At 63.0% G+C, this 57,671-nt stretch carries 42 protein-coding genes (2 of these 42 cut by a window edge); 24 read left to right on the top strand and 18 right to left on the bottom strand.

Translation table 11 applies throughout. The features are described from left to right. A protein-coding gene (locus tag ABD837_RS11515) for a TIR domain-containing protein (RefSeq protein WP_345054374.1) crosses the window boundary here: on the top strand, nt 1-1,575 show its 3' portion. Its footprint begins 66 nt before the window's first position; 1,575 of the gene's 1,641 nt are visible here — the last part of the coding sequence; its start codon lies off the left edge, out of view; the stop codon is at nt 1,573-1,575. Continuing rightward, nucleotides 1,576-6,078 carry an ATP-binding protein gene (locus tag ABD837_RS11510; protein ID WP_345054371.1) on the top strand — a complete coding sequence of 1,501 codons (4,503 nt, stop codon included), beginning with the start codon at nt 1,576-1,578 and terminating at the stop codon, nt 6,076-6,078. Between the two features lie 25 nt (nt 6,079-6,103). Here the strand turns inward: ABD837_RS11510 and cdaA are convergent, their stop codons facing one another. Further along, nucleotides 6,104-6,937: a diadenylate cyclase CdaA gene (gene cdaA, locus ABD837_RS11505; RefSeq protein ID WP_345054368.1), complete on the bottom strand. Its 834-nt coding sequence runs from the start codon at nt 6,935-6,937 to the stop codon at nt 6,104-6,106. Between the two features lie 194 nt (nt 6,938-7,131). Continuing rightward, nucleotides 7,132-8,010: a dihydropteroate synthase gene (folP, locus tag ABD837_RS11500; RefSeq protein ID WP_345054365.1), complete on the bottom strand. Its 879-nt coding sequence runs from the start codon at nt 8,008-8,010 to the stop codon at nt 7,132-7,134. A 119-nt stretch (nt 8,011-8,129) separates the two neighbouring features. Between folP and ABD837_RS11495 the strand changes: the two genes are divergently transcribed. The 5 genes from ABD837_RS11495 (at nt 8,130) to ABD837_RS11475 (ending at nt 12,503) form a co-directional block, all read left to right on the top strand. Beyond that, entirely contained in the window at nt 8,130-8,666 is a 537-nt protein-coding gene (locus ABD837_RS11495; RefSeq protein ID WP_345054362.1) for a DUF1599 domain-containing protein, read from the top strand. 172 nt (nt 8,667-8,838) lie between these two features. After that, complete coding sequence (locus tag ABD837_RS11490) at nt 8,839-9,996, top strand: BT_3928 family protein (RefSeq protein WP_345054359.1); 1,158 nt, start codon at nt 8,839-8,841, stop codon at nt 9,994-9,996. Nucleotides 9,997-10,078: 82 nt separating this feature from the next. After that, the gene (locus ABD837_RS11485; protein WP_345054356.1) at nt 10,079-11,137 is read left to right on the top strand and encodes an ABC transporter permease; all 1,059 of its coding nucleotides are present in this window, start codon (nt 10,079-10,081) and stop codon (nt 11,135-11,137) included. Nucleotides 11,138-11,213: 76 nt separating this feature from the next. Continuing rightward, complete coding sequence (locus ABD837_RS11480; RefSeq protein ID WP_345054354.1) at nt 11,214-11,798, top strand: shikimate kinase; 585 nt, start codon at nt 11,214-11,216, stop codon at nt 11,796-11,798. A gap of 36 nt (nt 11,799-11,834) precedes the next feature. Next, a complete protein-coding gene (locus ABD837_RS11475) occupies nt 11,835-12,503 on the top strand; it encodes a sterol desaturase family protein (RefSeq protein WP_345054351.1) in 669 nt (222 codons plus the stop codon). Between the two features lie 75 nt (nt 12,504-12,578). Here ABD837_RS11475 and ABD837_RS11470 read toward each other — a convergent pair whose 3' ends face one another. Next, the gene (locus tag ABD837_RS11470; protein ID WP_345054349.1) at nt 12,579-12,758 is read right to left on the bottom strand and encodes a hypothetical protein; all 180 of its coding nucleotides are present in this window, start codon (nt 12,756-12,758) and stop codon (nt 12,579-12,581) included. A 128-nt stretch (nt 12,759-12,886) separates the two neighbouring features. Between ABD837_RS11470 and ABD837_RS11465 the strand changes: the two genes are divergently transcribed. Beyond that, entirely contained in the window at nt 12,887-13,522 is a 636-nt protein-coding gene (locus tag ABD837_RS11465; RefSeq protein ID WP_345054346.1) for a DUF1684 domain-containing protein, read from the top strand. Between the two features lie 112 nt (nt 13,523-13,634). Here the strand turns inward: ABD837_RS11465 and ABD837_RS11460 are convergent, their stop codons facing one another. From ABD837_RS11460 to ABD837_RS11450, 3 genes are all read right to left on the bottom strand, one after another. Next, nucleotides 13,635-14,504 carry a TPM domain-containing protein gene (locus ABD837_RS11460; RefSeq protein ID WP_345054343.1) on the bottom strand — a complete coding sequence of 290 codons (870 nt, stop codon included), beginning with the start codon at nt 14,502-14,504 and terminating at the stop codon, nt 13,635-13,637. Next, nucleotides 14,501-14,959: a TPM domain-containing protein gene (locus tag ABD837_RS11455; RefSeq protein WP_345054341.1), complete on the bottom strand. Its 459-nt coding sequence runs from the start codon at nt 14,957-14,959 to the stop codon at nt 14,501-14,503. The genes ABD837_RS11460 and ABD837_RS11455 overlap by 4 nt, the downstream gene beginning before the upstream one ends. Nucleotides 14,960-15,058: 99 nt before the next feature. Next, complete coding sequence (locus tag ABD837_RS11450; RefSeq protein ID WP_345054338.1) at nt 15,059-15,637, bottom strand: LemA family protein; 579 nt, start codon at nt 15,635-15,637, stop codon at nt 15,059-15,061. 221 nt (nt 15,638-15,858) lie between these two features. Here ABD837_RS11450 and ABD837_RS11445 point away from each other — a divergent pair, with 221 nt between their 5' ends. Further along, nucleotides 15,859-16,860 carry a sugar phosphate nucleotidyltransferase gene (locus ABD837_RS11445; protein WP_345054336.1) on the top strand — a complete coding sequence of 334 codons (1,002 nt, stop codon included), beginning with the start codon at nt 15,859-15,861 and terminating at the stop codon, nt 16,858-16,860. A 456-nt stretch (nt 16,861-17,316) separates the two neighbouring features. On the opposite strand, the gene ABD837_RS11440 is transcribed toward ABD837_RS11445, so the two are convergent. The 3 genes from ABD837_RS11440 to ABD837_RS11430 all read right to left on the bottom strand — a co-directional run bounded on the left by ABD837_RS11440 (nt 17,317) and on the right by ABD837_RS11430 (nt 19,205). Further along, a complete protein-coding gene (locus tag ABD837_RS11440) occupies nt 17,317-17,946 on the bottom strand; it encodes a hypothetical protein (RefSeq protein ID WP_345054333.1) in 630 nt (209 codons plus the stop codon). Nucleotides 17,947-18,079: 133 nt separating this feature from the next. After that, entirely contained in the window at nt 18,080-18,724 is a 645-nt protein-coding gene (locus tag ABD837_RS11435; RefSeq protein WP_345054330.1) for a hypothetical protein, read from the bottom strand. A gap of 1 nt (nt 18,725) precedes the next feature. After that, the gene (locus ABD837_RS11430) at nt 18,726-19,205 is read right to left on the bottom strand and encodes an RNA polymerase sigma factor (protein WP_345054328.1); all 480 of its coding nucleotides are present in this window, start codon (nt 19,203-19,205) and stop codon (nt 18,726-18,728) included. 776 nt (nt 19,206-19,981) lie between these two features. On the opposite strand from ABD837_RS11430, the gene ABD837_RS11425 reads away from it, so the two are divergent. The 5 genes from ABD837_RS11425 to ABD837_RS11405 all read left to right on the top strand — a co-directional run bounded on the left by ABD837_RS11425 (nt 19,982) and on the right by ABD837_RS11405 (nt 27,744). Further along, on the top strand, nt 19,982-22,465 hold the full coding sequence (locus tag ABD837_RS11425; protein WP_345054326.1) for a PAS domain-containing sensor histidine kinase: 2,484 nt from the start codon (nt 19,982-19,984) through the stop codon (nt 22,463-22,465). Between the two features lie 46 nt (nt 22,466-22,511). Further along, nucleotides 22,512-22,934: a response regulator gene (locus ABD837_RS11420; protein WP_345054323.1), complete on the top strand. Its 423-nt coding sequence runs from the start codon at nt 22,512-22,514 to the stop codon at nt 22,932-22,934. 569 nt (nt 22,935-23,503) lie between these two features. Then, complete coding sequence (locus ABD837_RS11415) at nt 23,504-24,580, top strand: hypothetical protein (RefSeq protein WP_345054320.1); 1,077 nt, start codon at nt 23,504-23,506, stop codon at nt 24,578-24,580. A gap of 175 nt (nt 24,581-24,755) precedes the next feature. Beyond that, nucleotides 24,756-26,987, top strand: coding sequence for a prolyl oligopeptidase family serine peptidase (locus tag ABD837_RS11410; RefSeq protein WP_345054318.1), 2,232 nt, complete (start codon nt 24,756-24,758; stop codon nt 26,985-26,987). 10 nt (nt 26,988-26,997) lie between these two features. Further along, nucleotides 26,998-27,744, top strand: coding sequence for a hypothetical protein (locus ABD837_RS11405; RefSeq protein WP_345054315.1), 747 nt, complete (start codon nt 26,998-27,000; stop codon nt 27,742-27,744). A gap of 104 nt (nt 27,745-27,848) precedes the next feature. Here ABD837_RS11405 and ABD837_RS11400 read toward each other — a convergent pair whose 3' ends face one another. Continuing rightward, entirely contained in the window at nt 27,849-30,314 is a 2,466-nt protein-coding gene (locus ABD837_RS11400; RefSeq protein ID WP_345054312.1) for a S9 family peptidase, read from the bottom strand. 206 nt (nt 30,315-30,520) lie between these two features. On the opposite strand from ABD837_RS11400, the gene ABD837_RS11395 reads away from it, so the two are divergent. Beyond that, nucleotides 30,521-32,596, top strand: coding sequence for an FG-GAP-like repeat-containing protein (locus tag ABD837_RS11395; RefSeq protein ID WP_345054309.1), 2,076 nt, complete (start codon nt 30,521-30,523; stop codon nt 32,594-32,596). Nucleotides 32,597-32,616: 20 nt separating this feature from the next. On the opposite strand, the gene ABD837_RS11390 is transcribed toward ABD837_RS11395, so the two are convergent. After that, nucleotides 32,617-33,309 (bottom strand): HAD family hydrolase, encoded by a 693-nt coding sequence (locus ABD837_RS11390; protein ID WP_345054307.1) that lies wholly within the window; start codon nt 33,307-33,309, stop codon nt 32,617-32,619. 154 nt (nt 33,310-33,463) lie between these two features. Here ABD837_RS11390 and ABD837_RS11385 point away from each other — a divergent pair, with 154 nt between their 5' ends. The 5 genes from ABD837_RS11385 to ABD837_RS11365 all read left to right on the top strand — a co-directional run bounded on the left by ABD837_RS11385 (nt 33,464) and on the right by ABD837_RS11365 (nt 38,391). Next, on the top strand, nt 33,464-35,269 hold the full coding sequence (locus ABD837_RS11385; RefSeq protein WP_345054304.1) for an alkaline phosphatase family protein: 1,806 nt from the start codon (nt 33,464-33,466) through the stop codon (nt 35,267-35,269). A 73-nt stretch (nt 35,270-35,342) separates the two neighbouring features. Beyond that, the gene (locus ABD837_RS11380) at nt 35,343-35,903 is read left to right on the top strand and encodes an inorganic diphosphatase (RefSeq protein ID WP_345054302.1); all 561 of its coding nucleotides are present in this window, start codon (nt 35,343-35,345) and stop codon (nt 35,901-35,903) included. A gap of 125 nt (nt 35,904-36,028) precedes the next feature. Next, the gene (locus tag ABD837_RS11375) at nt 36,029-36,730 is read left to right on the top strand and encodes a DUF4919 domain-containing protein (protein ID WP_345054300.1); all 702 of its coding nucleotides are present in this window, start codon (nt 36,029-36,031) and stop codon (nt 36,728-36,730) included. 93 nt (nt 36,731-36,823) lie between these two features. After that, nucleotides 36,824-37,708, top strand: coding sequence for a UbiA prenyltransferase family protein (locus tag ABD837_RS11370; protein ID WP_345054298.1), 885 nt, complete (start codon nt 36,824-36,826; stop codon nt 37,706-37,708). 53 nt (nt 37,709-37,761) lie between these two features. Beyond that, a complete protein-coding gene (locus ABD837_RS11365) occupies nt 37,762-38,391 on the top strand; it encodes a CatB-related O-acetyltransferase (RefSeq protein WP_345054295.1) in 630 nt (209 codons plus the stop codon). Nucleotides 38,392-38,510: 119 nt separating this feature from the next. Here ABD837_RS11365 and ABD837_RS11360 read toward each other — a convergent pair whose 3' ends face one another. Next, nucleotides 38,511-40,037 carry an NAD(P)H-hydrate dehydratase gene (locus ABD837_RS11360; RefSeq protein ID WP_345054292.1) on the bottom strand — a complete coding sequence of 509 codons (1,527 nt, stop codon included), beginning with the start codon at nt 40,035-40,037 and terminating at the stop codon, nt 38,511-38,513. 55 nt (nt 40,038-40,092) lie between these two features. Between ABD837_RS11360 and ABD837_RS11355 the strand changes: the two genes are divergently transcribed. The 4 genes from ABD837_RS11355 (at nt 40,093) to sdaAA (ending at nt 43,556) form a co-directional block, all read left to right on the top strand. Then, nucleotides 40,093-40,632, top strand: coding sequence for an RBBP9/YdeN family alpha/beta hydrolase (locus tag ABD837_RS11355; protein WP_345054289.1), 540 nt, complete (start codon nt 40,093-40,095; stop codon nt 40,630-40,632). 102 nt (nt 40,633-40,734) lie between these two features. Next, nucleotides 40,735-41,205 (top strand): peptide-methionine (R)-S-oxide reductase MsrB, encoded by a 471-nt coding sequence (gene msrB / locus ABD837_RS11350; protein ID WP_345054286.1) that lies wholly within the window; start codon nt 40,735-40,737, stop codon nt 41,203-41,205. Nucleotides 41,206-41,280: 75 nt separating this feature from the next. Next, entirely contained in the window at nt 41,281-42,540 is a 1,260-nt protein-coding gene (locus tag ABD837_RS11345; protein WP_345054283.1) for a T9SS type A sorting domain-containing protein, read from the top strand. 107 nt (nt 42,541-42,647) lie between these two features. Continuing rightward, entirely contained in the window at nt 42,648-43,556 is a 909-nt protein-coding gene (sdaAA, locus tag ABD837_RS11340; RefSeq protein WP_345054279.1) for an L-serine ammonia-lyase, iron-sulfur-dependent, subunit alpha, read from the top strand. Nucleotides 43,557-43,827: 271 nt separating this feature from the next. Here the strand turns inward: sdaAA and ABD837_RS11335 are convergent, their stop codons facing one another. The 6 genes from ABD837_RS11335 to ABD837_RS11310 all read right to left on the bottom strand — a co-directional run. Further along, nucleotides 43,828-52,167: a beta strand repeat-containing protein gene (locus ABD837_RS11335; protein ID WP_345054276.1), complete on the bottom strand. Its 8,340-nt coding sequence runs from the start codon at nt 52,165-52,167 to the stop codon at nt 43,828-43,830. Nucleotides 52,168-52,492: 325 nt separating this feature from the next. Next, complete coding sequence (locus ABD837_RS11330; RefSeq protein ID WP_345054274.1) at nt 52,493-53,551, bottom strand: hypothetical protein; 1,059 nt, start codon at nt 53,549-53,551, stop codon at nt 52,493-52,495. 65 nt (nt 53,552-53,616) lie between these two features. Further along, nucleotides 53,617-54,996 (bottom strand): LutB/LldF family L-lactate oxidation iron-sulfur protein, encoded by a 1,380-nt coding sequence (locus ABD837_RS11325; protein ID WP_345054271.1) that lies wholly within the window; start codon nt 54,994-54,996, stop codon nt 53,617-53,619. 55 nt (nt 54,997-55,051) lie between these two features. After that, nucleotides 55,052-55,348, bottom strand: a complete 297-nt coding sequence (locus ABD837_RS11320; RefSeq protein ID WP_345054268.1) for a GxxExxY protein — start codon at nt 55,346-55,348, stop codon at nt 55,052-55,054. Between the two features lie 134 nt (nt 55,349-55,482). Then, the gene (locus ABD837_RS11315) at nt 55,483-57,165 is read right to left on the bottom strand and encodes a M28 family peptidase (RefSeq protein WP_345054265.1); all 1,683 of its coding nucleotides are present in this window, start codon (nt 57,163-57,165) and stop codon (nt 55,483-55,485) included. 161 nt (nt 57,166-57,326) lie between these two features. After that, nucleotides 57,327-57,671 carry the end of a M28 family peptidase gene (locus ABD837_RS11310; RefSeq protein WP_345054262.1) on the bottom strand. It continues 1,329 nt past the right edge of the window, so the window shows 345 of its 1,674 coding nt (coding positions 1,330-1,674); its start codon lies beyond the right edge, outside the window — the gene reads right to left on this strand; it ends in the stop codon at nt 57,327-57,329.

Raw genomic sequence — 57,671 nt, 5'->3', positions numbered from 1 at the left:
GCCGACGGTTGGGTAACCGAGTTTGTGGCCCGCTTGCAAAACCAGCTGGCGGCCACTATCAAGCCCCGGCTGAGTATTTATTTCGACAAGGACCGCAGCGAAGGCCTCGGCACTACGCACATGGTGGGCCCCAGCCTGGAGCACCGCCTGCGCTCCTTCATTCTGATTCCGCTCATCTCGCAGACCTACTGCGACACCTCGAAGTTTTCGTGGCGGCAGGAGTTTCTGCCCTTTCTGGAGCAGGCCCGCGCCGACCGGCTGGGCCTGTACCTGAACCTGCCCGGCGGCAACGTGGGCTCGCGCGTGCTGCCCGTGCTCATCAACAACCTCGAACGGGAGGACGAGCAGCTGCTGAAAGCCACGCTGGAAGGCCATTTGCGCAGCATTCGGTTCGTGTACGAGGAGCTGGGCGTGAACCGCCCGCTGAGCGCCAAAGACGACGACCAGCCCCTGGCCCCCGGCGGCCTGCTCTACCGCAACCAAATCAACCGGGTAGCCACCGCCATCAAGGAGCTGGTCGCGGCCGCGACGTTGCCGGCCGTGTCGGCTCCGGCCGCTCTGCCGCTGCCGTCTGCCGCTGTGCCCGTGGCGATTCCGGCAGTTGCCTCAGCCGTTTCGGTGACTGCTCCGGTGGCTGCCCCTGTTGTTGCCCCAATGGTTGCGCCGGCAAGTGCCGCGGCCACTGGCCCGGTGGTGTTTCTGGCCTGGACGACGGATAAGCTGCTGCTGCCGCGCCGCGATGAGTTGGTGCAGGTGTGCACCCAGGCCGGGCTGGTGGTGGTGCCCACGGCCGACTGCCCGCGCGACGACGACGAATTCCGGGAGCGCACGCAGGAGGCGCTGGCTGCGGCCGGGTGCTCGCTGCACCTGCTGGGCAACAGGTTCGGCCGCTGCTTTGACGACGACTACGAATGCTCGTACGGCATGTACGCCTACCAGGAGGCCCGGAAGCAAGCGGCCGCCCGGCCTGGCTTCCGGCAGTTTATGTGGCATTGCCCCGACGCCGCCCAGCCCGTGCAGGCCGCTCAGGAGGTCTTCATCAACAGCATCCGCAACGAGCTCACCGGGCAATGCGTCTTCACCAACGCGCCCAGCGCCATGCAGCTGGTGGCCGACGTGCGCAGCACCCTGGCGCAGGCGCCTCCCTCGGCCCCGCCCGCCAACGAGGATGAGAAAACGGGCATTTGCTTTGTCTTTAATGAGCTCGATACCGAAGAGGCCAACGCCATCACCGACCGGCTGAGCGAGGAGTTTCCGCTGGATATCCTCACCATCGAACCCGACAGCGAGCAGGTGTACAAGGACCTGACGGTGCGCCGGATTCCGGAAAGCAAGCTGGCCGTGGTGTATTTTAAGCACAGTGCCGATTGGGCGTTGCCCTTCGTGAAGCAGGTGTGGCGGCTGGTGGGCGGGGCGGGCTCCACCACGCCCATTCTGTTTGTGGGCGAAGACGACCCGGCGCACAACAAGCTACATAGCTTCAAAGCCCCCAAGGTGATTTCGCGCATTCAGCCGCATGCGGGCGTGAGCGAGGAGGTGCGCCGGGTGTTCCAACAGCTCAACCAGCCTGCGTAGATGGACGCTTCGACCACCGATGCGCTGGCCCTGTTTGGCCTCGACGAGCCCATTTGCCCCTACACCGGACTGCGCACCTTCACCGAAGAAGAGGCTATTTATTTCCGGGGCCGCGAAACCCACGTAGCCAAGTGCCTGGCCCTGCTGGCCGAGCAGCGCTTTGTGATGATAACCGGAGCTTCGGGCGACGGCAAGTCGTCGCTGGTATTTGCGGGTATGCTGCCCGAGGTGCGCGCCGGTTTTGTGCGGGCACGCTACAGCAGCTGGGCCGTGGCCACGTTCCGGCCCGAGCGCAGCCCCCTGCACAACCTGGCCCGGGCGCTGGCCACGGCCCTGCGCCTGCCCAGCGCTGGCGCCGTCGAAACCGAGCTGGAGCACGGGTTTTCGGCGTTGGTGGAGCTCTATAAAACGTCGGTGCTGTGTCCGGCTTCGCTGCCGCCGGGCCTCTCGCCGGCCGAGGAGCGCCGGCACCAGCGCGGGGCCGCCAACCTGCTGCTGGTAGTCGACCAGTTCGAGGAGTTCTTCACCAACCCCGAAAACTACGACGGCGACACGCCCAACCCCGCCGCCCAAACCGTGGTGAACCTGCTGCTCGAAACCACCCGGCTGGCCCGGGTCGAGGGCCTGCCCATTTACATCGTGTGCACCATGCGCTCCGATTTTGTGGGGCAGTGCGCCGAGTTTCGGGGGCTGATTGAGCAGGTGGGGGCCAGCCAGTATTTCGTGCCCCGGCTGGTGCGCCACGAGTTCGTGGAAGTTATTCGGGAGCCGGCCCTGCTCAGCGGCAACCGCATCAGCGAGCGGCTGGTGCAGCGCCTGCTCTACGACATCGGCCACGGCCAGGACCAGCTGCCGGTGCTGCAGCACGCGCTACGCCGCATCTGGCTGGCCGCTAACGAGGGCCGCGAGGAAATGGATTTGCTGCACTACGCCATGGTGGGCGGGCTGAACGACGAGCTGCCAGCCGCCGACCAGGCCCGGTTTGCCGCGTGGCGCGCTGCGCTGCCGGCGCAGCAGCAGGCATTCCTGTTGGCCAGCCCCTCGCTGCACAACGTGCTCGATGCCCATGCCAACCAGCTTTTTGCCGAAGCCAACGAGCTGTATAACCGCGATTTCACGCCGCCGCTGCCGCCGGGCACTGCCGAGCGGGTGATTGAGCAGACGTTCCGGGTGCTGACGCGCACCGACGGCAAACGGGTGGTGCGCAACCGCCTGACCGGCGCACAAATCACGGCCATTATCGACGATGAAAGCCTGCCCTGGCCGGTGGTGTGCCGCATTCTCCGGCCCTTCCGCGCGCCCGGGGCCACGTTTCTGTCGCCTTTCCTGAACGAGGACGAAGACGACCGCGCCGTGCTGCCGCCCGACACCGTGCTCGACATCACCCACGAAAGCCTGATTCGGAATTGGCAGCACCTGGCCCAATGGGCCAGCGCCGAGGCCGCCGATGTGCGCATTGCCGAAAGCTTTGTGCAACAGGCCGACCGCTGGCAGGCCAACGGCGAAAGCGCCGGCTTTGTGCTGCCCATTGGCCTCTACACGTTTTTCGAGCAGTGGCACCGTGCCAAAAAGGGGGCGGCCAGCTGGCTGGCCTACTACCTCGAGCCCGGCCCCGATACCGCTCTGCGCCAGGAGCACGCCGCCACCCAGAATGCTACCCTCACCCGCTTCCTAAAGGCCAGCCGCCGCCGCCTGTGGTTTTCGCTGCTGGTGGCGCGCTACGGGGCTGGGCGGCTGGCAGGGGCCGTGTCGGCCGCTGTGCTGATAGTGGTGCTGGCGTGGGTGGCGTGCCTGTACCGCCAGCAGCAAACTGACTACGTAGCCTATCGCATTGTGCAGCAGTGTCTAACCCCGCAGGACAGTGGCAACGACAGTACCTCGGCCCTGCAGTCGCCCTACGTGGCGGTGGAGGATAAAGGACATTTTCTGCTCAACACCGACCGGCTGAAAGACCTGATTTACCAGCCGGTATTTGGGGGACGCCCGGCCAGCGAATACGCCTTCCCCCGCGTACTATCGGCCCTGAAAAACGATACCCTGGCCCTGGATATTGAGCTCAGCATGTACGCCTGCGCCAATAACATGGACCGCGACTCGATTGAGCGCGAAAACCCTTACATCCAGCCCATTCTGCGCGATTTGGTGCTGCGGCTCGACAGTGCCGGCCGGCGTCGGCTACCGCGGGTGGCGAGCCGGGCCGGGGCGCCGAGTGAAAAGCAGCGCCGGGAAGCCGTGCTGCGGGCTCGCACCATTATGGCGCTGTCGTACTATCTGGCCTGCGACCAGCAGCACCGCACGGCCGCGCCGCCCGATACGGCGCAGCGGGCCGCCACGCGGCAGTACTTCGCTGAAAAACGGAAGCAGCTGCTGCGCCAGCTGCGCAGCTACCTGTGGCGCGAAATCAACACCACGACCGGACCAGCTCCGCGCCCGGTAGCCGTGGGCTTTTGCCTACGCGTGCTGCTCGGACAGGGCACCGACAGCTCCGCGGAGCTGGCTTTCCTGGATGGCCTGAGTCCGTTTGGCCCGCCCGCCGCCCGCCAGCAGTTCGAGCGGTTCTTTCCGCTCTCGCCCACGCCGTATGCCGGCACCAGCAAGGCTACCCACAGCGGCGGCTACCTCACGGCGGCCATGCTGTTTGCGGCTCGCCGCCAGCCCGCTTTGGTGCGGCAGTGCCTCGACAGCATGAGCCGGCTGCGCCCGCGCATCATCGATGTGAACAGTGGCATCGCCCTGCTGCCTTACCTGGTGAAGTACCGGCTGCTGAAGCCGGCTACCGTGCGGCCGCTGCTGGAATCGTGCGCGCAGGTAGGCGGCTTTTCGTTTAATGAAATGTATGCCGCCACGGTATATAGCCTGCTGAGTGTGAAGCCTGTGCCGGCCATTTTTGAGGAGAGCCTGCCCACCGGCCCGGGCGACATCAGCAAGCAGGGCAGCACCCGCCTGGGGGGCTTCGACCCCGGTACGCAAAACGCAGACCGCGTCAGCTTCGCGCTGCCCGTAGCCACCCGCGACTCGGCCTGGGCCGCCCTGCAGGCTGCTACCCCCGGCATCGCCCACAACCAGACCATCTTCATCGAAAGCGAAGAGCATGACTTGGCCAACGGCATCAAAGAAGAATATTACGACCAGCGCAACGAGCTTTTTCTGACGGCTTTCCTGGCCAAGATGCACGGCGTGTACCTGGCCGAAATCAAGCGCCGGCCCTCGGAAGCCGCGCAGTCGTTCGCCACCTTCAGCAGCAAGCTGACCGCCCTGCAAAAGCACCTGCAGAACCGCCAGGCCCCGCGCAACGTCGCTCCGCAGATTCGCCGCAATGCTCATCAGCTCAATACGCTGCAATGGAACCTGGGCGTGCCGCAGCAGTTGCCGCCCACCACGGGCACCACGCGCTACAGCACTGGGGCGCAGGACCCGATTACCTTCCTGCGCCTGCCGACCCGCCCCAAAACGCTGGCCTTCGAAACGTATTACACCTGCTCGTTCAATACCTTTTTCCACTACGAGCTGCAGCACGAGGCCCGGGCTAAAAAGCCCGACCCGGCCGTGGTGCAGCTCCTCGACAGCGTAGCCTTTGTGGAGGCGGCTTTGCCCGACCGGTTGTCCACTACCCGCGTCAACTCGCTTTTTGCCGAAGCCCTGGCCCGCCCCAAACGCCACCTGCCCAACCTGGCCTGGATACGCGCCGTGGCCCGCACGCGCGTCTCCTTGCCCAACGACAGCCTGCGTCGGCAACGCAACGGCCTGCTGCTCAAGATTGAGGAAGCTCTGCGCGACCATGACCAGCTAAACGACACCCTGGCCATTTCGCGTCTGATACAGGTGGCGGGGCAGGACTCCGGGCCGGCCGACTTCAGCACCATTCCCTTGAAAGTGGCTTTCTCGGACCTGGCCGCAGCCGTAGCGCACGAGGGGCGCATGAAGCAGGCGTTTGCCCTGGCCGATACCCTGGGCGAGCCGATGACGACCATCACCAAAATAAGGGCCGGCGAACAGGCGATGCTGACGAATAACCGCAGCGATGAGGCCCAGATGGCGCTGCTGACTTTTTTGCAGCAATACCTTTTCGATAAGGCCGGCACCATCGATGCCCGGTTTATAGGGCGGCATGTGGGCAAGCCTCAACCAGTGGCGGGCAGCATTATCCCCCTGTTTTACTGGCAACCGTTCACGGTTGACTTGCTGCACTGGTTCGTGCCCGATGCCGGCCGCATTCTGAACAATCAGCTCAGCGCCGGCGAAGTAACGACCGATGCGGGCCTGTACGCCATCTGCAAAGGCCACAGCCTGGCCGACGAGGGCAGCAAGGCGCTGGAGCAGATTCCAGCCTACGAGCCGGCCCACTTTCGCCAGATTGACTACAACTACATCCTACTGGGCATTGCTCACCTCAACGACCGACGGAACAGCCCCAGCCTGCGCGCGCACGACCGCAACGGCTGGCGCGAGTACGATGAAGCCGAGCTGACCCTGCCCGCCGACTACGACGGCCCGGTGGAATAAACCACCGCCGTGGTTCCATCTGCAACTACGCCGACAGGGCTGTGCTGTCGGCGGTGGGTTGGGGCTGCTCGGGCGTACTCAGTAGCCACTCGTGCAGTAGGGCGCGCAACTCGCTGGTGGGCAGGTTGCGGTGCACCTCGCCGTGGCGCACGAGGCTCATGGCCCCGGTTTCTTCGCTCACCACCAGCACCACGGCGTCGGTAATCTCGCTCAGGCCAATGGCGGCGCGGTGGCGCAGGCCCAGCGAGGCCGGCACGTCGGGGTTTTCGCTCACCGGCAAAATGCAGCGGGCGGCCTGCAGGCGGCCGTTGGCCACAATTACGGCCCCGTCGTGCAAGGGCGAAGTTTTATTGAAGATGGCCAGCAGCAGCCGCTTGCTGATTTCAGCATCAAGCCGGTCGCCGGAGTCGGCAAAGGGGGTGAGGTCGGAGGACTGCGTGAAGCAGATGAGCGCGCCGGTAAGCTTATTGGAGAGGCTTTTGGCGGCTTCCACGAACGGGCCCACAGATAGTGGAGCAGCCTCATTGGGGCGGCCCCAGGTCCAGGCGCGCATGCGCTCGATGGCGGTGGCCTTGCCCACGTTCAGTAAAAACCGCCGAATTTCCTGCTGAAACAGAATGATACTGGCCAGCACGCCCACGCTCATAAACTGCCCCAGAATTTTGGTGAGCAGCTCCATGCCCGTGGCCTTCACCACCAGGTAGAGCAGGTAGAACGACACCAGCCCCAGCGCCACATTCAGCGCCACCGAGCCGCGCAGCAGCTTGTACAGCTGGTAGAGCAGCACTGTCACCAGCAACACGTCGGCCGCGTCAATCCAGCCGAAATGCAGGAAGTTGATGGGGAAAGGGCCGGCCATGGCGGTGGGAGAAAGAGAAAAGGAATGGAAGACGGCTGTCATCCTGAGCGCAGCGAAGGACCTTATCAAGCCTGAGCCAGTTGAGTCACTGCAAATCGTTCATCGGTGAATAAGGTCCTTCGCTGCACTCAGGATGACAACAGTAGTTATGCCACAGTTGCATGCCGTGCCCTTGTTTTGTCAAATTACGGCCTTTATTCCGCCAATGGAAAGGTGTTGGCAAATAAATCGACGGTTTGCCGGGCTTCGGCCACGTCGTGGGCGCGCAATAATCGGGCCCCGCCTTGCAGCGCCACCATGTGCAGGGCCGTGGTTCCATTCAGGGCCGCCTCGGGCCCCAGGCCTAACGGGCCGTATACCAGTCGCTTGCGCGAGAGGCCGGCCAGCACGGGCAGGCCCACCGCCTGCAGCTCGGGCAGGCGGCGCAGCAGCTCGTGGCTTTGCGCAGGCGTTTTGGCGAAGCCGAAGCCGGGGTCGAGCAGCACATCGACCACGCCGGCTGCGCGCAGGGCCACCAGCCGGTCGCGGAAGTAGCGCAGCAGCTCCAGTACGATATCGCCGTCGTAATGCGTGAGCTGGGCCATGGTTTGGGGAGTGCCGCGCAGGTGCATCAGCACGTAGGGTACGCGCAGGCGGCCCACCGTGGCAAACATTTCAGCATCGAGGGTGCCGCCGCCTACGTCGTTTACCAGGTCAGCGCCGGCTTGCACGGCTGCTTCGGCCACCCCGGCCCGGAAGGTATCGGCGGAGAGAAAGGCGTCTGGAAATTCCTTGCGCAGTAACTCAACGGCGGGCAGCAGGCGGCGGGCCTCTTCGGGCTCGGGAATATCGTCGGCGCCGGGGCGGGTGCTGTAGGCACCCAGGTCGAGCACGGCCGCGCCGGCGGCGAGCATGGCCTCAGCGCGGGCCAGCAGGTCGTGCTCGGAGGCCACGCGGCTGCCGGCAAAAAACGAGTCGGGCGTAAGATTAAGAATGCCCATCACCTGCGGCCGGCGCAGGTCGAGCAGGCGGCCGTGGGGGCTGCGTAGGGTATGAGGGTAGCAGGGAAGGTGGGTGGGAGGGAAAGCAGACATGAACAGAACTAAGCGGAACCAGGGCTCAATATCCATAGCCGGGAGCGAACTTGCGGCGGAGATAAATATTTGGCTGAAACCCCTCACACCTTCCTGCCCTCATACCCTCCTGCCCTAACTTGACTACTCCCGAACACTACGACCTGCTGCTGGCCCGCTGCCGCACCCTGTTTTTGGCTAAAACCCACGACTACGGCACGGCCTGGCGCATTCTGCGCCTGCCGTCGGTCACGGACCAGATTTTTATTAAGGCCAACCGCATTCGGACCATTCAGGAAACCGGCGTGCAGCTCGTGGCCGACGACGTGAACGAGGAGTTCGTGGCCATCATCAACTACTGCCTCATTGCCCTGATGCAGCTGCACTTGCCCAAAGAAACCCCGCTGGACATGGCCCCCGAGGCCGTAGCCACGGCCTACGACCACGAAGCCGCCGAAAACCGCCGCCTGCTGCTGGCCAAAAACCACGACTACGGCGAAGCCTGGCGGCAAATGCGCGTGGCCAGCATTACCGACCTTATCTTGATGAAGCTGCACCGCGTGAAGCAGCTCGAAGACATTGGCGGCGCGGCCCTGGTGAGCGAAAGCGTGGAGGGCAGCTACCGCGACATGCTGAACTACGCCGTTTTCGCGCTGATTTTGCGCGGGGAGAAGTAGAGGCGTCTGTCATCCTGAGCGAAGCGAAGGAACTCCTCACGGCTGAACATCTTGCAGTAAATCAATCAGGCGCAGCGGTGACAAGGTCCTTCGCTCTGCTCAGGATGACAGGCCCGGGCCACAACCCATTACCTTGTCCGCGCGTTTTGCCCGCAGCTTACCTTTGCTCTCTATGTCTGTTCCCAGCTCTGTTATCGCCGTTGCTCCCGCCTCCCATCCGTTGCGTACCCTCACGCGGGTATGTTGGTTTTTGCTGGGGGCCTTGTTTATCTTCTCGGGCCTCATCAAGCTGAACGACCCGGTGGGCACGGCCTACAAGCTGGAGGAGTACTTCGAGGTATTCGCCACCGACCTGCCCAGCATCGGCGGGTTCTTTTTGTGGCTAAAAGGCAGCGCCCGCACGCTGTCCATCATCCTGAGCTCGCTCGAAGTTATTCTGGGAGCGGCGCTGCTGCTGCGCTGGCACCTGCGCAAAACGTTGTGGGCGCTGCTGGCGCTGCTGGTGTTTTTCACCTTCCTCACGTTTTATTCGGCAGCTTTCAACAAGGTGACGGACTGCGGCTGCTTTGGCGATTTTATCAAGCTCAAGCCCTGGACGTCGTTTTTCAAAGACCTGTTTTTGCTGGTGCTGTGGGGCGTGGTGTTCACGCACCAACGCTTTCTGCGCCATGCGTTTGTGCAGGGCATTTTTGGGGTGATGACCATGACGTTTGTCACGGCCATTGCCATTGGCATTGGGGTGCGGGCACTGGGCCACCTGCCGTATTTCGACTTTCTGCCCTACAAAGTGGGCAACAACATAGGCCAGCTGATGAAGGCCCGGGCGCCCATGCGCTACAAGTACGTCATGGAAAAGGACGGCAAAACGCAGGATTTCACCACCTACCCCGACTCGACCTGGACCTACAAAAGCATGGAAACCCTCAACCCCGAGGACGGCCCCAAAGTCACCGATTTTAAGGTGTGGAACGACGAGGGCGACTACACCCCCGAACTGCTGCGGGGTAACAAGCTCGTGCTCATTATTCAGGACGTCGACAAAGCCGACCGCGACCGGTACGCCCTCATCAACAAGCTACTCGACGATGCTAAAGCTTCGCGTCGGGGCATCACGCCGTTGGTCATCACCAGCAGCAGCCCGGCCGAGTTCGACGTGTTCCGGCACAGTGCCAACCTGGCCGTGCCCTTCTACTACGCCGATGCCACCGTGCTCAAATCTATCATCCGCTCCAACCCCGGCTTCCTGCTGCTGAAGGATGGCGTGGTGAAGGGCAAGTACCACTACCACGACATCCCCAGCATTGGCAAGGTAGAGGAGAAGCTTCAGTAGGACGCAGCCTTTGCTGCGTCGGGCGTAGGCGCGCCGCTATTTATCGTTCACCGATTGACGCAGCAAAGGCTGCGTCCTACTTATGCTTCCCTTCATCCTCCGTCGCTTAGCGCAAGGCCTGCTTGTATTGGTGGGTGTGGCGTGCACGGTGTTTCTGCTGTTCAACGTGCTGCCCGGCGACCCGGCTGCGCTACTGGCCGGCCAACGTAGCGACCTCGCCACCAAGGCCGCCATCACCGCCGACCTGGGCCTCGACCAGCCGCTGCCTGCCCGCCTGGTGGGCTACCTGAATGATATTTCGCCGCTGGGCCTGCACCCCGCCGACTCTGCTGGCCGCGCCCGCTATGGCGGCTTCGCGCTGCTACCGTTGGGCAGCAAGGCGCTGGTGCTGAAAACGCCTTACCTGCGCCGCTCTTTCCAGAGCAACAAGGACGTGCTGCGCATTCTGCTCGATTACTTCCCCGGCACCATGTGGCTGGCCCTGGCCGCTATGCTCATTGCCAGCGTGGGCGGCATCACCTTCGGCGTGGCAGCAGCCCTGCGGCCCCACTCGTGGCTCGATAGGGTGCTGGTGAGCACCTCGGTGCTGGGCATTTCGGTGCCATCGTTCGTGGCGGCCATCCTCATTGCCGTCACGTTTGGCTTCTATTGGAGCCATTTCACGGGCCTGAGCCTTACCGGGCAGCTCTACGAAACCGACCCGTTCACGGGGGAGCGGCACCTGGTGCTGCGCAACCTGCTGCTACCGGCCGTGGCGCTGGGTATCCGGCCGCTGGCCATCATCACGCAGCTCACCCGCTCCAGCATGCTCGATGTGCTGAGCCAGGACTACATCCGCACAGCCCGCGCCAAGGGCCTGAGCCGCACCGCTACCGTGCTGCACCACGCCCTGCGCAACGCCCTGAACCCGGTAGTCACGGCCGTGTCGGGCTGGCTCGCCTCGCTTATGGCCGGCGCGTTTTTTATCGAATACATCTTCAACTGGAAAGGCTTGGGTACCGTCACGTTGCGGGCCGTCGAGAACCTCGATTTTCCCGTGGTGATGGGTGCCACGCTGTTTGTGGCCGCGCTATTTGTGGTCATCAACATTGTGGTCGATGTGCTCTACGCCGTGCTCGACCCCCGCGTGAAGCTGGGATAACTGCCGCCGGAATGGAGCGTCATGCCTCGGCTGCACTCGGCATGACGCTTTTTTAGTCCACCCACTTTCCCAAACTTTGAATTACCTCTCAACCGGCGAAACCCTGGTACCCACCGGCTCCGGCCATCTGAGCTTAGTGGGCCTGCCCGGCTCGGGCAAAACCACGCTGGGCCGCCAATTGGCCGCCCACTTTAACCGCCCATTCCTCGACCTCGACCTCGCCATTGAAGCCCGCACCGGGCGCGGCGTGCGTGAGATTTTTGCCAAGGATGGCGAAGCTGGTTTTCGGGATATAGAGTCGACGGTACTGCGGGCAGCGTTGGCTGCTGGTGGCCCGCCGCTGGTGCTGGCGACGGGCGGTGGCACGCCCTGCTTCCACGATAACATGAGCCTGCTCAACCAAGCCGGCCCTACCCTTTGGCTCGATGTGCCGGTGGCGGAACTGGCTGCCCGCCTCGCCCCCGAAGAGGTAGCCAAGCGGCCCCTGATGGCTGCTGCCGGGGGCGCGGAAGCTTGGCTGCGCGAAACCCTTACGGCGCGAAAACGGTTTTATGCCCAGGCGCGAGTACGCTGCTCGGTGGCCTGCACGCTGCCGGCCGTTGTGGCCCGGTTGGCGGGCGTGGGGTTTGCCCAGCCCGGCACATTGCCCCCCGCCTCGTAAATTTGTCCTTAGATTAGTTCTTTGTTCGTTAGCCTTATGCAGTCAATATCCACCGAAGAGCCTTTCGTAGCCCTGGCCCCTGCCACTGAAGCTGCCCCCGTGCGGCCTAAGCACAAAGGCTCGGCGCAGCTGTTCAAAAATCCGGTGCTGGAGCGGTTGTCGCACACCCACATCGCCCTGCCGGTGGGCATTTTTGCGGCTACTGGCATCGTTAGCATGTATTACGGCCTCACCCACGGCTTTATGTCGGGGGTGTCGGCGTTGGGGCTGTTCCTGGTGGGGCTACTGGCCTTCACGCTGGTCGAGTACCTAGTGCATCGCTACGTGTACCACATTCCGGCCACCACACCGGGCCGGGCCAAGTTCCAATACACCATGCACGGCGTGCACCACGAGTACCCCAAGGACAAGACCCGGCTGGCCATGCCGCCCATCATCACGGTGTTTGTGGCCTCGCTGCTGTTCTTTATTTTCCGGTTCAGCTTCGGTTCCTATGCCTTCGGGCTGCTGTCGGGCTTCACGTTCGGCTACGCCATGTACCTGTTCGTGCACTACGCCATTCATGCCTACTCACCGCCCAAGAACTTCCTGAAAGTGTGGTGGACGCACCACAGCCAGCACCACTACCGGCAGGACGAGGTGGCTTTCGGCGTGAGTAGCACGCTCTGGGACCACATCATTGGCACTATGCCCAGCAAGAAATAGGCTGGTCACAGCCTACAAAAAAGGCGCGGTTCCCAGATGGGAGCCGCGCCTTTTTGCTTTTGATGTTAGTATGAACTAGGGCCGCGGGCCGCGCATCTTGTTCACAATGAAGAACAACAGCGCAACGACGATAAATACGGCAATGATGCCCGTGTAGGCACCGGCCTTGAAGATGCTGCCAATTGCATCGCAGGCGGTGAGGGTAGTGGCCAGTGCAGCCAGCAACATAAACAGGGAAAACCGGGAAGCACTCATGGCGTGAAGAAAGAGGGTGAGGAAAGAATAACCGGGTAGCGCCGCTGCCCCGGTAGGCCTGATACTGTGCCGGCTGCTAAAAGGTTGAGTTGGCCGCCGCTGCCCCGACTGCTGCCGTAATTTGGGGCATGAGAAAATGGTTGTTTCTGGGGTGCCTGGGGCTGTTGGCCGGGGCGGCCCGCGCCCAAGCGCCTGTGGCCGCTTCACACCTTGATGTTGCGGCCCATCAGCAGAGCGTACTCAAGTTTCAGGCAGACCTGAATGCCGAATTCCGCAACCCGCAGGAGTCGCCGCTGTCGGCGGCCGAGCGCCAGGCGTTCACCGGCTTGCCTTTCTACCCCACCGACTACCGCTACTACGTGGAGGCCACGCTGGTACGCGATTCGACGTCCCAGCCATTCGCCATGCCTACCAGCACCGCTCGGCGGCCACTGTACCGCAAATACGGCGAGTTGCGCTTCGTGCTCGATGGGCAGCCCCAGCACCTCAGCGTCTATCAGCCACTGGAGTTGCTGAAGCGCCCCGGCTTCGAGGATTACCTGATGGTACCCTTCACCGACAGCAGCAACGGGCACGGCAGCTACGGCGGTGGTCGCTACCTCGACCTGCGCCTGCCACCTGTTGGGGCCCGCGTGATGCAGCTCGATTTCAACCGCGCTTACAATCCTTTCTGCGCCTACAGCTCCGCCTATTCCTGCCCCGTGCCACCCGCCGAAAACCGGCTGACCGTAGCCATCCCGGCTGGCGTGCGCAGCAGCCACTGAAGCAGCAGAACGGGGTAGGGGCGGGGCTTGCCCCCGCCCGCCATTGAACGATTCGGAAGAGTCGTCCAACGACGGGCGGGGGCAAGCCCCGCCCCTACATCGTTCTGTATAATTACCAACTGCCACTGGCACCGCCGCCGCCACTGCTGCCGCCACCAAAGCCGCCGAAGCCACCACCTCCGCCGCCGCCAAAGCCGCCACCACCACCACCAAAGCCTCCGCCGCCAAAGCCGCCCCCGAAGATGATGGGGGGGATGAACCCCCCGCCGAAGCCGCGGTTACCGCGCCCACCGCCACCGCCCCGGTTGCGCAGCATGGTGAACACCACGACCAACACGATGATAATGGCCCAGAAGGGTATACCCGAGCCCGAGCTGTCGCGCCGCCCCTGGGGCCGGGCATCGGCGGGGTCGGCCTGGTATTCACCCTTGGCCAGGGCAATGAGTTGGTCGGTACCCCGGTCGAGGCCGGCGTAGTACTGGTTCTCGCGGAAGGCTGGCACCAGCGTGTTGCTGATAATGCGCTTGGCCATGGCATCGGGCACCGCGCCTTCGAGGCCGTAGCCGGTTTGGATGCGGGCCTGGTGCTCCTGCTGGGCCACCAGAATCAGAATGCCGTTGTTCTTGCCCTTGCGGCCAATGCCCCAGCTTTCGTAGAGCTTCTGCGCGTAGTCGGCAATATCCTCGCCGTCGAGGTTGGCCACGGTTACCACGGCAATCTGCGAGGAGGTGCTGTCGTTGTAGGCCACCAGTTTGCGTTCCAGCGTCTCAGCCTCGCCCGGCTGCATCAGGCCGGCCAGGTCGTTGACGAGGCGCGGCGGGTTGGGGCGTGGCGGCAGGGTTTGCGCAGGGGCAGCAAAGCTGGCCAGCAGTGCCAGTAGTATTAGTAACCGGGGCCACCACTGCGGCGCACTCAAAGCCTGTGCGGGGGTATTCACGGCGGGCCGCGTCAAAGTAGCGGCGTCAGCCACGGGAGTTTTCATGCGTCGGATGACGGTTTGGGGCCGCCGAAAGAAATGGCATCGTCGAGCTCGTTCTCGTCGGTAGCCGCATTGTAGGGGAAGTAGCGCTTGAGCTGCTCGCCCACCATCTTGATGCCGCGCTCGAGGCCAACCACGTACTTCTCGCCCCGAAAATGTTCGAGCACGGCTTCCTTGGTCGCTTCCCAGAAATCATCGGGCACGGCGGCATTGATGGCAGAATCGCCAACCACTGCAAACTGCCGGCTCTGCCAGGCCAGGTAAAACAGCACGCCGTTGCGGGCGGCCGTTTTGTGCATGTTCAGCTCGCTGAACACCTGCGCGGCGCGGTCGAGGGGCTCTGGGGTGGGGCAGGTGTCCTCCAGGTGCACCCGGATTTCACCCGAAGTCTGCACCTCGGCCGCACGAATGGCCGCGACCAGGGCCGCATCTTCGGCGGGAGTAAGGGGAGATGTCATCAGCTAACAGCTAATAAGGGAGTTAACGATGAGCAGCTAACAGGACATCAGCCGAACCGACGGTCATGTTAGCTGCTCAGGGTTGCTTGAGAACTGGATTTAGAACTGCACCGTTGGCGCTTTGCTCGCAGCGGGGTCGGCCTGGAAGGGAATTTTTTCCTTGAAGCCAAACATGCCCGCAAACAGGTTATTGGGGAAAGAGCGGGTGTAGGTGTTGTATTCGGTGGTGAGGGCGTTGAACTTGTTGCGCTCCACGTTGATGCGATTTTCGGTGCCCTCGATTTGCGACTGCAACTCCTGAAAAGCCGCGCTGGCTTTCAGCTCCGGGTAGTTTTCGGACACGGCCAGCAGCCGGCCCAGGCCCTGGGAAAGCTGGCTTTGGGCGGCCTGAAACTTCTCGATGTTTTCGGGGGTGAGCTGGTCGCCGCTTATTTGTACGGAGCTGGCCTTGGCACGGGCTTCGATGACGCTGGTGAGGGTGCTTTGCTCAAACTTGGCATTGCCTTTCACGGTGTTCACCAGGTTAGGAATCAGGTCGGAGCGGCGCTGGTAGGCGCTTTGCACGTTGGCCCACTGGCCTTTCACGGCGGCGTCGCGCTCAACCATGCCGTTGTAGCCGCACGACGACTGGGTAAGCAACAGGGCCAGGCCCGCGAAATAGAGAAGAAAACGTTTCATGTTGAAAAAGAGAAGGGGTTTGTTGTTTGGTTGGGAAGAAAGAAGCGCCGGCCCATTGGCCAGCCTGAAGGGTGAATCGAAACCCGGCAGCCCCGCTTACGGTTGAGCCCGGTGCGGCAAAGTACGCAGCTTAGCCCGAGTAGTTGTAGCTTGCTGCGTAGCTGGGTACTGGCGGCCCCGCTCGTCCTTCCTGATATCGCCTCATATACTGCTGCATTACAATGAAAGCCGTTATTCCCGTGGCCGGCATTGGCTCGCGCCTGCGCCCGCATACCCACACCCAGCCCAAAAGTCTGGTGCCGGTGGCCGGCAACACCATTCTGGGTCACCTCATCGACCGGCTCACAGATGCGGGCATCACCGAGTTTGTGTTCATTGTGGGCTACCTGGGCGATAAAATTGTGCGCTACGTGCGCCGCAGCTACCCGCAGCTGCAAGCAACCTTCGTGGTGCAGGAGCCCCGCGAGGGCATTGGCCACGCGCTGTGGCTGGCCCGCGAGGAGTTCCGACACGACCCCGACGGCGTGCTCATCCTGCTCGGCGATACCATCGTGGACGTGGACCTGCCCGCCCTAATGGCCACGCCCGGCACCGTGCTGGCCGTGAAGGAAGTGAAGGACCCCAGCCGCTTTGGCATTGTGGAGACCAGCAACGGCGGCCGCGTGAACAAGGTAGTCGAGAAGCCGAAAATTCCGAAATCGAATTTTGCCATGGTAGGCCTCTACAAGCTGGCCTACCCCGAAAAGCTGGCCCAGGCCCTGGAATGGCTGCACGATTCCGACGTGCGCACCCACGGCGAGCTACAGCTCACCGACGCGCTGATGCACCTTATTGAAGAAGGCGAGGTGATGACGACCTGCCCGGTGGACAATTGGTTCGACTGCGGCCGCAAGGAAACGCTGCTCGAAGCCAACGCCCGCCTGCTGAACCGCCCCGAGTTTCTGGACGGCCGCGACTACTCTGAATACCCCGATGCCGTGATTATCCCGCCCGTCAGCATCGGGCGCGGCTGCCAGATTACGCACTCCATTATCGGCCCCAACGTGGCCATCGGCGACAAAACCATCATCCAGAACTGCATTCTGAGCGACTCCATCATCGGCTCGTACTCGGAGCTGCGCGCGGCGGTGATGAGCAACTGCATCGTGGGCTCGGATGCCTCGTTTCGGGGCATGAACCACTCGCTGAACATCGGCGACAACACCGAAATCGACTACAGCTAGGGGCTGCAAGAATGGCCGAAGCGAAAGAAGCCCCGGCTGCTAGTGTAGCCGGGGCTTCTTTTGTGAATGGGCGGCAGAGCGTAAGAAATGGAAAGAACGCAGGATGACAGCTGTCAGCGCATGCGCCACAGCTATCCGGAGGTGGTGGCTAAGCCGATGATTTTCGACAACCAAGCCTCCAATAATGTGTATAAAAACGGCCCGAAAACGCAGGTTTCCGGGCCGTTTGGGCAGTAAATCCGGAATACGTTCGTTTGTTAGATGGCGGGGTTTATGAAACGCATCTCCAACCGGGGTTTCGTGAACGTTGGTTCGTGAACGGGTTTCTTGAACTCCATTTACACCGCTAAGGCTGGTTTCGCATCTGTGCGAGGGAGTTCAGGTAGTAGTTCACGCAAGGGAGCGTTAAACATTAGCGTGTAAATCCACCCGTTTGCAAAAAAAGCTTCTTTGGTCTTAGTAAGGGCTCTTCATGGTTTGCGCATCCGCGGGGAGCGCAAAAAACGTGTTGCTGAGCTTCATGGGGTACACACCGGTCGCCACGCTCTCCATGCTAAATTGAGGGGTGTCAATCACTATCTTCAGGGGGACCGCACCGGCTTTCGAGAGGTAGGCATACCAGTTGCCGTAACGGTGCGCTTTGTACAGGTCCTGGTACACTGGCAGTCGCGGGCTGAAGTAGTATTTCTGCACCCCGCTTCTGCAAACCAGGGTCAACTCGTCGCATTTATACCCCATTATCTCGGTGGTGCCTTTGCGAAGCGTCGTGCTCAGCACGCTGTCGGGGTTCGAGGCACCGTCATTCCAGAGCAGCCTGTTAGAACCGGCGACCTTGCTGTACAGCTTGTTTTCGCTGTTATGGTACAACTGCCAGGCCATCTGTGTCCCGTTGACCTCTGACCGGTAATCGCCTTCTTTTATGTACCAGTTCTGCACGTCTCCCATCATGGCGTTGAGTTGCCCATCGGAGAGGCCCGGGGTTTTGCTCTGGTAGGTGTTGCGGTAAATGATTTTGCCCTCGAAGTTCTGGGCATGGGTGACAAGGCCATTAAATGCCAAGGCAAGGAGGCATAGTATCTGTTTCATGTTGAAAGGGTAAGAGTTAGAAATGATTGGTTTGGAGGGAGTACGCTGACAAGTGGGGGTGTTTGGGCCGTTGTATTGCTGGCTGGGCCCCGATTGCGCCCATTGTGGACGCTGGCTGGAAACAGACCACGCGTTAACCGCCATCATTAGGAGTGGCTTCGAAGCCGGGGCCATCTTCCAGTTCGAGCAGGTTGGATTCCATGTCCTTTATCCTGCTGAAAAAAACAGCCCGGTAGTACCAGTACCGGAGCAGAAAAGAGCAACCGGTCAGGGCCGCGGAAGCCAGGCTGATGGTTGCAAACGATAGGCCGAAGCTGTGGACCTCGAACACCGCGTAGAAGGCCAATGGGGAGACAACCAAGTAGACGGAATTAGCGAACCGGTAGTAATTTTTAAACGCCGCCAGGGTCCGGCGGAGCGCTTCCCTCGAACTGGCGTCGGCGTTTTCCGAGAATATTTCCGCCTGTCGGCGGTAGGTCCAGTTGGAGAACAGGGCGAAACCCACTAGGACAGCGGCCAGGGAAAGCTTCCCGGCCAAGGCGCTTCCCCCCAGGCCCAGGTGGTATTGCCAAACCACGTACCCCACCGCCAGCAGCACCAGCAGAGCGGCATTCCACCCGCCGAACTGGTTCAAGAAGGCACTCTTCTCCCTCAGCTTCCCCAAGGAGCTGGTGTTGCGCTCAATAATCCGGTTTAATGCCTCACGGGAATACCCCCCGTGTTCGACCCCTTCCCTGCGGGCGGTGCCCCAGCTTCTTTTGAATGTGTCCAGTTCCATGCTAAGATATGCTGATAAGTATTCGTAGTTGGGCCTTAATCCGGTGGAGTTTGAAGCCCACGTTGGCCTCTGATATCCCCAGTATCTCGGCCATCTCCCGGTAGCTGCAATCCTCCAGGTAGAGCAGGGTCAGGGCCTGGTCCACCTGGGAGAGCCGCCGAATCGCCCGGTGCATGGCCGCCATTTCCTCGCCGAAGCCCCCCTCCACGGCCGGCACCTGGAACGCCTCGGGGCCCAGCTCGGCAAATCGCTCGGCCTTGGTCTCCTTCCGCAGCCGGGTAATCGCGGTGTTTAGGGCTATCCGGTACATCCAGGTAGTGACCTTGGAGCCTCCCTGGAAAGTGGGGTAGGAACGCCAGAGCTGAAGCACGATGTCTTGAAAAAGGTCTTCCCTGTCTTCCTTGGCGTTGCAGTACATGTTGCAGACCTTTTGAATAAGGCCCTGCTGGGTTTCGATGAGTAGAAGGAACTGCTCTTTCAAGATGGTCGGTATTTCCCAATTAGTCGGTGAAAGCGGGGAATCCTTAGATAACCCCGGTTTTTTTTGCCCTAATAAGAGAAATAGAGGGGGTGAACCCATCGTGCAACGCTTGATTCAGGCCCAGGGGGTGGAATTCATGAAAGATAGAGCCCCTGCTGTCGTTCAGGAAAACGGTCGTGGCTGTTGCAGAACTCGGTGCACCGCTTCTAACAGAAGGATTAGTCGAAATAAACCGCGCTCAGAAGGCTCGTAAACGCACCTTTTTACTCCTGCTTAGCGGCTGGCGCAGGCCGTACTCGCGTTCACAGGCGACTTCTGCAACAGCCACGGTCAAAATAGCAAACGGCAACTTATTGACCCGATTAGCGTCTCGTCAGATTCTCCCGCTTTAACCACCGCTCCGGCTGCTTCGGCAGTTGTAGTTGCTGCCCCTCGAAGCAGCGCACGCCGCAGGTGGGGCCGCTTAGCTCGCCGAAATCCTCCGTCTGCAACACGCGGTAATCGGCGTCAATCCAGTACAAGTGGCGGTCGAAGGCGCGGGGCAGGTTGGGGCACAGCGCGCGGCCGGTAACTTCGCTGACCTTCGGTTCGGTAGGGGGGGCGCCGTGGCTTACGGCCCCTGTCGCGCAGCAGCCAGTCCCGGCTTTTGGGGGTGTAAGGTGGCCTCAGGCGGTGTTCGCAGAGCATTTTGCGCCGCCCAGACGTTTGGGCAGGGGCTCTGTCAATAAAAATTTATATTAGCAGGCCTATTCTTTAGGCTTCGTCCCCGCTTGCTTATGGTTCCCGACGCTACGCCAGATTCTTCCGTCTCCTCGCCCCCCTTCCCCGCTGCCTTGCTGCCCACGCTGCTGGCCGTTTCGCTCTCCGCCGTGAACCTGCTGCGCCCGGTGTACGGACCCGGTGGCCCCGAAATTGTCGATTTCAGCTTCGACTACCTCAACCCCGCCGCGCAGCGAATAACGGGCTTGCCCGAGCGGCCGGGCACCACGGCCCTCGCCCGCTTCCCGGAGATGGTCGTTAACGGTGTCTTCGACTTCTACCGCCGCACGTACCAGTCCGGCGAGCCGGGCACGTTCGACGTAAATCGCCAGTCCGACGGCCTCGACAACTACTTCCGCCTCGCCGCCCAGCGCTGCGAAGACCTGCTCGTCGTCAGCTTTGCCGACACCGCCGACCACCCCCGCACGCCCGTGGAAGAGGCCCTGCGCGCCGCCCAGGCCGCCGAGCAAACGGCTCGCGCCGACGCCGAAGCGCAGCGGCAGCGGCTGCACGACGTCCTGCTGGACTTGCCCGCCTTCGTGGCCACCTACCGCGGACCGGCGCACACGTACGAATACGTCAACCGCAACTTTCAGCAGGCCCTGCCCGGGCGCTCCCTGGTGGGGCGCACCGTGCGGGAGGCCCTGCCCGAGGAAGGCCAGGCGTACCTCGACTTGCTCGGCCAGGTGTACCAAACCGGGGAGCCGTTTCAGGGCCAGGAAGTTCCGTCGCTGGTCGACTACACCGGCACCGGCCAGCTGGAGCAACGCTACCACAACTTTTACGTGCAGGCCACGCGCGACCCCGCGGGCACCATCGACGGCTTGCTCAGCTTTAGCTACGACGTGACCGAGCAGGTGGAGGCCCGGCAGCAGCTGCACCTGCTCAACCAGGAGCTGGAAGCGCGCGTGTTTGAGCGCACCCACGACCTGCGCCACGCCCAGGCCGAGGCCGTGGCCACTGCCCAGCGCCTGCTGCGCATCACCGAAAGCCTGCCCAGCACCACCTTCACCGTCGACCAAGCCGGCCAGGTGCTCTACATCAGCCCGCAGTGGTACGCCTACACCGGCATGGACCCCGGCGCCTCCGTCAACGAGGTCTGGCCCACGCTCATTCACCCCGACGATTTGCCCGTCATTGCCCGGGAGTTCGGCGCGGCCCTGGCCGAGGGCCGGCCCTGGCGCTACGAGTTCCGGCTGCGCGGGGCCGCCGGCCACTACCGCTGGTTTGCCAGCCAGGGCGAGCCCGAGCCGCTGGCCGAGGCCGAGCAGGCCGGCCGGCCCCGCCAGTGGTTCGGCTCCAACCTCGACATCGACGACCTCAAGCAAGCCCAGTATGCCCGGGAGCAGCAGGAGCAGCGGCTGACCAACATTCTCACGTCCCTGCCGGCCAGCGTTGTCACTTGCGAGGGAGAGGAGCTCCGCTTAACGTTTTTCAACGATACGTTTCAGCAGTTTGCGCTTGGCCGGGCCGTGCTGGGCCGCACGCTGGGTGAGCTGTTTCCCGAAGCCGTGGAGCAAGGATACACAGGCTTGGTGCACGGGGTGCTGCGCACCGGCGAGCCCTTCCGCGCCTCCGAGGTTACCTCCTACGTAGTGGACCCACGCACCGGCGCGCGGAAGGAAACATTCCTAGACCTGACCTACCTGCCGCTGCGCCACGGCACCGAGCCCCCGCACGCCGTGCTGACCTTTAGCCTGGACGTGACCGAGCGGGTGCATGCCCGGCGCGAGCGCGAAACCCAGCAGCTGCTGCTGCTGGCCGCCAACGAGGCCCTCACCGAAAGCAACCACCGGCTCACGCGTACCAACAACGACCTGGACACATTCATCTACACGGCCTCGCACGACCTCAAAACGCCCATCTCCAACCTCGAAGGCCTGCTGCACGCGTTGCGCGAAGAAATACCCCCCGAACTGTTGCAGGGCCGCTACGCGCCGCGGCTGCTCGGCCACATGCAGGGGGCCGTGGACCGCTTCAAGCTCACCATTGCCCAGCTCACCGACATCTCCCGGCTGCAGCGGGCCAGTACCCAGCCGGTCGAAAGCGTGGACCTGGCCACCCTCGTGGCCGACGTCCGCCTCGACCTGGCCCCGCAGCTCGCCGCCGACGCCCGCCTGGTTGTGGACGTCGCCGCGTGCCCGCGCGTGACCTTCGCGCCCAAAAACCTGCGCAGCATCGTCTTCAACCTGCTCAGCAACGCCTTCAAGTACCGCCACCCCGCCCGCCCGCCCCACGTGGAGCTGCGCTGCCATTGCGCCGAAGACGGCACCGTGGTGCTCGACGTGCAAGACAACGGCCTTGGCCTCACCCACGACCAGCAGGGCCAGCTTTTCGGCCTGTTTCGCCGCCTGCACGACCACGTCGAGGGCTCGGGCGTCGGCCTCTACATGGTCAAGCGCATCGCGGAAAACGCCGGCGGCACCATCGCCGTGCAGAGTACGCCCGACGTGGGCACCACCTTCACCGTCATGCTCCCCGCGCCAGCCAGGGCAGCATAACGCCCCGCGAATTTATTTCAGTCCACGAACTATTTTTATCCGTGCCATGCGCAAGCTTTCCACTATTTTATTGGTCGACGACAACGAAATCACCAATTTTCTCCACGAGCGGCTGTTCGAGCGCTGCAACGTGTTCGACCAGGTGCTGATGGCCGCCAACGGCGCCAAAGCCTTGGATGTCCTGGCCCGGCAACGGGACCAGTTTGGCTCCGCCAATCCCGTGCTGGTCCTGCTCGACCTCAACATGCCCGTCATGAACGGGTTTCAATTTCTTGAAGCTTTTCGGGCCTTGCCCCCCGCGCACCAGCAGGGCGTGGTCGTGGTCGTACTCACCTCCTCCGAAAACGTTCAGGATTTCGACCGCGCTTCCGCCTTGCCCATCGCCGGCCTTCTCGACAAACCCCTGGACCAAGCGAAAATCGATACCCTGCTGCAGCTCTATTCGGGCCTGCCAACCGCCGCTGAATGACGCCGCTTTTTGCCCCAGTTACCCCAAGGCAAAGCGAGCGGACCATCTGGCTCGCTCGCTTTGCCTTGGGGTAGTATAAGAATGTTGAACAGAAGAAAGACATCTGTTTCTTCTGTGATGACAGCCAAAAAGAGCGGGTCGTCGCCCGGGCAATGACGCAAATAGGCCGAAGCTCTGCGCCTGACTTCTGAGAGCCGGAGCAGCTTCAGTCGGAGCCGAGCATCTTGCCGAAGCCATCGGTCGTGCGGGCAAATCAAGCACCGCCGACGTTGCGTTGCTTCAGCATGTACAGAGTCGGGAAAGGTTCTCGCGCTGGTAGCATCGAAACCATCGTAACTGACGTTACGCCGCGTGTAGCTGGCGCATCTGCGACGCGCTGCCGCTTGGGTTCGAGCCTGGGCTCGGGCGCGAACGACTTGCGGCCGGGCGGGCAAAACGGCCCCAATGCCCGAGCCATAGGCTCAAAGCCAGTCGGCACGCGTCACAGACGCGCGCCAGCACGTTGGTGCGTAACGTCAGATAATAAATAGCGCCCACCACCGTACTTTTCGGGTAAAATCGCGCTGCTTATGACTTTCCGCCCTGCTTTCGGCCTGCTGCTGGCCCTTGTGTTGCTCATTGGCCCCGCCTCGGCCCAAACGCCCCTCGGCCAGCCCTCGCTCGACGAGAGCAAGGTGCAGATGTGGTGCGCCACGGTGCGCTTCGTGTACGACGACGCCGGCCGGCCCAACCTCAAAAGCACCGTGCGCTGCGAAGGCGGCAACCTCGACGCGCTGGCCGCCAGCATCCGGCCCGATAGCCTGCGCGTGTACAGCCTGCTGTACCAACCCATTGAGGGCCGGGGCGCCATTTACCAAGGCAAGAAAGACAACCCGGCCCGGCTCGCGGCGCTGGCTAAAGCCATTGTGAGCAAGCTGAAAAGCTCGCCCGCCCGGCGCAAAGACCCCGCCCGCATGGCCCGCGTGGCCGCCCTCGAAACCGCCCTCACCAACTACGTCACCTCGGGCACACCCATGGGCGAAGTGTCGGCCGCCATGGCCCCCGAACGGGCCGATACCACCGTAGTTGACACCGCACCCGGGGCGCCTGGTCCCGCCGAAGTTGCCGAGGCACAGGCAGCGGCCGAGCGCGATGCCGTGGGGGCCAACCCCAACGCCAGCCCTGCCGCTGGCACCGAGAGCCTGCTAAACCGCTTTGCCGCGCCGCTGGCCCTTATTCTGGGCATTCTAAGCCTGGTGCTGTACGTTATGTTGCGCGTGACGCTGGGCCACTGGCGCCGCCAGCAGCGCCGCGAAACCCTGGAAGCCAAGCAGGCCGCTACCGCCGCCCAGGCCGCTGCTGCCGAAACCAGCGCCGCCGTGGCTGACTCCACCGCTCGCCTCAAACGGGCCGAAGCGCTGGTACTGGCCGGAACTGCTGAGCCCGCTGCGACCCCGGCGCTCGACCGCCTCAGCCCGGCCCAGCGCCTGGAAGTTGAGCGGCTGGTGAGCCAGCGCGTGGACGAGGAGCTGCGCTGGCTGCGTGCCAACCTGCCCGAACTGGTGGCCGAGGCCACGGCGTTGGCTGCAACTTCGGCGGCTGCGCCCGCGACTTTGCCAGACGCCCCCGCAACTGGGGCCGTGGCCGACGATGTGCAAATGGATTAGCGCGGTGGCATGTTGAGTTCTGCCCAATCAGGCCGTCATGCCGAGCGTAGCCGAGGCATCTCGCTGGGCACCACTAATCCTTTCCAACGGTTAGCTTACTGCTGCACGCGAGAGGCCTCGGCTGCGCTCGGCCTGACGTTCTATTAATCTACATCAACCATACTTTGCTATAACCATGAAAGCTGCTTTACCTGTTGTGTTGGTGCTGGCCGCCGCCAGCGCTTGTCGCGCCACCTCGCCCGCCGACCGCAGCACCCTGCCCAACCATCGGCCCATTACCGAAGCCACCGTTCGCGAATACGCCGAGCCCAGCCGCAAAGCCGGGTTGGAGCTGCCTGACCCCCTGCCACCCGTGAAATACCCCGTAACCCGCAAAGTCGACCACGTCGACGACTATTTTGGCACCAAGGTGCCCGACCCGTACCGCTGGCTCGAAGCCCTCGACGCGCCCGACACCAAAGCCTGGGTGACGGAGGAAAACAAGGTGACATTCGGCTACCTGAATCAGATTCCGTTCCGGGACAAGATTCGGGAGCGGCTGACGAAAATCTGGAACTACGAGCGGTTCGGCGTGCCCGAGCAGGTGGGAGAGGAGCTGGTGTTCAGCAAGAACGACGGCCTGCAGAACCAAGCCGTGCTGTACCGCCAGCGCGGCAGCGGCGGGCCGCAGGTGCTGCTCGACCCCAACAAGTTCTCGGCCGACGGCACTACCGCCCTGGCCGGTACCGAGTTCAGCAATGACCATCGCTACCTGGCCTATGCCACCAGCAGCGGCGGCTCCGACTGGCACAAGGTTCAGATTATGGACCTGAAGACCAACAAGCTGCTGCCCGAAACCCTGGAGTGGGTGAAGGTGTCGGGCACGTCGTGGACCAAAAACGGCTTCTACTACGGCCGCTACGATGCGCCCAAGGCCGGCCAGAACGGCTTGTCGGGCAAAAACGAGTACCACAAGGTGTATTTCCATCAGCTGAACACGCCGCAGAGCGCCGACAAGCTGGTGTACGAGAACCCCAAAATGGCCCTCGGCTTCCGCTTCGCCAGCGCCACGGAGGATGAGCGGTTTCTGGTATTGACGCTTACCGACGGCAAGGCCGACGGCAACCAACTGTGGGTGCGCGACCTCGCCGACCCCAAGCAGGCCAGCACCTGGACCAAGTTGATTACCAGCTACGAAGACAACAACAGCGTGATTGGCAACGTGGGCGGCGAGGTGTTGGTGTACACCAACTACAAAGCCCCCAACTACCGCGTCGTTCGCATCGACCCAAAGAAACCACAGGAGGCCAACTGGCACGACGTGCTGCCCGAAAGCAAAAACAAGTTGGAGAGTGTGCAGCAGGTGGGTGGCAAGCTGATTGCCGATTACCTGAACAATGCCAGCTCGCAGGTGAAGGTGTACTCGGAGCTGGGCAAGTTTGAGCACGATGTAACGCTGCCGGCCATTGGCACGGCTAGTGGCTTTGGGGGCCGGCGCGATGCCAAGTCGGTGTACTACGCCTTCACCTCGTTCACCTACCCGACCACGATTTACAAGTACGACCTCGCCACCAACACCAGCACAGTTTTCCGCGCGCCGAAGGTGGACGTGAACCCGCAGGACTACGTGACGACGCAGGTGTTCTACCCGAGCAAGGACGGCACGAAGATTCCCATGTTCATCGTGCACAAAAAAGGCGTGACCCTGAATGGCAAGAACCCGACGTACCTGTATGCTTATGGCGGGTTCAACATCTCGCTCACGCCGAGCTTCTCGGTGGCGCGCATGCTGTGGCTGGAAAACGGTGGCGTGCTGGCCATTCCGAACCTGCGCGGTGGCGGCGAATACGGCGAGGCCTGGCACAAAGCCGGCATGACGCCCAACAAGCAGAACGTGTTCGACGACTTTATTGCCGCCGCCGACTACCTTAAAGCCGAGCACTACACCGACTACGAGCACCTCGCCATTGCGGGCGGCTCAAACGGCGGCCTGCTGGTGGGCGCGACTATGACGCAGCGCCCCGACCTGTGCAAAGTGGCCCTGCCCGCCGTGGGCGTGATGGATATGCTGCGCTACCAGACCTTCACCATCGGCTGGAACTGGGCCCCCGAGTACGGCACCTCGGCCGACCAAAAGCAGTTCGAGAACCTGCGCAAGTTCTCGCCCCTGCACAACCTGAAGCCCGCCGCCTACCCCGCCACGATGATTACCACCGCCGACCACGACGACCGCGTGGTACCGGCGCACTCCTTCAAATTCGCCGCCGCCCTGCAGGCCGCCAACACCGGCCCCAACCCTACGCTCATCCGCGTGGACGTGAACGCCGGCCACGGAGCGGGCAAAAGCACCAAGCTGCAGATTGACGAGTGGGCCGACGTATGGAGCTTCTGCTATGCCAACATGGGCGTGACGCCGGACGTGAAGTAGGCGATTGTTTATGCAGCACCTGAAATGCTACTGGCTCGCCACGGCACTGCTGTTACTAGCGCCGCACCTGAGTTGGGGGCAGTGGAAACTGGTAAATGATGACTGTGCCTTCCCGGCCGGCAAGCGCTATTTCAATTCGGTTGCCGACGACCGGCCCGTGACCAATGCTGACGTGGACCGCCCAGCTACAAGCACGACTAAACTACCCAAGCCCCTGCCTCATGCCGCTGATGTGGCGAAGGCCGAACAGGAATACGCCGCCGGGCAGTATGCTGAGGCCGCAAAGCGGCTAAAGCCATTCATCGCTGAAAAGGTGATTTCGCCCAAAGTCCTCAGCCTCTATGCTCGTTCCTTGTATCGGGTTCCGGGGGCTAAAGACCAGAGCTATGTCGCCTACCAGCGCCTGATTGCCTTGCTTGATGCCTACGGCCGCGAAGACGCCACCACCAGCGTCATTTACCTGAGCTTCGGGGAGTCGTACTACAAACTGGCCACCATGCAAATGGATAAGTCTCAGTGGAAGCTGGCGGCTTACAACCTTTCCCGCTTTCTGTACACGCTCAATGCGGTGCCTTCGTGGAAAACCGATGACATTTACCAAAGCGCCCTCGAATACCAAACTGAGTGCTTTGCCAAGCAAGGCAACGTTGCCTTAACTCGTCATTACGGCCAGCGCACGTTGAAATTCTTTCCTCAGAATCAATACGTGCTACCGTACCTGGCCCGCCTGCCCGCCGCGCCCACCGTCAGACCCTAATCAGCTACTGATATGGTAGTGTAAAACAATCGGGCATTAAAAAAGCGCATCCCATTTCAGATGCGCTTTTTTAATGCCCGATTGCAATTCAACTAATGGGTTGCTTACTGCCCGGCCCCAGCCTTGTCGCCGGCTGGTTTTAGGTTGGTTTCGAAGAGCTTGAGGATGCGCTTGTACTCGTCGGTCCAGGAGGAGGGCTCCAGGAATGCGTGGTCCTCGACGGGGTACACGGCCAGCTCCCAGTTTTCCTTTTTGAGCTCGATGAGGCGCTGCGACAGGCGCACGATGTCCTGGAAGTGCACGTTGGTGTCCACCATGCCGTGGCACATCAGCAGGGCCCCTTTCAGGCCGCTGGCGTAGTTGATGGGCGATGAGCGGGCGTAGGCCAGGGAGTCGTTGTAAGGCTCGTTGAGGATGTTGTCGGTATAGCCGTGGTTGTAGTGCGCCCAGTCCGTGACGGAGCGGAGCCCGGCGCCGGCCTTAAACACGTCGGGCTGCGTGAACATGGCCATGAGGGTGATGAAGCCGCCGTACGAGCCGCCGTAGATGCCCAGCCGCTGCGGGCTCACGCCGTACTTTTCCGTCAGCAGCTTGGCGCCGTCCACCTGGTCGGTGAGGTCTTTGCCGCCCATGTAGCGGTAGATGCCCGTGCGCACGTCGCGCCCATAGCCAGCCGAGCCGCGATAGTCGATGTCGAGCACGGTGTAGCCCTTCTCCACCAGCAGGTTGTGGAACATGTACTCGTGGAAGTAGCTGCTCCACCACTTATGCGCGTTCTGCACGTAGCCGGCGCCATGCACGAATATCACGGCCGGGCCCTGGGCGGCGGGTGTGGCCGGGCGGTAGAGGCGGGCGTACACGTCGGCCCCGTCGCGGGCCTTGAAGGTGATGATTTCCGGGTCGCGCCACGGGTAGCTTTCGAACTCCGGCGTGGTGCTGTGGGTGAGCTGCCGCATTTTGGCGCCGGGCTTGTTGTCCATCACGAACAGCTCCCAGGGCTTGTTGGTGTAGCTGTAGCGCACGGCCAGGGTACGGCCGTCGGGTGATACGGTGACGTCGTGCGCGCCGGGGCGGGTGGTTATCTGGCGCAGCGGGCCGCCGTTTAGGGGCATCTGGTAGAACTGCTGCTCGCCGGGGTGGGTGGCGTTGCTGCTGAGGTACCACATCTGGCGGTCGCGGCTCAGCTGGGCGTTTTGAATTTCGAATTTGCCGCTGGTCAGGGCCTTTTTTTGGGCGGTGGCTACGTCCACGGTGTAGAGGTGGCTGTAGCCGGTTTCCTCGCTCTGAAACCATACCCGGCGGTTGTCGGGCATCCAGCCCACGTTGCCCGGGCCGTTGCCGATGCCGGGGCCGTGAATCCAGGCGTCGTCGTGTTGGCGGTCGAGCAGCTTGATTTTCTGGGTGGCCGGGTCCAGGCCGACTATCCAGCGGTCCTTGTTGTCGGCAGTGCGCATCACCAGGAAGGCCCGCTGCCCATCGGCCGACCAGTACGGGCCAAAAGGCTGCACGCGGCGCAGCTCGGGCTTCTTCGGCTTGCCGGCGGCCGCGGCCTTGGCCGAGTCGGCGGGCATAGGGGCTTTGGCGGGCAGCTGGTATTCCTTGCGGTACGCCGGCTGCTCGTCGAGGCCCTTCAACTCGGAGTAGCCCAGCACGAAGGTGGTATCGCGGGCAATGTCGTAGATGCCCAGCTCGACGGCTGTTTGGGCGGCGCCCACTTTGGGGCGGCTCGTGATGTCTTCCGTGAAGCCCGACGCCGTGACGAAGCTGGGCACCAACGCGACTTTCGCGCCCGCGGGCTCCTGCCGCAGCGTGTAGGTGACGTAGCGGCCGTCGGGGCTGAGCTGCATGTTGACCACCGTTTGCAGGCCGAGGTAAATGGCCTTGGGCTGCAGCCGGGCCAAAGCTTTCTGTTGCTGCTCCTGCGCCAGCCGGTCCTGCTCGCGCAGCCGCACCACGTCGAACAAAGCCAGCTGCTGCGCCCGCAGGTAGCGCTCGGCCTTGTCGGTAGGCGTGGTGCTGGCGGGCTTGCTGCCCTTGCGGAAGTCGGTGCGCTGGGTGGTTTCGCCGGTGGCGGGGTCCCAGGTATAGAGGTTTTGGGCGCGCACGTAGCTCACCAGCTTATCGCGCAGGGCAAAGTCGGGGCTGGTTTCGCGCTCGGCGGTATTGGTCACGCGCCGCACTTTTTGGGTTTTCAAGTCCAGCAGGTATATGTCGCCGTCGCGCTCGTACACCTTGCGGGTATACTTGTTATCGTACGTGCCGCCGCTGGCCGGCAGCGTGCGCTGCTCGCGCTGGGGCACCTTGCGCGGCGCAGCAGTACCCGTGGGCGCCACTTGGTACAGCGAGTCGCGCCGGTCTTTGGTCGGGTTCCAGTTGAAGTAGATGTGCCGGCCATCTTCGTCCCAATACACGCCCGACGGCGAAGTGCCCAGCCACTGCACCGGGTCGCGCATGATTTTCTCGACGGTGAGCGGGGCCAGCGGGCTGGCTGTAGCGGGCGCGGCGGCCGGGGCCTGCGCCAGAACGGGCCCTGCCAACAGCAGCAACCCCAGAAAGTAAAAATTACGCATCACCAAAGCTACTCCGGCAAGCGCCGAAATTGCTGCGAAACAGCGGCTGCTCAAGTGCCTAGTGCGCGGCTGACCATCGGGACGCTGCGCCGGCAGGTGCTTGGGTTCTTATGCCAGGTGCAGTTGCCGGCGAGCGGGCTATTGGCTGTATCATTGCAGAACCGCTTGCCCGTTGGGCAGCCCACAACGCTATCCTATTGGCTCACATGCCCCAATTAGTTTTACCCGCTGCCTGCTTGCTCGTGTTTGGTTCGGTGGCGCTTGCCCAGGCCCAGGCTCCTGCAGTAACGAGCCTGCTGCCGGCCCGCAGCGCCGGGGCCGTGCCGCGCACAGCGCCGGTCAGCATCACGCTGTCGCAGGCCATTACCCCGGCCTCGGCAAGTACGGTGCAGGTGCATTCGGTGCGGGCCGGCGGGCGCAAAGCGGGCGCTTTCAGTACCAGCGGCAACACCATTACGTTTGTGCCGGCCACGCCCTTTTTGCCCGGCGAAACGGTGCAGGTAAGCGTGCCCGCCACGGTGCAGGGCACGGGCGGCACCGGCAGCGTGCCCTACTGCTACGAGTTCACCACCGCGGTCGACGGGTTTGGCGGCGGCACGTTCGCCCCGCCGGCTGCCAATCCCAACCCGGTTTCCGTGCCTCCCGGCCCCGCCAGCATCGTGCTGGGCGACGTCGACGGCGATGGCGACTTGGATATGCTGGTGGGAACGGGCATCAACACGGTGAGCGTGCGCCTCAACAGTGGCCTGAACAGCGGGAATTTTGTGCCTTCAGGAGTCAGTGCTGAATTTCCGTTGGGCGGCAATTCGCAGGGTCTGGCTCGCCTGGCTTTGGGCGACATTGACGGCGACACCGACCTCGACCTACTGGCCACCTCGGCCGATGGCAGCCTGAAAATTCGCCGGAATGATGGGGTGAACAGTGGCTTCTTCGTGCCTGTCTCGCCGTCCAGCGTGGCCGTGGGGAGCGTGGCGCTGGGCCTGGCCCTGGGCGATGTCGATGGCGACGGCGACCTGGATGCGCTCACGGCCAATGCCGGGAGCAACACGGTGAGTATCCGGCTGAACAACGGGCTGAACAGCGGTATTTTCCTGTCCCCGCCCAGCGGCGGTGAAGTGGCCGTTGGAACCGGCCCCAGCCAGGTGTTGCTCGGCGACCTCGATGGCGACGGCGACCTGGACCTGCTGGCCGTGTGCGCCGGCAACACCAACCTGGTAAGCGTGCGGCTGAACAGTGGGCTGAACAGCGGCATGTTCGTCGTTCCCGCCATCAATGCGGATATCAGCACCGGGCTCTTTACGAACAAGGCTGCGCTGGGCGACATCAACAGCGATGGATACCCCGACCTAGTGGTGAGCCGGGGCGGCACGGCCAACAGTGTTGATACCTGGCTTAATAGCGGGAGCAACACGTTTGCACCTTTTCAAAGCACACCGGTTTCGCGCCAGCCCCTCGATGTTGCCTTGGGCGATATCGACGGCGACGGCGACCTGGATATGCTGATAGGCAATGATAATACGACCGGCACGGTCACCCTTCGCCTGAACGGGGGCTTTGGCAGCGGGATTTTCCTGGAGCCCGTGCTGGGGCCCGAGCCGGCCGTGGGGGCCAGCTTTCCGTGGGCCGTGGCGCTGGGCGATATTGACGGCGATGGCAACCTGGACTTTGCGACGGCCAATAACAACAACAGCGGCAGCGGCAGTGGCGCCGGCGGCAGCAACGGCACCGTGAGCGTGCGCCTGAACCAGCTCTCCGGTTTGCGCACGACGGTGGCCCCGGCCAGCGGCCCGGTGGGCACGGCCGTGTTGCTGCGCGGCACCGACGTGACCGGGGCCAGCGCCGTAAGCTTTAATGGCACCCCAGTGCCGGCGGGCGATTTCAGCGTGGTGTCGCCTACCCTGCTGCGGGCCATTGTGCCGGCTGGAGCTACGGCCGGCCCCGTCACCATCACCACCCCTCGGGGCCTGCTCACCAGCAACACCCGGTTTGTGCCCGGGAGCGCATTGGCCGCCACCAGCTGGCGCCCCACGGCCGGCCTGCAGGTGTATCCGAGCCCCGGCCATGGCCAGCTCAGAGTAGTGGTGCCGGCACTGGCCGGGGCCACTACCGGGCAGTTGTCGCTGCTGAATTTGCTGGGGCAGACCGTGCGACGGCAGCAGATAACTCTACTCGCGGGTGGCACGCAGGTGGAGTTCGATGGTGCGCAAGTACCGGCCGGCGCGTATGTGCTGCGGTTGCAGGCCGAAGGACATACCGAAACCCGGCGGGTGACGCTGGACTAACCCGAACCACCGCCCCGGGGCTACCCGCGCCGCTTCTGCGGCTTGGGCGCTTCGGGCTGCCGGGCCATCAGCTCCAGCAGCCGTGCCGGGGTGAGCTCGGTGAAGTCGTTGATGACGGTGAGCGGGGCCTGAAAATCCTTGCCCTTGAGAGTAGTAGCCACGACCACGCAGCGCATGCCAGCGCGGTAGGCGGCCTGCTCGCCCAGCAGCGCATCTTCGAACACAATGCAGTCTTCGGGCTTCACGCCCAACTTGGCGGCAGTGGCAGTGTAGGTATCGGGGTGGGGCTTGCCCTTAGGCACGTCGTCTTTCCCAACGATGACGTCGAAGTAGCGGCGCAGGTCGAGGTGGTCGAGAATGTAGCTGAGGGTGGAGCCGCCCGAGCCGGTGCCGAGGCCGATTTTGAACCCTTCGGCCCGCGCGGCCTGCAGAAACGCCACGAGGCCCGGCAGCGCCCGGCGCTTGCTCCAGTACAGGGTGCGGTAGAGAAACTCCCGCTGCTCGGCGTAGAGTTCGAGCTGCTTTTTGGAAACGGGGTGGCGGAACACCTGCTGGAGAATGTCGCCGGCCGGCATGCCATTGAGGCGCCGGAGCAGGGGCAAGGCTTTGGTCGTGAGGCCCAGGTCGCGGAAAAGCAATTGGAAGGCGCGCGCCTGGATGGCGGTGTTGTCGACAAGCACGCCGTCCATGTCGAAAATGAGGGCTAGTTTCATAGAGATGTAAAGACGCGACCCATCGCGTCTCGGCGTTGAACGATTGAAACGGAACGGTGCCTGCCCAGTCGGTGCGGCCGCCGAGACGCGATGGGTCGCGTCTCTATATCGTTCGCAGGTATCTTTGCCGGGACGTAGTCTTACCTGCTTTCTCTTGAAAAAGATTTTTCCTCTTGCTCTGGCTGCCCTGGCAGCCAGTCCTTCGTTTGCCCAGGCCCCGGCTCGCAACGCCGCCAAAGCGTCTGCCACTACCAAAGCAGCCCCGGCTAACGGCCCGGCCCGGCCGAAGCTGGTGGTGGGCATCGTGGTCGACCAGATGCGTTACGACTACCTCTACCGCTACTGGAGCAAGTTTGGCAAGGGCGGCTTCCGGCGCTTGCTGGGCGAGGGGTTCAGCTTTGAAAATACCCACTACAACTACGTGCCTACTTACACCGGGCCGGGCCACGCCAGCATTTACACCGGGGCCACACCCTCAGCCAATGGCATTGTGGGCAACAACTGGTATGTGCGCGACGAAAACCGCGCCACCTACGTAACCGAAGACAAGACCGTGGAAAGCGTGGGCGGTACCGGCGCAGCCGGCCAGCAGAGCCCCCGCCACATGCTCACCACCACCATCACCGACGAACTGCGGCTGGCCACCAACTTCCAGAGCAAGGTGATTGGGGTGTGCATCAAGGACCGGGGCAGCATTTTGCCGGCTGGCCACGCCGCCAACGCCGCCTATTGGTACGACGGCGGCAACGGCTCCTTCATCAGCAGCACCTTCTACCAGAAAACGCTGCCCGACTGGGTGGTGAAGTTCAACCAGCGCGGGCTGGCCACCAAGTACCTCTCGCAACCCTGGAACACCCTGCGGCCCATTGGCGAGTACACCGAAAGCACGCCCGACAACGTGACCTGGGAGGCTGCCTTCAAAGGCGAAGCCGCGCCCGTCTTTCCGCACAACCTGCCCGCCATCAGCGGCGTGCCGGCTGCCATCGCGGCTAAAGACAACCTGCCCGGCCCCGCCGCCCAAACGGCCGCCGACGGCAAAAACACCTCCACTACGGCCAAGCCAGGCGCTACCGCGGCCAACGCGGCTACGCCCAATTTGGGCCTGCTGCCGAGCACGCCTTTCGGCAACACCATTACCACTGAAATGGCGCTGGCCGCCATTCAGGCCGAGCAGCTGGGCCAGCGCGGCATAACCGATTTCCTGGCCCTGAGCTACAGCAGCACCGACTACGTGGGCCACCAGTTCGGTCCGAATTCCATCGAGGTGGAGGACACCTACCTGCGCCTCGACCAGGAGCTGACTCGCTTGTTCGAAACCCTCGACAAGACTGTAGGCAAGGGCCAGGCGCTGGTATTCCTGACGGCTGACCACGGCGCGGCCCACTCGCCCGCCTTCCTGCAGGCCCACCGGCTGCCGGCCGGCGCCGTGGGCGCCAGCATCATGCGCGACACGCTGCAAAATCGGCTGGTGCGCCGCCACGGCGCCGGCAACTGGGTGCTGAGCTACGAAAACCAGCAGGTGTACCTGAACCGCACCCTGGCCGGCCAGAAGAAAATCAACTTCCATGAGCTGTCCGAGGAAGTGGTGCAGGTGATGGTGCAGCTGCCCGGCGTGAGCCGCGCTCTCACGGCCGAAGACATCCAGAAATCGCATTGGGAGAGCGGCACGCTCATGTACCTCGAAAACGGCTACTACCCCAAGCGCTGCGGCGACGTGCTGGTGGTGCTCGAGCCCGGCTGGTACGAAGCCTACAGCTTCCCGGCCAAAGGCACCACGCACGGCGAATCGTGGTCGTACGACACGCACGTGCCGCTCCTTTTCTGGGGCTGGCACGTAAAGCACGGCGAGTCGGTAGCACCCACCCAAGTGGTGGACATTGCCGCCACGCTGGCGCGCTTCCTGCACATTCAGGAGCCCAGCGGCTGCAGCGGCGTGCCGCTGGCCGAGGTGCTGCGCTAATATCGATTAATCTAACTTTTACTTCACTTGTTTGCTTTACCAATCGCCCGGCACGAGCCGGGCGCAACAACCTATGGCCAATACCCATTTTAATCCCTGGCACGACGTGTCGCGCGGCGACGAAACCCCCGCCGTTGTCCAGTCTATCATCGAAATCCCGAAGGGCAGCAAAGGCAAGTACGAGCTCGACAAAGAGAGCGGCCTGCTCAAGCTCGACCGCGTGCTGTTCTCGGCGGTGCACTACCCGGCGGCCTACGGCTTCATCCCGCGAACGTATTGCGACGACAACGACCCGCTCGATATCCTGGTGCTCTGCTCGGTTGATATTGTGCCCATGTGCCTCGTGGAGGCTAAGGTTATCGGCGTAATGCAGATGGTGGACCAGGACGAAGAGGACGATAAAATCATTGCCGTCGCCGCCCACGACATCTCCGTGAACCACTACAACGACATCAGCGACCTGCCGCCGCACACCTTGCTGGAAATGCAGCGCTTTTTCGAGGACTATAAGGCCCTGGAACACAACAAGCACGTGACCGTGGAGCAGTTTCTGGGCAAGGAGGATGCTTACCGCATCATCAACGCCAGCATTAAGCTCTACGAAGAAACTTTTGGCGACCGCCAGGCTAAATAGCTACGGTCGAGCACTTGGTCCGCAGGGGTGGCTACTGGCTTTGGGCTGGTGGTCGTCTCTGCGGATTATTTATTTAAGCCGCCGGATGCATCTTCACCGGCACATTCAATTTCTGCTTTTATCCGATGCGTTTCCGCTTCCTGCTGCTGGCCTTGGGCTGGCTGATTCATCTGCCCGGCTACAGCCAGACGTTTGTGTACCACCGCGACTACGCCCGGCTGGCTAAAGAGGCGACAAACCCCGGCAGCCCCGGCTACTACCCTGCTTTGCTGCAACAGTTCCGAGCTAATGCCAGCCTGACCGACCCGCAGGTGTGGGCCCTGATGGCTGGCTACACCAGCCAACCCGACTTTGCCCCGTACAAGGACCTCGACACGGAGCGCCACCTCTACCGCCTGAACGACGAAAAACAGTACCAGCAGGTGTTAGACGAAGCCGACCCGTTCATTCACCGCCACCCGCTCAGCCTGCAGGGGCTGCTGGAAAAATCGTATGCCCACCACAAGCTTGCGCAGCCCGATAGCTCCGAGCACTACTTGCGGCAATACAAGCGTCTTATTGAGGCGATGGCTGCCAGCGGCGACGGCCTTTCGGCCGAGACGGCCATTTTCACCATTGGCCCCACCGATGGTCAGGTGTTTATCAGCCGGTATCGGGGCAGAAAACTGGGGAGTATGGGGTCGGGGCGCGACAAGCAGGGGAACTTCCTGGATATTCTTTCGGTGCAGGGCCGCGAAGGCAGCGCCGAGTCGGGCTACGACATGTACTTTCAAATTCAGCCAGCCAGCAGCACCATGCTGCGAGAGTTGCGCCAGAAAACACGTTGAACCGGTGCCGAATCAACTAAAACGGACACCTCGTTTTTCTCGGAAGCCGGCCTTCTGACATGGCCGCCGGCCACTGCCCGCTACCTTCGTTTCGTGGATTCTCCAGCTCCTATTGCGGCCCCAGCGGCCGGCCGGAACCTGTTTCGGCAGTTGCTCGATGCCGTGCTCTTTAGCAGCGTGTGGCTGGCCGGGGCGGCCGCGGCCCAGACGGCTGCCTCGTTCCGGCGCTGGCCAGCGGCCGCGGGTGGCGTGAACGGCCGGGTAGTGGCCTTGGTGTTTGCCGCCACGCTGCTCGTGTACAACCTCGATGCGGTGCTGCCCTTCAAGCACCGGCAGCCCGCGGCGGGCTCGGGGCGCAAGGCCTGGCAGCAGCGGCACCGCCGGGCGCTGGCGGCGCTGGCCGGCGTGGCCGCCCTGGTGGCCGGCTACTTCTTTTTGGGCGATGGCTGGTGGCACTACCTGCCGGCCCTGCTGCCCCTCACGGTGCTGGCACTGGTGTATTCGTGGCCGCTAGTGCGCTGGCAGGGGCAGCGCCGGGCCCTGCGCGAAGTGCCCTTGCTGAAGGGTTTTCTCATTGCAGGCGTGTGGTCGGCCATCACGGTGGGGCTGCCCGCGCTGGCCCTGCACCGCCCGCTGGTCGAAGCGTTGGGCCTGCTAACCCAACGTTTTTGCCTGGTGCTGGCCCTCACCATCGTGTTCGACATCCGCGACCTGAGCCGCGACCGGGCGGCCAGTACCCGCACCTTTCCGGTGGTGCTGGGCGTGGCCGGAGCCCGGGCCGTAGCACTGGCATTCCTGGCCGCGGCCATGACGCTGGGCTACGAGCGCGGAGTGCCGCCGCTGGGCCTGGGCCTCACGGCACTGGCAGCAGCGGCCGTTATTCTGCTCGCCGAGGAGCGGCGCTCCGATTATTTCTTTGCCCTGCTGGCCGATGGTGTGTTGCTGGTGCCAGCCGTGCTATACCTCATCGGAAAGTAGAGCCGGAAAGCTGCCAATCGGTATTTTCGGGCTTTACTGCAAGTAGTTTTTGTATGGCCGTTGTCGACCCTTCTACTGTATTCCCGCTGGCCGGCTACGAGCGGCTGTGCTTCTTAAAAAACGTGGTTAACCACCCGCAAATTACGGTGGGCGACTACACGTACTACGACGACTTCGAGGACGTTGCCAACTTTCAGCGGCGGGTGCGCTACCTGTTCGATTTCACCGGCGACCATCTGTACATTGGCAAATTCTGCATGCTGGCCTCGGGTGTCGAGTTTGTCATGAACGGCGCCAACCACTTGGCCGAGGCTGTGAGTGCGTACCCGTTTGCTGTGTTCGGCGGCGACTGGGCCGGGGCAATGGCCGGCAAAGCTTACCCGAACAAAGGCGATACCCGCGTGGGAAATGACGTCTGGATTGGCTACCGGGCTACCATCATGCCGGGGATAACCATTGGCCACGGGGCTATCATCGGTGCCTGTGCCGTGGTCACGCGCGATGTGCCACCCTATTCCATCGTAGGCGGCAACCCGGCCCGCGTCATCCGCCCGCGCTTCGATGCTGACACCACGGCCCGCCTGTTGGCCCTGGCGTGGTGGGACTGGCCAATTGAAAAAATCACCCGCTTCGCCCCGCTGCTAACCGGTGATGTAACGGCGTTTCTGGATGCGGCGGAGTAACCGTAGCTGCTGTTCGTAGGGTGCGGGGCTTGCCCCCGCCCGTCGTTGAACGATTCGGGTGCGATGCAACGACGGGCGGGGGCAAGCCCCGCACCCTACCTCATACGCCCGTGTTCTAACTACACCTCCGCCAAGGCCGGGCCAATGTGCCGCACGATGTCGCCGGCCACCAAGCCGGCCTGCCCGGTTTGCGCAGCGGCTAAGTCACCGGCCCTGCCGTGGGCGTAGACTCCCAGCCGCGCCGCTTCGAAAGCCGGCAGCTGCGCGTGGGCACGCAGGGCCAGCAGCACGCCCGTGAGCACGTCGCCGCTGCCGCCGGTGGCCATGCCGGCGTTGCCGGTGCTGTTGAAGTGCAGCGCGCCATCGGGCGTGGCCAGGCAGGTGTAGGCTCCCTTCAGCACCACCAAGCAGCGGTGCTGGGTGGCGAATTCGCGCAGCAGCTCCAGGCGGTGGTAGTCGTCGCGGGCGGGCTCGGTGAGGCGCTCAAACTCTTTGGGGTGGGGGGTCAGGATGGCGTTTTCGGGCAGCTGCTTCAGCAGGGCGCGGTGGCTGCTGAGCAGGTTCAGTGCGTCGGCGTCGATGATGAGGGGTAGGAGGTGGCCGGTTTTTTTGAGGGGCTGGGCGGCCGCTTTTAGCAGCTGGCGCAGCACGGCGAGGCTGGCGGGGTCTTGGCTCAGGCCGGGCCCGATGCCCACGGCCTGGTAGGGTTGCAGCTCCGGCAATTCACTGATAAAGTCGGCCTGTTTATCCGTCAGGCACATAGCCTCGGGCTGGCTGATTTGGAAGATGTCGTACCCGCAGCCGGGGATGTGGGCTGTGAGCAGGCCGACCCCGCCGCGCAGGCAAGCCCCTGCCGTCAGCACCGCCGCCCCCATCTTGCCCCGGCTGCCGGCCAGCAGCAGCGCGTGCCCGAAGGTGCCCTTGTGGCTGAATTTCGGGCGCGGCGGCAGTTGGCCGGCCACCGCGGCGGCATCGGTGTAGTGCCAGGGCGTGGCGGTGGCCGCGATGAAGGCCTCACTCAGGCCAATATCCTTTACTTCCCATTCGCCTACAAACGCGGCATTCTGCGGCAGCAGAAAAGCCAGCTTGGGCAGCCCGAAGCTGACGGTGTGCTGCGCCTGCACCACGGCACTATTGGCGGGTTGGGGCGCATCGGCAAACAAGCCGCTGGGCAGGTCGATGGCAATAACCCGGGCCCGCGCCTGGTTGAGGTGCTGCACTACTTTGGCGGCCAGGCCAGTAAGCGGCCGGCTCAGACCGGTGCCAAATAGCGCATCGATTACCAAAGAGTCAACTGCGATTTTTGGTAGGCGGCCGGGCTCGATTCCGGCTACGGCCACCGAGTTGGGAAGCAGCCGGCGGTTGTGCTGCCAGTCGGCCGATTGCTTGTCGGCGGGCAGCAGGGCCACGCGCAGGCGGTAGCCGGCGCGCTGCAGCAGCCGGGCCGCCGAGAGGCCGTCGCCGCCGTTGTTGCCCGGGCCGCAGAGCAGCAGGATTTCGCCGGCTTCGGTGGGCGTGAAGCGGCCGGTAAACCACTGCACGAAGGCCGTGGCGGCGCGTTCCATTAGCTCCGTCGAAAGCAGGCCCTGCTCCTGCATGGTGGCCTGGTCGAGCTGGCGGGTTTGGGCGGCAGTCAGGATTTTCATGGGAAGGAGTGCAGGCTTCAACTGTCGTATAAAGAATGGTAACCTACTTTTGGGCATGCAGGAAAACACTCGCGTCTTCATCGTGCCGGGCCTTGGCAGCTCGGGCCCCGACCATTGGCAAACGTATTTCGAGCATACGCAGCCGGATTTTACGCGCATCGAGCAGCGAACGTGGGACGTGCCCGACCGCACCGAATGGGTCGAACGGCTCGAAGATGCCCTCGACGGCGAAGAGCTAAGCGAGGTGGTGCTGGTGGCCCACAGCCTGGGCTGCGCCACCATTGCGCATTGGGCCGGCCGCTACGGGCACCGCATCAAGGGCGCGCTGCTAGTGGCACCCAGCGATGTGGAAACCGCGCACTATGCGGCCTTCCCTACCACCGGCTTTGCCCCGATGCCACTGGCCCGACTGCCCTTCCCCAGCAAAGTCGTGTTCAGCCAGAACGATGACTGGGTGACGCCCACCCGCGCCCGGCAGTTTGCCGAGGCCTGGGGCAGCGAGCTGGTCGACATCGGCGACGCCGGCCACATCAACGCCGCCAGTGGCTACGGCCCCTGGCCGGCCGGACTGGCGCTGCTGCAGGCCATGCTGTAAGGAAAGCGCAACAGGAGCGTCTGCCTGGAGCGGCCGAAAACCTCCCGGTGCTGGCCGCGTTTATCATATTCCTCCCGCTTTCTCTCAATCATCTCCGCTGATATGCAAACCTGGAACGATGTTATTCGCCTTGCCAACAACCCCACCCCTTCGCCCCGCCGCGTCGATAAAACGCCCGCCGAGTGGCGCCAGCAACTCACTGCCGAGCAGTTCCACGTCACCCGCGAGCACGGCACCGAGCGCGCCTTCACCGGCGAATACTGCGAGGCCCACGAGGGCGGGCTCTACGCCTGCGTATGCTGCGGCACGCCGCTCTACGACTCGCGCACCAAGTTCGAGTCGGGCACCGGCTGGCCCAGCTTCACCGCCCCCGTCGACGAAAGCGCCATCCGCTACCATAAGGACACCAGCTACGGCATGACCCGCGTGGAAGTGCTCTGCAACGTGTGCGATGCCCACCAGGGCCACGTTTTTCCCGACGGCCCCGCGCCCAGCGGCCTGCGGCTGTGCATCAACTCGGCCAGCATCAAGCTGGTGCAGGGAGAGGGCGAAAAACAGCCGGCCGCGCATTAGGCCAGCCAGCACACAGCGCGTAGTTTTGAACCTGATTGGCTCCTTGTGGCCAATCAGGTTTTTTTATTCCTTTCCATGTTGAAACGTTTACTGCTCCTTGCCGGCGCGGCGCTGCTGGCTACCCACGGCTCGGCCCAAACCCTTGCCCCCATCGAAGTGCGCCTGCCCGGCGAGGTGTCGGGCCTCAGCAAGCCAAATGCAGCGCTGGCCGGGCGGCCCGCTGCCACCGTCTCACAGCTCCAGGAAGTGCTGATTCAGAACTGGAACGGCAGCGCCTGGGTCGACCTGCAGCGGCAGACCTACCTGCGCTACGCCACGCCCACACTGCCGGGCACCATTCGGATTGACCGCAAAAACGGCACGGCCTGGGCCATCAATGCGGTGCACCGCTACCGCTATACCTCGGCCGGCGAAATCCTCAGCGACTCCATCGACCAGTACCAGCAGGCTCCCTTCGGCGCGTATTTCGCCGCCATCAATACCTTCAACACGCCCAGCCAGGTGCGCTGGGAGTGGTACAAAACGCGCAACGCATTCGACGCCACGGCCCCCTGGGATTCCATAAAGCGCAACTCGCACAGCTACAACGCCGCCGGCCAGCGCACGCAGGTGCTCGAAGAGTTTTACACCAGCGGCTACTTCTCGGCCATTGCGCGCCGGCTGTGGACGTACAATGTGCTGGGGCAGACAACCGTGTATGAAACCCAGAGCGACAGCGGCCCCACCAGCTGGGACCCGCTGCAGCGCTTCAGCTACACCTACAATGCGGCCGGCAAGCTGCAGCAGTCCATCACCGAGGGCGTGCTGCTGGGCAGCAACACCTACGGCAACTCGGCCCGCAACACCATGAGCTTCGACGCGCAGGGCCGCGAAGCCGTGCTGAACACCGAAACCTGGGACAGCAACAACGCCTGGGCCCTCGCCTCGCAAACCCTCTACGCCTACGCCGCCAACGGCGACCCCAGCACGGCGACTCTGCAAGCTTGGAACCCCAACACCAGCACCTACCAGAACTACCAACGTGCCATATACACCTTCGCCCAGGTAACGGCCAATCAGCGCGCCCAGAACGCGGCTATTGGCCTGGCCGTAGCCCCCAACCCCGGCACTGGGGCCACGGCCACCCTCTACTACCAGCTGCCCACGGCCGCCGCGGTTACGGTAGAAGTGTGCGACCTGCTGGGCCGCCGCGTGGCCACCGCCCTGGCCGCCGAAACCCAGGCCGCCGGCGAGCACCGCGTGGCGCTGGCCGGCGTGGCGCTGGCTCCAGGCCTGTACCTGGTGCGCCTGCGGGCCGGCCAGCAGCAGTGGCAAACCAAGTGGGATAACCGCTAGTTTCTCCCGGCCACGCTACCTGCCCGCGTAGCTTTGCGCCCCGGCCGAAGACACCTTCGGCCGGGGCTTTGCGTTTATAGCCTACACCCGCCTCAATCCCACCCGCCATGTCTTTGCTATTTAATGATTTCGCCTCCTGGGGGGCACACTGCGCCGAAACCGGCGAACCCCTCTACCAACCCGTGCTCGCCTACGAAATCGAGCAAAAGGGCCGCACCGAAGACGAAATCTGGACCGGTCTGCAGCGCGCCTACGACGTAATGCGCGACGCCGTGCACGAGGGCCTGACCGGCGACATGACCTCGCGCTCGGGCATGATAAACAACGGGGCTAAGAAGATAGCCGCCTCGCCCGTTACCGTCCTCTCGCCCGAGTTTAAGCAGCTCATCACCCGGGCGCTGGGCGCCAAAGAAGTGAACTCCTGCATGGGCCGGGTGGTGGCCGCGCCCACTGCCGGAGCCTCGGGCATCCTGCCCGGTGTCCTGGTCACCATCCAGGATTTGCACAAGCTCTCAGACCGCCAGATTCTGGAGGGCCTGCTCGTCGCGGCCGGCATTGCCCTCATCATCGAGCAGAATGCCTCGCTGGCCGGGGCCGTGGGCGGCTGCCAGGCCGAAACCGGCTCGGCCGCGGCCATGGGCAGCGGGGCCATCGTGTACTGCCTGGGTGGTCCGGTCGAGCAGGTGTTTGCCGCCGTGGCCGTTACCATCCAGTGCATGCTGGGGCTGGTGTGCGACCCCGTAGCCGGCCTGGTGGAAGTGCCCTGCGTGGTGCGCAACGCCTCGGCCGCGGCCATCGCCTTCTCCTCGGCCCAGATTGCCATCGCTGGCATCGACCCTGTTATTCCCGTCGACCAGTGCGTGGCGGCCCTCGGTGAGGTGGGCCAGGCCATGGAAACCCGCTACAAGGAAACCGCCCTCGGCGGCCTGGCCGCCACCAAGCGCGGCAAGGAAATCGAGAAGATGGTGCTGGTGCAGGACGTGAACATCCTGCCCGACGACCCCGCCGAACTGTAATTGTTGGTAGCGAGTCACTAAAGCGGGTTCAAAAACAAGCACGTCATGCAGAGCGCAGCGAAGCATCTCGCGTGTAACAGTAAATCAATCGAGTCACGATGCGAGCGAGATGCTTCGCTGCGCTCTGCATGACGGTTCCTTTTGCTTGAGTACTTAAAGCGAGTACGACCCTACCCCTGCATCGTTCAGCCATCGCTCGACTCCGAAACAGTAAACACAAAAAAGCCCCGCCGGCAATGCCAGCGGGGCTTTTTGTTTCGGGTCGGTGCGGTTACTCGCGCACCAGGCGGCGGGTTTCCACGCCGTCGGCGTTGCTCAGGCGCAGCAGGTACACGCCCGTGGCCGCACCCGTCAGGTCGAGGGTGTGAGTGGCGGTACCGGCGTTAGCCGGCAACAGCTGCTGCGATACCACGCGGCCCAGGGCGTCGAGCACCGTGAGCTGGGTGGCGCTGCGGTAGCCGGTCAGCTCCAGCGTTACCTGGCCCGAGGGAGTCGGGTTGGGGTAGAGGCGGAGGCTGGCGCCGGCCAGGCCGGTTTTGGCTGCCGTCACCACCAGCGGAGTCGAGGGCAGCGACACGCAGCCGTTGGCGTTGGTCGTCGTCACGGTGTAGGAGCCCAGCGAGGTAGACGTGCCGTTCACCACGTACGTCTGGCCGGTAGCACCGGTGATGACCGCGCCGTTAAAGTAGAACTGGTTGCCCGTAGCCGCGCTCGAAGTGAGCGTGGTCGTGGCCCCGTTGTAAGCCGCGCTGATGGTTGGCGTGGCCGGCCGCGGGTTCACCGTGAAGGTGGTAATAGCCGTGGCTGCAGCGCAGCCCCCGCTGGCAGCTACCGTGTTGGTCACCGTGTAGGTGCCGGCCGTGCTGCTGCTGAGGGTAATGGCGCCAGTGGTTGCGTTAATCGTCAGGCCCGCCGTCGAGCTGAATGTGCCGGCGGAAGCACCCGTGGCCAGCGTGGGCGTTACCGTGCCGGCGCTGCCTACGCAGCCCGTTGCCGTAGCGTAGCTGAACGTAGCCGTGGGCGCCGCCGTGATGGTTACCTGCGTGTTAGCCGTGGCTGCCGCGCAGCCGCTGTTGGCGGCAATGGTGTTGGTCACGGTGTAAGTACCGGGCGTAGAAGAAGCCAACGTAATGGCACCGGTGCTGGCGTTAATGGTCAGGCCGGTAGTCGAGCTGAACACTCCGCCGCTGGCCCCCGTGCCGAAGCTGGGGGTGGGGTTGGTGGTGCCGCTCACGCAGAAGGTCGGACTGGTGCCGTAGCTGAACGTGGCCAGCGGAGCCGTGGTGATGGTCACCGATTGGATGCTGCTGCTGCCGCAGGGCCCGGCTACGGTGTACGTCACGTTGTAGGTGCCGGGCGTAGTGCTGCTGAGCGTAATGGCACCAGTGGTCGCATCAATCGTTAGGCCCGAAGTCGAGCTGAACGTGCCGCCGGCGGTGCCCGTCACGGTCGCCGTGGGGTTGGTGCCCGTCACGCAGAACGTGCCGCCGCCGTAGCTGAACGTTGCCGTAGTAGCGGGCGTGATGGTAACCGTAGTGGTCGCCGAAACGGCGGCACAGGCCCCCGAAGCTGCCACGGTATTGGTCACGGTGTAAGTGCCGGCCGTGCTGCTGCTCAGCGTTATCACGCCGGTAGCTGGGTCAATGGCCAGGCCTGCCGTCGAGCTGAACGTACCGGCCGTGGCCCCGCTGCCCAGCGTGGGCGTTACGGTGCTGGCCGAACCTGCGCAGTACGTGGTTGCGGCCGGGTAGCTGAACGTAGCCACCGGAGCCGGGCTGATGCTCAGCGTGAACGTAGCCGTAGCCGCCGGGCAGGGCGTCGAGCCCGCCGAAGTCAGCGTGATGGTTACCGAACCAGCAGATACATCAGCCGCCGAAGGCGTGTAGGTAGCCGTCAGGGTGCCGGCATTGGGGCTGAAAGTGCCCGTGCCGCTGCTCGTGTAGGTGCCGCTGGTGGCCGAGCCACCCACGGTGCTGGTCAACTGGTAGGCCGAGGTGCCGCAGCTGCTGCCCGTGGCCGTTGCGAAGGTGGCCGTAGCCGGCTGCGTCACATTCACCTGAATGGCGGTGCGGGTAGCGCCAGCGCATTCGGTGCTCACGTTCAGGTTATAGAAGAAGTAGTAGGTGCCGCTGGCATTGCCAGATAAGATACCACCTGTAATGCTTACTGCCCCGCTAGCCGAATTGTACGGGTAGCTGGACGTGAAGTCGCGGTAGAGCGTGGGCGGCGTGGGCGTAGCCGCCGTTACCAGGCGGTAGGAACCAGCGCCGGGGACTGCCAGGTTCAGCGGCAGCACGGTCGGGATGAGAGCCGTGGTGCTACCAGCCGCTACCGCAAACGGACCGGCCGTAGCGATGACCGCCCCGGTGCTGCTGCGCAGCTCCACGCTCACCGAGCCGGCCGTAGCCGTGGCGTTGTACACCGTAGTCGACTGAATGGTCAGCGCGCTGGTCGTGGTGAAGGCCAGGCCGGTGTTGCTGCCCTGGTAGCCACCATCGGTCTGGAGCGAAGTAGCCTTGCCCACCGTTTCGCTGCTGCCCGAGTAGGCTTCGGCGTAGTACGTGGCCGAGGCCGTAAGCACCGACGTGGTGTAGCTGCCGGGCGTGGTCGTGGCGAGGGCGGTGCCGCCGGTAGCCACGTCGAAGAAGCGGATGCTGCTGCCGGTGCTAGCCGTGGCTGTGAGCGTGGCCGTGCTGCCCGAGCAGATGGCAACCGGCGTGTTGGTCGAAGCCACCAGCGGGTTGTTCACCGTGATGGTGCTCACGTTGGACGTCGCCACGGCGGTGCCGCAGCGCACCTGGGCGCGGTAGTAGGTGGTGCTGGTGAGCACCGGCGTGGTGTAGGTGGCACTGGTGGCACCGCTCACGTCGGTAAACGTCACGTTATCGGGGCTGCTCTGGTACTGGATGGTGCCGTTGGCAGTACCCGTCAGGGTAATGCTGGCGGTGCCGCTCACGCAGATGCTGCTGGCGGCCGGGGCCAGCGTGCCGGCTACCGGGGCCGCCACCGTGCGGGTTACGGCAGCCAGGGCGTCGTTGCTGGTGGTCTGGTCGCCGGTTACCGTGGCCGTGATGGCGAACGAGTAGGTGCCTACGGCCGTCATGTCGAGGGTAGGAGCCAGGGTCACAGTCTGGCTGGCGCCAGCGGCAAGGGTGCCCGAAGTTACGGTGCCCGTCAGGGTTTGCGAGCCACTGGGCGTGGTTACCACGGCGGTTACGGTAGCCGGGTTGGCCGCGAAGTCCAGCGTCTGCGAACCCAGGTTGGTTACGCTCACGCTCACGGTTTCGGCGGCCGAGTAGCAGCCCTGCGTGGCGGTGGGAGTTACCAGGGCCAGCGGACCCAGGTCGATGGGCAACGGGCTGCGTACGTTAATGTTATCGAAGTGGAAGTCGTAGTCGGGGATGTCATCCACGGTGCCTTCCGAAGCGAAGAAGCCCAGAATAATCTGCTGGCCGGCGTAGGCGCTCAGGTCGATGCTGTAGTTTCTCAGCGTGCCGTTCGGGGGCTGGTTGCTGGCGTTGAACTGGGCGAAAGCCGGGATGCGGGCAAAGGTCTGGCCGCAGTCGGTCGAGATGCGCACTTCCACAAAGTCGTCGGTGCCAGTCATGCCGGCCGGGTCGGCCGCGGTGCTGTTGTAGTCCGACAGCCCCGCATCAAAAGTGAGGACCGTAGAGCTGGTAGCCAGAAACTTCGGCGAGACAATCCACTCGTTTTTGCCGGTCGTGTACAGGTTCACTTTGGCCGTGGTATTGCCTGCCGGGAACGTGCCATTGGTCCAGGCCGAGGTGGTGCCGGCCGGTAAAGTCGCCCCGGTAGCCTCGCTCCAGCCCGGGAATACCGTGCTCAGGTTCGAGCCCGTGTAGCCGGTGAAGGTGACAAGCTGGGGCTGGGCCGCGACGCCCACCACCGTGCGGGTGGCGGTCAGGTTGTCGTTGCCGGCAGTACCGTCGCCGGTGGTGCTCGTTGTTACGGCGAAGCTGTAGGTGCCGGGGGCGGTCAGGTTCAGCGTGCCGGGCAGGGTCACGGTCTGGGCCGTGTTGGCGGCCAGTGTACCCGTGCTCAGCGTCGTCGTGAAGGTCTGGGTCGTATTGTCCGGCAGGGTCACCGTCACGGTCACTGTGCTGGGGTTCTGGCTGAAGTCGAGGGCGGTGGTGGAGTTGTTGGTGATGCGCACGGCCACGGTTTCGCTGGCCCCGTAGCAGCCAGCGGCCAGCGGGTTCAGCAGGGCAGTGGCGGCAATGTCGATTACGGCCGGGGTAAACTCGTCGGCTCCAATGTCGGGGGTAGTGGCTGAGCGGGTTTCGCCGTCGAAGTCATCCGTCACGCCGGTTATGGCCACGCCGGCGTTGTTGAGGGCGCTGGCCGTTACGTGCAGGTTGGTGGTCGAAACAAACTGCGGGTTCACGTTTTTCGAGGTCGCCGGGTTGTCCTGGCCGGTTTCGGTGTTCAGCGCGGCGAGCGTGGTGCGCAGCACTCCGGTGGTGCTGAGGCTGCCGGTCTGGCCCACGGCGAAGGTGGCGCCCGTGCCCACGAAGAAGTCGTTGTGGTCCGACGTCAAACCCACGTAGGCGCCCGTGGTGCTGCTGTAGGCAAAGCCCAGGGCAATGCTGTTGGCGCCGGTGCTCTGGGTATTAACCAGAATGTTGTTGCGGATTTCCACGGTGGGCGCGCTGCCGCCGATGGCCAGCGCGAAGCTGGGGTAGTTGCCCCCGGTTTGGGTGCCGGTCATGCTCACCGAGTTGTAGACGATGCGCGTGGTCGAGCCCGCGCCGCCGCCGATGTAGATGCCCGCGCCAAAGTCGCCCCCGGTGCCGTTCGACGACACGCCCGCCACCATGTTGTTGCTGATGGTGGACGTGCCCGATGTAGCGGCCGCCAGCGCGATGCCCACGGCCGAGAAGGTACCCGTCTGCTTCACCTGGCCCACGTAGTTGCGGCTGATGGTGGCATTGATAACCTCGCTGCCCGTGAAGGTGCTGGCGCTGATGCCCGTGAAACCGGCGCTGATGCCCCAGACATCGCCGGAACCGGCGAAGTTGATGCCATCAATCGTGTTCTGCGTAATCTGAATGCCGTTTTCGAAAAGCGCCGTGATGCCGAAGCGCCCAATGGCTAATGCGCCGGTTGCATTCAGGTCGTTCTGGCTGATGACGGTGCCCGTGTTTTTGAGCGCGGCACTCGGCCCCGAGGTGTAGATGCCGTAGATGCTGCCCGAAATGGCGTTGTTCAGCACCTGATTGTTGTTGTTGGCTGCCGTGGCCGCCGTCGTCGACAGCATGATGATGCCCGCCTGTGCCGTGGCCGAACCGCTGCCGGTAATCACCAGGTTTTTGAAGGTGTTGTTGGTGGCGTTGTCGGTGCCCGAGGTAAACACCGTCAGCACAATGCCATTGCTGCCGGTAGCCGTGCTGGTGTTGTTGATGGTCCAGTTGCGGCTGGCGCGCAGGTCGGTGGCCGAAATGGTGCCGCCGTTGCTGCCGTCCAGGGTCACGTAATCGCTGCCAATGAGCTGGAACAGGGTTGAAGCATTGCTGCCCGTGAGCATGGTACTCAGGCCCGTGTTGGGCTTAATGGTCAGGGTGTTGGTCGCCGATGCATCAACGTTGTTCAGAACCTGAATCGGGAAGGTTTCGCTGGGGCCGTAGCTGGCATCCAGCAGCACGAAGGTTACGGCCCCGGTCAGTTGGTTCTGGTTGTAGGCGCTCACGGCCGCCGTGATGGTGGCGTAGGTGCGGGCCGGGTTCGGCGAGGTGCTGGTGCCCACGTAGTACGTTCCGCTCAGCTGGGTCTGAATCAGGAACTGATACACCTGGCTCGGCGGCGTGGTGAAGGTGCCGCCCACCGGGTTGCTGCTCACGTTGTTGTTGGCGCTGGCGTCCTGCGCCACCACGTAGTATTGCACGAAGTCGCCGGGGGCAACCCCGCCCACCAGGGCATAGTCAAACGTGAAAGTGTAGCTGTTGCCGCTCACGCTGGTAGCCACCACACTCTGGAAGGCCCCGCTGGTGCCTTTGCGGAAGAACAGCCGCGGCGCGTTGGTGCCCGTGGCAATGCCGCTGGGGTCGGCAATGGTTACTGTAATGGTGCGGTTGGTGGTGCTGGGGGTGTTGCCCAGGGCTGCTACCGTGATGGTGGGCCCGGACAGGTCCTGGGGCGTAAACGTGCCTTCGTCGGCCCCAATGTCGGGGGTAGTGGCATTGCGCGCATCGCCGTCGAAATCGGTGGTAATGCTGCTAATGGGCGTGCCGCCACTCTCTACCTGCGTGGGTGTGGTGGGGCTGATGTGCAGAAAGGTCGCCGTCGAACCCGTCGTGCTCAGGAAGGGCACGTCTTCGGTTACCGAGTTGCTTTCGCGGTTCGCCACCAAGGCTTTGTAAGCAATAAGCGTCTGTTGAGGGTTGGTCGCCGTGGTGGTGCCCTCCACGTAAATCAGGTTCGTCGCCGAAGGCGTGCCCGCGTAGTAGAGGTTGTTGTTGGTGGTCGTGGCTAGGTTGGCCGGTGCCGTGCCGGCGACGCCGCTCACCCGGCGCAGGGCCACGGTGTAGCCACCAGCGCCGGCCGCGGTGCTTTTGTTCACCACAATGTTGTTGCGGGCGTCGAGCGTGGTTGTGGTCGAGTTGAGGTAAATGCCCGACGTACCGAACGTAGCGCCGGAGCTAGCCGCGTTCAGGTAGAGGGAGTTGTAATAGGCGTTGACGGCGGTGCCGCCGCTCACGTTCAGGCCCGTTACAGCCAGCAGGCCGGTGGCGGCTGGCGTGCGCAGGTCGCCGATGAGGTTGTTGGCCACGGTGTAGGTACCGCCGGCCGAAATCAGCAGGCCGGTTGCGCTGGCTGCCGCGCCGGTTGCGCTCAAGTCATATATTTTGTTGCGGTTGACAACGCTGCCCGTAGCGCCGCCGGAGGGCACCGAAAGGCCCGTTACCGTGCCGCTGCCCGAAGCAATCGACAAGCCGCCAATCGTGTTCTGGTTCAGCGTCTGTACCGAGTTGCTGCTGCTGGAAGCCACAATGCCGCGCAGCACGTGCGTGGTCGCCGTGCTGGTGCCGCTGATGCTCAGGCCGGTTATCACGTTGTTCGACACGTTCTCAACGGTGGTCGAGCCAGCCGTGCTGTTGATGCCCGTAAGGGTAGCCGCCGAAGTGGAAGTGCCCGCCGTTACAATGGTGTTGTTGGTGATGGTGTTGCCGGTAATGGTGGTGGTAGCCGAGCCCAGCGTGATGCCCAGCAGCGTGACGCTGGCCGTGGTGCCAGTGGGCGTCTTGCTGTTGCCTGTAATCGTGTTGTTGCTGATGCTGACCGGCGAAGCGGCCGCAACCAGACTCGAAGCAATCAGCGTCATGGTGCCGGTGCCAGCCGTGGTGTTATTGGTTACCGTGTTGCCATTCAGATTGATGGCCGAACCCGCTGACGACGTGATGCCCGTGAACGAACCCGTGGTAGCCGCCGGCGCCGTCGAGTTTTGCACCGTGTTGCCGGTGATGTTTACCGTGGTGGCCCCGCCCGAGTTCGTAATGCCCGTGATGGTGGCGGTGGTGGCCGTGGCGTAGGTGAGCGTCACGCTATTCCCCGTGATGTTCACCGTGTTCGAAGCAGGCGTGCTGCCAATACCGTTGTCGATGCCGGTCATCAGCGAGGTGGTGGCCCCGCTGGCCAGCGTAATTGTGTTACCCGTGATGTCGATGCTGGCCGAAGGGCAGGCGTTGCCGTAAATGCCGCGCAGCGTGTTGGTAACGGTGCTGGCCGCTACCGCCGACGTGGTGCCGCCGGCGTAGTTCAGCGTGTTGTTCACTACGTTGTTCACCACCTTAAATGCACTCTGGTAGTTGCCGCCGATGCCCCAGCCCGTAGCCGTAGTGCCGAAGTTGTACACCATGTTAGGCGCCACTACCCCAACCTCGTTGCTCACGTCGTAGTTGGCAATGGTCGTCGCCGTCGAGGCCGTGAAGTACATCCCGGTCGCGGAGTTGGTGATGATGTTGCCGTCCACCTTATTGTTGGAGTTGGCGCCGGAAGGCGCGGTAGCGGCAACCGACGTAGACAGCACTGCCGTCGAAGCTGCGCCGTAGATGCCAAAGGTGCCGGTGTTGGTCTTGTTCAGCGTCACCACGCAGTTGCGGATGACGTTGAACTGACAGCCATCAGTAGGCGAGGGGCGGAACAGGACAAAGCCAAATTCCATTTGCGTCGCGGCCGTGGTGTTGGCAGTGCTCTCGGTCAGTTCCAGGCCGTCGAAGGTCACATAGTCGGACCCCGCCAGGCTGATGATGGCATCGAGGGCCGCCGTGCCCACGCCGGCCGTAATAACCGGCCGGGCGCCCGCCCCTGCTTTTTGGAAAACAATCGGGTTGCCTGCCGTGCCCGTTGCCGTAATGGCGCCCGCCGTGGGGCTAGCGAAGGTTTCGGTGTAGCCCGTCGCAATGTTGAAGGTGACGCCCCCCGCCCCCACGCCCTGGGCGTTGAGGGCCGAGATGGCGGCCGCCACCGTGGCATAATCGCCCGGAATGGCCTTGGGCCCGCTGAGTTGGGCCTGGGCCACGGGAACTGCCAGCAACGCCAGCACGACCACCGCCAGCCACCGGCCTAGCCGACTGCTTAGAAAAACTGTGTGCATAGAGGTTTGGAAATAGGTGGAGGGAAAAGGGTGAAAAGTTCGGGAAAACGGGAAACGAGAAAAGCCGTCCGGCCCCCTTGCCAAAGCAGGCAGGGGCTGGGCAGCGGCCTAAGTTACTGCATTTTGCCACCCGTAAAGCAACAGCGCGTAATGCCCAGATAATAATATTTTTGGCCACTGGCCAAAACCCCACAGACGCCGCCATGCGGGCAATTATCGCCCGTTTGTTTATGGTAGAATATTGCCGGCGCTGGCGTTACCTGCCCGGCTGTCCGGCTGATATGCTGCCCGTTTGCTGGCGTTATGGCTCTGGCTACTGCCGAGGCTAGACCGCGGCGTCGTAGCCCGGAGCCATCAGCAAGCGGCTCAGGAATTGCTGGGCTACCGCGTAGCGGCTGCGCAGCTCGCGGTACTGCTGCCAGGCGGCGTCGCCGTCTGCACATATTTTCACGCCTTTGTCGGCCAGCACCTGGCAGGCCTCGTCGAAGTCGTGGCGGCCGGGGTCGGGTATTTCGCTTTCGGGCGTCAGGCTGGTGGGTTCCACACCCGCTTTGGTGTTGAAGAAGCGGTACACCCGGTTCAGGGCCAGGCATCCGGCCTTGAAGGTAATCTGGGCCTGGCGGGGTTGGGGCCCATCCACGGCCGCAAAAAGCAAGGCGGCCGTGTCCAGAATCAGTCCACCGGCCGTTACCCAGGAGCGGCCCGGCTGCGGCGAGCGAAAGAACGAGAGGATGGGCAGTGAGGTGTGGCTTTCCTCAATCTCCACAAACCATTGCTCCCAGGCGGCCCATTGGTGGTCGTCGTTCTGCACCGAGCCGTCGTGGTTGAGCCAGTTCAGCAGGCAGGCGGGCGTAGGGGGCGTGCCGGCCCGCAGCTCCAGGGATGCCACCGTCGCTTCGCGCCGCGAAAAGGCCTGGTAGATGGTGGGCAGGTACGACAGCAGCAGCGTGAGCAGCAACAGCCCCAGGGCTGCTTCGGAGTAGGTGAGGACTCGCACCAGCAGGTGGTGAGCGTCGGCATTGCCCAGGGTGGTGAGTGAGCTGCTGCTCAACTCGTAGCACTGCTGCCAACTGCCTTCGCCCAAGGCCCAGTACACGCAGGTGTAGCCCGCCCCGACCAGCGCTTCCCATACCACCGGCAGCGCGACCAGCGCAATGGGGGCGTAGTGCGCCATAATCTTGTCGCGCCGCTCGTAGGAGTTAGCCGACTTCGCCGCAAAATCAAAAAACACCCGGATACCCGAAAACACCCACACATTCAGCCGCACCACTTCGTTGCGGGGCAGCACAAACGAGCGAATGGCTGCCGATAGCGTGGTGATAACCAGTATAATGCCGCCCAGGCCGGCAATCACACGCAGAGCGACAAATAAATAGTCGGGCATAATCCAGCAAAAACCCTCATACGGGCAACGCAGTGGAAAAGCCGAAGAGCTAAGGTTTAGCTGCCCTAACGTTGGGCAGCCCGCTCCTTCCACAACTCCCGGAACGAAGGCCCGCCGATGTGCAGACTGGCCCGGCGCTTGCTCCAGCCCACCTGGCCCAGCAGGCGGCCCAGGCTCCAGTCCTTTAGCTTCACGGGCAGCAAATCGAGGGCCCAGCGGTGCTGCATGCTCCACTTCCACAGGCCAATGGCTACGTTTTCCTCGGTCGGCGCGTAGCCTTCCTCCACGCTCTGCTTGCGGTTGAGGAGCAGCAGGTTGTGCAGCGGAATGCGTACCGGGCACACCGTGGTGCAGGCGCCGCACAGGCTGCTGGCGTAGCTCAGGTGCTTGTGCTCGGGCAGGCCACTCAGGTGCGGACTGATGACCGAGCCAATGGGGCCGGAATACGTGGTTTCGTAGGTGTGGCCGCCGATGTTCTTGTACACCGGGCACACATTCAGGCAGGCCCCGCAACGGATGCAGCGCAGGGCGGCGCGCTTGTCGGGCTGGGCCAGCAGGTTGGTGCGGCCGTTGTCGAGCAGAATCACCACCATTTCTTCGGGGCCGTCCACTTCATCGGGCTGGCGCGGGCCGAAGTACACCGTGTTATATACCGTCACTTGCTGCCCCGTGCCGCTGGTGCTGAGCAGGGGCCAGAACAAGTCCAACTCTGTCAGTTGCGGAATAACTTTCTCGATGCCAACCACCGCAATATGCAGCTTGGGGAAGGTGGCCGAGAGGCGGGCGTTGCCCTCGTTCTCGGTCACAGCCACAGCGCCTTCTTTGGCAATGAGAAAGTTGCCACCCGTCACGCCCACTTCGGCTTCGGTGTACTTATTGCGCAGCAGGTGGCGGGCCGTGAGCACGAGCTTCTGGGCGTCGTCGGTGCTTTCGGTGCCCAAGTGCTTCACGAAAATGTCGTTGATGTCGGCCTTGCTCAGGTGCATGGCGGGCGTCACAATGTGGTAGGGGCGCTCCCCATTCAGCTGCACGATGTACTCGCCCAGGTCCGTCTCCACCGACTCGATGCCCTGCGTGGCGAGGTACTTATTGAGGTGGATTTCCTCGGTGGTCATGCTCTTGGCCTTCACCACGGTTTTGGTGTTGCGGGCCTTGGTCAGCTTGCCGATTTCAGCCAGCGCCTCGGCCGCGTCGCGGGCCCAAACCACGCGCCCGCCCCGCGCCGTAAAAGCCGCTTCGAATTGCAGCAGGTACTCGTCCAGCTTTTCTAGCACGGTGGCTTTCAGGTAGGCGCCGCGGTCGCGGGCCAGCTCGTGCTCGTCATAAAGCTTCATCCCAGCGCTCACGGCCGCGTCGTACTTGCCGATGTTGAAGCGGATTTTGCGGCGGTGTTCGCGGTCGAAGGCTTTAGCTTCCGAGTCGATTTGGAATTGTTCAGCCTTCATGCGCGCAAAGTTTCGCTAAGTTTTAAAATTAAGTTTCGCAAAGGCGGTACTGGCTCTAGCGAAGGTTGTTGGCTAGGCGGATGATATTGCCTTTGAGGGATTCCACGTTGAAGTTGAACATGAGGCCCAGGCGTAGGTCGGCTAAACGTAGGCAATTCAGTAGTTGCTTCGAATGAATGGGGATAAGCTGTTCGCAGGATTTCAATTCCAAAACCACCTTATTTTCAACCAATACATCCAGCCGAAACCCCAAGGCCAGCTTGATGCCATCGTAGACAACCGGGATGGGCACCTGCGTTTCTACTTCGAGCCCTGCCTTGCGCAACTCGTGCGTCAGGGCCGCTTCGTACACCGATTCAAAAAAGCCCGGGTCCGAGTTCGGTATGTACCCGAAAAGCCGCATCCAGCACCACCTTCGAAATCTCGTTTTCACTCATGAGCTAAACTTAGTGAAACTTAATTTTTAAACTTCGCGAGCCTTTGCGCTCAGGGCTTATTGGAGTCAACTACGATGCGCTGCTCGCGGTTGGCCAGCGCCCAGGCCGTGTGGAACACGAGTTGAGCGCGTTCCGCCAATTTATCGAATTCAATCTTCTCCACGTCGTCGGTGGCGCGGTGGTAATCCGCGTGCTCGCCGGTCGTATAAAAAATCACCGGGATTTTGCGCCGCGCAAAGTTGTAGTGGTCCGAGCGATAGTAGATGTGCTCCGGCTCGCCCGGCACGTTGAAATGGTAGTCCAGCTCGAGGTGCGTGTAGTCGCGGTTGGCCGCTTCGTTGATGGAGTGCAACTCCGACGACAGCTTATCTGAACCCACAATGCACACGAAATGCTTCTTGGCGCTGTGCTTACGGTCGGTGCGGCCCACCATGTCAATGTTCAGGTCGGCAATGGTGCTGGCCAGCGGCAGTACCGGGTGTGCCGTGTAGTATTCCGAGCCAAACAGGCCCTCTTCTTCCGCTGTCATCAGCACAAACAAGATGCTGCGGCGCGGGCCGTGCCCGTCCTTTTTAGCCTGCGCAAACGCCTTGGCCAGCGCCAGCACGCCCACTGTGCCCGAGCCGTCGTCGTCGGCCCCGTTGTAAATCGTGTCATGCTTCACGCCCAGGTGGTCGTAGTGGGCCGAAACCACCAGCACCTCGTCTTTCTTATCCGAGCCTTCCAGAAAGCCCAGCACGTTTTCGGTGGTGAGAGGCTGTTGAGTTTGCGGCAAAAATATAGCTGCTGTAGGTGCCTGAAACCCCGCTGGTACCGGCCGACCAGCCCGGCTCAGGGCGCGCACGTAGTCAATCAACCCGTTCATAGTTGTGCCAGCCAGCGCCAGCCCCATATCCTGCGACGTGTAATACACCCCGATGCCCGGCGGAATATTCTCAGCCACCGTGTCGACGATTTCCGGACCCGGGTCGGGCAGCGAAAAAGCCGGCTCGCGCAGCGACTCGCCGAGTTGGGCAGTCTGCTTCCGGAAAGCATCGGCCGGGGCAAACGTCATCAGGAATATGCTGCGGGCGCCGTGGGCCTTGGCCAGCGCCGCTTTTCGCAGGCCCGAGTCCCAGTAGTCGGCCTTGCGCCCCAGCGGCTTCAGTAGCTTGCGGCCGCGCTCGTCCTGCGGTTCTCCCATGATGACCACCACATCCCGGCCCTTCACATCGAGGCCTACGTAGTCCGAATACGCGCCCTGCTCCACTCCAAACCCGGCAAAAACGGGCTGCGAAGCCGTTTCAGTCAGAAAGGGCGACGGCATCGGCCCGTAGCTAAACCAGTCGCTGAGGTAGTCGTAGCGTTGGCCTCCCACTTTCAGGTAACCGCCCGGAGCATAGATGCTACGCGCCAGCTGGAAGTGCTGCAGATACGGGTTGTCGCTGCCCGTTACAGGCCCTTGCAATCCAATTTCAGCAAACTGCTTCACCAAATATTTCGCTGCCAGCTTTTGGCCCGGCTGGCCTGCTTCGCGCCCCTGAAACGCATCCGAAGCCACTACGGTGAGGTGCGCGCGCAGGCCAGCAGGCTCGATGAGGGCAGCGTAGGTTTGCGATAGGTCCGGAGTGGTGGGGGTAGCGGCCGCACCCTTTGTTTTGGTCTTTATTTTGACTTTGGTAGGCGCATTCTGGGCAGTGGCAGGTAGAGTGCCGGCAAGCAATAGGGTTGCCAGCGCAAAAGGTTTCAGCATGGAGGAGGCAGTGAGCAATGAAAACGTCTGTCATCCTGAACGTAGCGAAGGACCTTCTCACCGCTGAACGATTAGCAGTAATTGACGACTGCATACTGCTCAAACGTGATAAGGTCCTTCGCTACGCTCAGGATGACAGACGGGCTAAATGACGATTAAAACTACGGCTTGTTCGAATCAACGGCGATGCGCCCTTCGCGGTTGGCCAGCTCCCAGGCGGTGTGGAACACCAAGCGGGCTCGCTTCTCCATCTTGCCAAACTCGATTTTGCTGATTTCGTCGTTCTCCTTGTGGTATTCGGCGTGCACGCCGTTAAAGAAAAACGCCACCGGTACCTTGTTCACCGCGAAGTTGTAGTGGTCGGAGCGGTAGTAGAAGCGGTTCGGGTCGTTGGGGTCGTCGAAGCGGTAGTCCATATCGATAGGGCCGTACTGCTTATTCGCCGCCTCCAGAACCACGCGCAGCTCCGACGACAGCTTGTCGGAACCGATGACGTACACGTAGTC

Source organism: Hymenobacter glaciei, from assembly GCF_039539585.1.
GTDB lineage: Bacteria > Bacteroidota > Bacteroidia > Cytophagales > Hymenobacteraceae > Hymenobacter > Hymenobacter glaciei.
Note: the sequence above shows the minus strand (reverse complement) of the source record. Positions and strands in the feature narration are given on the sequence as shown.

What these genes read in the sequence shown, in the direction of transcription:
- ABD837_RS11330 (WP_345054274.1), bottom strand. Translation starts at nt 53,551, where the DNA reads ATGCCCGACTATTTATTTGTCGCTCTGCGTGTGATTGCCGGCCTGGGC.
- cdaA (WP_345054368.1), bottom strand. Translation starts at nt 6,937, where the DNA reads ATGGCCGGCCCTTTCCCCATCAACTTCCTGCATTTCGGCTGGATTGAC.
- ABD837_RS11375 (WP_345054300.1), top strand. Translation starts at nt 36,029, where the DNA reads ATGCGTTTCCGCTTCCTGCTGCTGGCCTTGGGCTGGCTGATTCATCTG.
- ABD837_RS11345 (WP_345054283.1), top strand. Translation starts at nt 41,281, where the DNA reads ATGTTGAAACGTTTACTGCTCCTTGCCGGCGCGGCGCTGCTGGCTACC.
- ABD837_RS11435 (WP_345054330.1), bottom strand. Translation starts at nt 18,724, where the DNA reads ATGGAACTGGACACATTCAAAAGAAGCTGGGGCACCGCCCGCAGGGAA.
- ABD837_RS11405 (WP_345054315.1), top strand. Translation starts at nt 26,998, where the DNA reads ATGCAGCACCTGAAATGCTACTGGCTCGCCACGGCACTGCTGTTACTA.
- ABD837_RS11325 (WP_345054271.1), bottom strand. Translation starts at nt 54,996, where the DNA reads ATGAAGGCTGAACAATTCCAAATCGACTCGGAAGCTAAAGCCTTCGAC.
- ABD837_RS11445 (WP_345054336.1), top strand. Translation starts at nt 15,859, where the DNA reads ATGAAAGCCGTTATTCCCGTGGCCGGCATTGGCTCGCGCCTGCGCCCG.
- ABD837_RS11335 (WP_345054276.1), bottom strand. Translation starts at nt 52,167, where the DNA reads ATGCACACAGTTTTTCTAAGCAGTCGGCTAGGCCGGTGGCTGGCGGTG.
- ABD837_RS11365 (WP_345054295.1), top strand. Translation starts at nt 37,762, where the DNA reads ATGGCCGTTGTCGACCCTTCTACTGTATTCCCGCTGGCCGGCTACGAG.
- ABD837_RS11395 (WP_345054309.1), top strand. Translation starts at nt 30,521, where the DNA reads ATGCCCCAATTAGTTTTACCCGCTGCCTGCTTGCTCGTGTTTGGTTCG.
- ABD837_RS11490 (WP_345054359.1), top strand. Translation starts at nt 8,839, where the DNA reads ATGTCTGTTCCCAGCTCTGTTATCGCCGTTGCTCCCGCCTCCCATCCG.
- ABD837_RS11400 (WP_345054312.1), bottom strand. Translation starts at nt 30,314, where the DNA reads ATGCGTAATTTTTACTTTCTGGGGTTGCTGCTGTTGGCAGGGCCCGTT.
- ABD837_RS11475 (WP_345054351.1), top strand. Translation starts at nt 11,835, where the DNA reads ATGCAGTCAATATCCACCGAAGAGCCTTTCGTAGCCCTGGCCCCTGCC.
- ABD837_RS11440 (WP_345054333.1), bottom strand. Translation starts at nt 17,946, where the DNA reads ATGAAACAGATACTATGCCTCCTTGCCTTGGCATTTAATGGCCTTGTC.
- ABD837_RS11455 (WP_345054341.1), bottom strand. Translation starts at nt 14,959, where the DNA reads ATGACATCTCCCCTTACTCCCGCCGAAGATGCGGCCCTGGTCGCGGCC.
- ABD837_RS11425 (WP_345054326.1), top strand. Translation starts at nt 19,982, where the DNA reads ATGGTTCCCGACGCTACGCCAGATTCTTCCGTCTCCTCGCCCCCCTTC.
- folP (WP_345054365.1), bottom strand. Translation starts at nt 8,010, where the DNA reads ATGTCTGCTTTCCCTCCCACCCACCTTCCCTGCTACCCTCATACCCTA.
- sdaAA (WP_345054279.1), top strand. Translation starts at nt 42,648, where the DNA reads ATGTCTTTGCTATTTAATGATTTCGCCTCCTGGGGGGCACACTGCGCC.
- ABD837_RS11415 (WP_345054320.1), top strand. Translation starts at nt 23,504, where the DNA reads ATGACTTTCCGCCCTGCTTTCGGCCTGCTGCTGGCCCTTGTGTTGCTC.
- ABD837_RS11510 (WP_345054371.1), top strand. Translation starts at nt 1,576, where the DNA reads ATGGACGCTTCGACCACCGATGCGCTGGCCCTGTTTGGCCTCGACGAG.
- ABD837_RS11410 (WP_345054318.1), top strand. Translation starts at nt 24,756, where the DNA reads ATGAAAGCTGCTTTACCTGTTGTGTTGGTGCTGGCCGCCGCCAGCGCT.
- ABD837_RS11390 (WP_345054307.1), bottom strand. Translation starts at nt 33,309, where the DNA reads ATGAAACTAGCCCTCATTTTCGACATGGACGGCGTGCTTGTCGACAAC.
- msrB (WP_345054286.1), top strand. Translation starts at nt 40,735, where the DNA reads ATGCAAACCTGGAACGATGTTATTCGCCTTGCCAACAACCCCACCCCT.
- ABD837_RS11470 (WP_345054349.1), bottom strand. Translation starts at nt 12,758, where the DNA reads ATGAGTGCTTCCCGGTTTTCCCTGTTTATGTTGCTGGCTGCACTGGCC.
- ABD837_RS11460 (WP_345054343.1), bottom strand. Translation starts at nt 14,504, where the DNA reads ATGAAAACTCCCGTGGCTGACGCCGCTACTTTGACGCGGCCCGCCGTG.
- ABD837_RS11465 (WP_345054346.1), top strand. Translation starts at nt 12,887, where the DNA reads ATGAGAAAATGGTTGTTTCTGGGGTGCCTGGGGCTGTTGGCCGGGGCG.
- ABD837_RS11380 (WP_345054302.1), top strand. Translation starts at nt 35,343, where the DNA reads ATGGCCAATACCCATTTTAATCCCTGGCACGACGTGTCGCGCGGCGAC.
- ABD837_RS11485 (WP_345054356.1), top strand. Translation starts at nt 10,079, where the DNA reads ATGCTTCCCTTCATCCTCCGTCGCTTAGCGCAAGGCCTGCTTGTATTG.
- ABD837_RS11450 (WP_345054338.1), bottom strand. Translation starts at nt 15,637, where the DNA reads ATGAAACGTTTTCTTCTCTATTTCGCGGGCCTGGCCCTGTTGCTTACC.
- ABD837_RS11315 (WP_345054265.1), bottom strand. Translation starts at nt 57,165, where the DNA reads ATGCTGAAACCTTTTGCGCTGGCAACCCTATTGCTTGCCGGCACTCTA.
- ABD837_RS11355 (WP_345054289.1), top strand. Translation starts at nt 40,093, where the DNA reads ATGCAGGAAAACACTCGCGTCTTCATCGTGCCGGGCCTTGGCAGCTCG.
- ABD837_RS11420 (WP_345054323.1), top strand. Translation starts at nt 22,512, where the DNA reads ATGCGCAAGCTTTCCACTATTTTATTGGTCGACGACAACGAAATCACC.
- ABD837_RS11360 (WP_345054292.1), bottom strand. Translation starts at nt 40,037, where the DNA reads ATGAAAATCCTGACTGCCGCCCAAACCCGCCAGCTCGACCAGGCCACC.